Here is a 57,671-nt window from a genome sequence, read left to right on the forward strand (position 1 = left end):
AAGGCCCGCACCCTCAAATCTATAGATCTGGCGGATGCCAGCATTGGTAGAGGAAGTTTAGATATTTGGAATTGGGCTGTGACCCTGGCTTTCCCCGACATTATCAAGGAAGGGAATATGGCGGGGATTATTGTGGGTATGCAACCCTGGGTGAGCAGTAGTTCCATTGTCTTCCCCGATGACATTGCCACCACTGACATTGACAGTTCCTTGCACCTAGAAGGCTTTTTCCAGTGGGCAGTGAGTGACAATCTTTCCATTACCCCCGGTATTGTGGTGGTACCCAATGCGGACTACAACAACGCCAATGGCACCCTGGTAATGGGGGTAATTCGTACCACCTTCAGCTTCTAGGCATTGCAGAACCTTTCCACGCAACGGACAAATAGCTCTACCCCCACTGGCAACACAGCCTCGTCAAAATTGAAGCGGGGATGGTGGTGGGGATAGGCCAAACCAAGATCCCCATTGGCAGACCCTAGGAAGAAGTAACAACCTGGCACTGCCTGGAGAAAAAATGACATATCTTCCCCTGCTAGGGTTTGGTAATCCGGTTGGAGATGGTCATCGGTGAGTAATACATCCGCCGCCGCCGATCGCACCAAATCCGCCAAACGGCGATCGTTAACCACGGGGGGATAAATATTTTCGTAGGTAAATTGGTAATTAGCCCCGTGACTCTGGCAAATGCCCTTGATAATTTCCTCAATGCGTTGGGCAAAATAACCAGCAAAACTGGGGTCAAAGTAGCGCACTGTGCCCCGGAAATAGGCGCTGTCGGGGATGACGTTAAAAGCAGTGCCGGACTGCAACTGTCCCACAGTAACCACAGCAGACTGGAGGGGATTTAAATTGCGGGCCACAATACCTTGCAAAGCCATGACAATTTGGGCACTGATCACCAGGGTATCCACGGTTTGGTGGGGCATGGCTCCGTGGCCTCCTTGGCCGAACAGTTGACATTCAAAGTGTTCCACCGCCGCCATTACTGGCCCCGGCTTGATGCCCACCGTGCCCACAGGTAGGTCATTCCACAAATGTAAACCGACAATGGCATCCACCGCCGGATTTTCCAGCACCCCCGCTTCAATCATGGGCTTGGCACCACCAGGGCCTTCCTCCGCTGGCTGAAAAAAGAATTTTACCTGGCCCCGAAAACTATCCCGATGGGCCGCTAAATATTGCGCGGTGCCTAAGGCGATCGCCGTGTGACCGTCGTGGCCACAGGCGTGCATTTTACCGGGGTGGAGGGAACGGTAATCTACTTCATTTTCTTCCGTTACCGGCAGAGCATCCATATCGGCTCGGATGGCCAGCACAGGTCCCGGCTTACCGCTGTCAACCGTCGCCATAATCCCGGTTTTGGCAATGCCTGGGGTGTGGGGAATTTCTAATTTAGTCAGGGTTTCGGCAATGTGGGCCGCCGTTAACTGCTCTTGGAAGCCCAATTCCGGGTATTGGTGAAACTGCCGTCGCCATTGGATCAATTGACCGTGTAGTGCTTGGATAGGCAAACGGACATTAGTGCTGGGTAAATTAGTTGGCTGGGGAAGGGTAAAAACCATGGTGGAAAAGCAGGATGGTATTTGCATTTTAACCATTTACCCCAGGGACTATCCCAACCAAAGATAGCTACCAGCCCAAGCAATCAAAGCACTGCCCAGGGGAACAGTTAAGTTATCAATGCCCCAGCGGGAAAAGCTCTCCAGTCCAGCACTGGCGATCGCCACCGTCCCAGCCACAACAAGGACAATAACTGTGAAGCCGAAGGTGTAACTAAGAAATACAACCGTGACCAAAAAACTGGCCAACACCATGGTGAGAGTGCCCTCCCAACTTTTGCGGAAACCAAAGACTTGGTAGCGGTGACGCCCCCACCTTTGTCCCACCAGGGCCGCCAGTCCATCGCCCCAGGCCATGACTAAAATACCGATCGCCGCAAATATCGGCAGTCCAAGGGAGAAAAATCCCCCCACCAATAGACCAATGCTAAGGGCGTAAAACAAAGTGCCGTAACTGTGGCGGCCAACACTTTCTAAGCTGGGCAAAATCGGCAAACGATAGGAGAGCACTGCAATGCCAGCGGCAAAAACCCCGGCGATCGCCCCCACCCAACCAGGAATACTCAACCACCAAGCAATCAGCACCACTTGCCCCGCTCCGATGTGGACAATTTTACGAGTTACCTCCGCCGGACTGAGGGAAAGGCGGTTAAGCAGTTCCGCGGTTAACACCACAGCCCCTAGGTAGGTCGCCGCCAGCCCCACCGCAATCCAGAGGGGCAAAGCCATAGGATTATTTTGCTCAATGCCCATTAGGAAAAAAACAATAGTTATAACCTCGGTGACAGTACCTTAGTTTGATGACAATCCCACTAATCATACCCTCAAAGATATAGTTGATCGGCGATCAATGCCTACGTATCCGCCTCTTCGTTAGTCTCCAGTCGGAGGTTGTTGAGAGATTAATCAGAAAATTTGCTGCAATATTATAAGTTAATACATTTTTATGATAAATTTTGACTTCGCCGCCGATCTTTAATGTCCAGTGATCTTGGGATAATGTGGTAATTTTCTTGATTTTAATACTATTTTGATAGCAAATAAAATCTCGTAAAGTAGAATTGATAATGCTTTTATATCTTGTTTAAGGGGATAAAAAATCAGAGGCATTTCCAAATTCAGAACGAAATTTTTTTATTGTATTGCTAAATTTAACCTTTCCCGATTCTAAAAATATAATCCAATCTGCACAATTGATAACCTTAGGACGATGGCTAATTAAAATCGTTGTTTTTCCTTGGCGCTTGGTCAGCAAACTATTGAGTACTTCAGCTTCCGTCACCGGATCAAGATTAGCTGTTGACTCATCTAGAATCAAAACCGCTGGATCGTTTACAATTGCCCTGGCGATCGCCAAGCGTTGTTTTTGTCCTCCGGAAATATTTGCCGCCACCGCACCGAGAATTGTTTCATATTGCTCTGGAAATTGACTAACAAATTCATGGGCTTGGGCGATTTGGCAAGCTGATATAACTTGCTCCAAAGTAATATCTGGTGAGCTTAAACGGAAATTGTCAATAATGGAACGATGGAAGAAAAAAGCATCTTGGGAAACTAACACTACCTGTTTTCGTAGGCAGATCAAGGAAAAATCCCCGAGACTATGGTTCCCAATGTTAATTTCCCCAGCTTGCACTGAATAAAGACCGGTTAAAATTTTTGCTAAGGTACTTTTCCCACAGCCTGATTTTCCGATAAGGCCGACAACTTTGCCGCCGGGGATGGTAACGGACAAATCTTCTATCAACTTGACTCGACCGGGATAATAAAAACTAATGTTTTGACAATCAATGTCGTCCTGGGGAGAAATTTCAATGGGGTCTTTGAGATCATCCCCTTGATTTTCTGGTTCGTACTCAAATAACTCCGCCAGGAGTCGAGTGATAGCTTTAACTTGGGTGAAATCGGTAAAAAACTGCACTAAAGTTGTAATCAAAAGTAAAAAACTTTGTTGCAGACCATAGATAGCGATAAGTTGACCGATGCTGAGTTGATTGCCAAAAACCAAAACACTGCCATACCACAGCATAATTACTGTGCCTATCCCCGCCATTAATTGCGAAAAAGTATTGTTGATAATGCGAATTTGAGCAGTGCGGTAATTAAGCTTAAATTCCCGTTGCAAGCGATGTTGAATTTCTAGCCATAATTGGGGAGAAGCCGCCGTTGTTTTGGTGGCCAAGGCTCCATTAAATGATTCAGCCAGGAGTCCAGCATTTTCCCCCGCCATAGTGATGGAACGATAGGTTGTCTGGCGGACAATGGGCTGAAAAGCAATGGTTGATAAGGTCATAATGCCCCCGATCGCCGCCACGATTGCCGCTAACTGCCAACTATAAAAGACGATAAAACCAAGGGCCACAAGACCAATAAATGTCTTGATGGGGAGATCAATAACTAACTGAGAAACTAATAAATTAATCCGTTGAATATCGGAAAGACGACGAATTGCCGTACCACTGCGACGGGCTTCATGGTAGGTAATGGGCAAATTCAAGATTTGCAGGCCAAATTCTAGCTTGAGACCTTTTTGCAATTCTTCCGCAAAGGAGGCAACGAGATTGGATTGTAAAAATGAACAAATAGCATTAACCACTGTAATCAAAATAACGCCAATGGCAACCCAGGTTAATTTTTGGGTATCTGATTTAGTCAGAACGCTATCCGTTAAAAATTTAAGTAATAAGGGTGTAGATAAGGAAAAAATACCGACGGCCAAATTCAGGGGAAATAATTTGCCAAAAATTTCTCGATATTCCCACAGTCGTTTGAGCAGATTATCAACGGGATGAACAGGATCTTCATCAAGTTGAGAAATAAATCCTTTGGGATCTGGCTCTAATAGGAGCATCATGCCCCCTTGCCACCCCTTAATTACCTCTTGGCGGTCTAAATAACGAACCCCGATCGCCGGATCTGCAATGACGTATTTATCTTTTTCCTGCCCGTACAAAACAACGAAATGATATCCCTTCCAAAAAATAATTGCCGGTAAAGCCCACTCATCCAATTCGTCGAGAATTTCCGGTTCTGCTTGGATGGCTGAGGTTATAAAGCCCAGTTCCTGCGCCCCATACTTAAGCCCGAGTAAAGTGGTTCCCCCTTGGCGAGTCCCCACCAGCGCCCTAATTCGATTAATTCTGATATTGCGTCCGTGATGCTTTGCAATGATCGCCAAACTTGCCGCCGCACAGTCCTCACCACTCTGTTGTTGAACCCATTGATATTTAGCCATGCAAGTAATGCGATTTTTTACACCAAGTAAATTTTGCTTAAGCGATACCATCTCAAATCAAATGTAGTAGTTGATACAACTACAATTTTTATTGTTAGCGCATTCTATCAATAATGCAGGTAAACAAAAAATAATGAAAACTTAATTTTAATTTAACCTTAATTTAATCTTATATTAATTTGCGTCTGTTATGGTACAAAGATTAGTTATTTAACTAGTGCCATACGAGGAAAATTTCATGTCTAAAGTTGAAAAGTCCGTACAAGTCCAAGAGACAAAATCCCAGTCCACCGCTCCCAAGTACCGTGAACTCTCTGATGCTCAATTAGAGGTTGTTTGTGGTGGCATCGCTATAATCTGTGGTGACAATGTGAAGTTACCTGACTCTGCCATTAAAAACGCGTAGGAAATTGTTTTAAACAATTTAGTTCGATAAGGCTGACTTTATTGATCAAGCCTTTTGATGTGGATGGACAAACTTCATTTCACTAGTCAAACATTTTTGAGGAATACTCCCATGTCTAAAGTTGAAAAGTCTGTGCAACGTCAAGAAACAAAATCCCAGTCTTCTGCTCCCAAGTACCGCGAACTCTCTGACGCTGAGTTAGAGGTAGTTTGTGGCGGTTCTATGTTGTTCAACGCATTTATTAAAAATTAGTCTTTGTAACACCTCTAAATCAATTAGGACTCTAGTGCCTACTTTTATCTAAGCTTGATTTAGAAGCTGTTTATGAAATTTAACTGCCACTTTAAGTTCCCCCTATTTGGGGGGATTTGGATTCTTTAGATTTATAGTCAGGGATGATATTTGCAAATGTTTTCCCGTCCATATTGTGACTATAGCTAAAACTTTTTGAGCTGATTTTCCATGTATGAACCAATTCAATTGGACAGTGTTTCGGCTGTAAATTTTAAAGAATTAACCTACCCAGCCTATCAGTCTCATCTGCTGCATATCTCAGAGGATAATTCTTGGATAGCTTTCGGTCTGGAAATTGAAAGCTATCCCGTTGGTCTTGTTCTGGCTAAAGATGCTATCTGCGAGGAAAAAAAGGTTGCCGAGATTTGTTCACTGTTTGTCATTCCCGAATATCGTCAACGGGGAATCGGTGCTGCGCTACTGCGATCGCTGGAAAATGAACTAATACATCGTGGTTGCGAAAAAGTGTCCTTAGGTTACCTCGATAATCCCAATAAGGTATTTATCGAACAAATGCTTGCAAGCTGTAATTGGGAAAAACCAGCAAAAACGGCATTGATCTGCTACGGAAATATGGGGAAGTTAAAAAATGCCAGTCTTTTGAAAAATTTCGACAAGTTATCAGCAAAGCTTCCTGCTCAGTTTTCGCTTTTCCCTTGGTCGAGCCTCACCGAAGCAGATGCAGAAGCAATTAAAAACACAATGGAAGCCAATCCGCTCATTAAAAAATTTAATCCCTTTGTGGAAAGTCATAAGTTAGAATCCCTCAACAGCTTAGGCCTGCGTTACAAAGATGAAGTTGTTGGCTGGATGCTTACCCATCGCATCGCCCCCGATACCATTCGCTACACCCAGATGTTTGTCGATCCAGCTCTTCAGCCCCTCAGCCGAAGTTTGATCATGCTTGCTACGGCTATGAATATTCAAATTAAAACTGCGCCAGATGCTCCTAAAGCAACCTGTCGAGTCGACATTGATAACTATCCTATGGTTAATTTTGTTGAGCGTCGTCTTGCTCCCCATCTCGACAATCTTAAATATGCGTGGCGGGCTTCTAAACTTTTAACATGACTACAAATATTGCATAATATGATTTTAGTTTTTTATTCGATAACAGTTAATGACTGCTGATAAATATACAGTTGCTATCAATGAAAACGCTCTAAAAATACTGGGCGAAATTGTATTTTTAATGGGGGCTTCACAGAACTTTGCCAAGTATCCTGTTAGTTTTATTATAAATTACCTTTTGCCCTCTATCTACCTGAATCAATATCGAATCTATCGGACAGTTAAAGATAATAAGCCAATTGGCTTTGCTTGTTGGGCTTTTATTAATGATCAAGTAGAAAAAGAACTTATTGAAAATGATATTAATTTAAGTGTCGAAGAGAGAAACTCGGGAGAAAACATTTATGTTCTTTACTTCATTGCACCCTTTGGTCATGCCAAACAAATTGTCCATGATCTGAAAAACAATATCTTTCCCAATAAAATAGTCAAAGGTTTAAGGCTAGATAAAGATGGGAAAAAAGTCCTACGGGTAGCAACTTATTATTGCTAAAAGCATAATCTAAGAAACAAAGATTATTTTACAGTTATTCGATTGAGAACACAACTAAAAATCTGTTTAAAAATTTTATTTATCCCCTAACTCCCTCAATATTGGGTGTTTTTTAAACACGTTCTGAAGCAGAATGATTTACCAAATTGTTGCGATTTCATGATATCAGAATAGAATTCGTTGTGCAAATGTAATCCCCATAACATTTACCTCATTTTTTACTGTTTTATGTGTTAGGGTTATTGAGTAAAAATTAAGCATCACTGTATCTGGCTAAAACTTTATCTGATTAAAGTTTAGTTTTATCTAGTTAAAGTATTAGAGTCCAGTGGAGGGTTTCAAAATGGGGAAAATATGGCAAGGCTCGGAATCAGCTGACAACATCGATCTCAGACCATCTGATCGTCATAAATTCGATGTTGTTTGGGCAAAATCCGGAGATGATCTTGTCCATGGTCGAAATTTTTCCAGCCTATCAGGAGCCAATGACACCATATCTGGAGCGAATGGGAACGATGTCATCTACGGCCACCACGGAGATGATTTTCTTTCAGGTGAAGGGGATTCGGACACAATTTATGGCGGCTTTGGAAATGACGCCATCCGTGGGGGGTACCACGACTGGATTCCTGGTGGAACTCCTGATGGAGCAGATAAACTTTACGGAGAAGAAGGTGATGACATGATTCTCGCAGAAGGAGGAGATGATCAGATCTGGGGAGGCCCTGGCAATGATCGGCTTTTCGGAGAACATGGAAATGATCAAATCTGGGGTGAGGATGGAGACGATTATATTGACGTTGGTCCTGGACTTGATTCAGCGTGGGGAGGAAATGGAAACGATACAATAACGAGCAATTGGATGGCCGGGCGGAAATACTTATCCGGAGAAGACGGGAACGATACTATTTTTGGTGCAGAAAATAGTGACATCATCGAGGGTGGCCCTGGAGATGATGTTCTTTGGGGACTTCGTGCCTATCCTTCCTCGGTTGGCGATGCCATTGACAGAATTTACGGTGGTCCTGGGAACGACTTGATTTATGGAGATTCGTTTTATTTTCCTAATGATGGTCTTTGGTCTAGTGTCCTCCAATACACTCAAGACATAATCTGGGGCGGACTGGGGAATGACACCATACAAGGAATGGCCGGTAATGATACGATTTATGGAGGAGAAGGGAACGATATTATTTATGGAGGCTACGACCCTTCAGGTAGCTTTATCCCCCCCGCAGAATTCCATGGAGATAATTTTATAGATGTTGGTACAGGCCATAATTTTGCCTATGGCGGTCCTGGTAACGATGTAATCAAAGTCTCAGGAGAAATCAGCGAACAGGGTTTTAATATTCTCATTGGTGGTGACGGAGACGATCTAATCCAAGGGGGAGACAATTCCGTTCCGATTGAAGATCTAGTAGTTTTACCCGGTTTAGAGGAGCAGGTCAAAGAGTTAAAAGAGTTTATCAAAACCCTAGAAAACGCTGAAGGTGTTGTCCCGACAATCGGTGACTTCATAGACGGGGGTAAGGGGTTTAATACCATTGAGGCGGGAGATGGGACAGATATTATTTTGGCAGGACTACCCACTTCAGCCAACACAAAAGACAAAGTTCAATTGATTTACGGTAATTCTAAAACGTCTGGAAGGCGTGAAGCCGATATTTTTATTGTTTCCACCGTTGCTATTTCCAGAAAAGATGCGATTAATCAAGCCATGGTGGCAGATATTACGAAACTTTCTCTGAAAGGATTGAAAGTAGGACTAAAGGTACTTAGTGTCGCCGGGGCAGTGGTTCCAGGAGGGAAAATTCCAGAGTTAGCATTGGAAATGGGCATCCTAGGGGTGGAAATATTTTCAACGATCAGTAAGTATAGTGCAGGAAACCCCCAGGAGCCTAGTATTTTAGATAAAATGACCGTTATTAAAGACTTTGATCCTGGACTAGATGTTCTGTATTTAGATAACGGCGGGGGCAAGATTAGGTATTCCGTAACATATCAGCATCTAACGATTGGTGACAAAGATTATCGAGGCCTGGTTTTTCGCGATGGCCAGGGGAAATCAGAAGAACCGAGGGTGATTTTAGAAGGTTTAACAAATCGCCACATAGAACAAATGGTCTCAAAAGTTGTGGAAGAAGAAGTTAATGGAATTAAGGAAGCGAGAATGATTAGTTATACATTTTTGCCTAATATCAAATCAGACAAGCCAGAATCACTCCAACAGTTTCCGGAACCATACATTCAGGGAAGTCCCTTTGTTCTCACGGAAGATAACGATCATGTCACTGTTATCGACTCTGAGAGTCGCGAAATACAAGCCTTAGGGGGAGATGACGAAATCATTGTGGATTTTGGTCAACGGGTTTTTGCCGGCGCAGGCGATGATGAAATTTACGCAGGAATATCCTTAGGGGGTAACACCTTATCCGGAGGCATCGGGAAGGATCAATTCTGGTTCTATGACGATCAGGCAGCGGAAGTAATTGATAGTTTCAAAGAAACAATAAAAATAGTAAATGTTGGTATTGCTGATGCAAATGAGCAGGAGAGGTTTATCCGCCAAATTTATGGCGATATGTTCGGTGAAGGCTCAATAAATGTGATTGTAGATTTTGACATTGATGAAGACTCAATTGGTTTTGCTGATTTTCTTGTTCCCGTAGGAGTTAATGATGTCCAATTAAGGCAGGAAGGCAATGACGCAATTATTTCCCTCTTTGCCAGGGATGTCGCTCTTTTGCAAGGTGTTAATGTTGAAAGTCTTTCCCCCGAGAGTTTTACCTTTGATAATTCTTTGTTTGAAAATGTTATAGGCAACAATGATAATAGTATTGTCGATGAGCAAGATGATTTAGTTGATGTCAGCCCGGGGAATGATGATTTTGGGAACTTTGATCCTAATTTTAATTTTCCCAGCCCAATGCCACGTATTAGTGCCGAAGAACTATTAAGTGGCAGGAAAATAACTAGTTTACAGAGCGAAGGGCAGTCCTTATCCCTCAGTGGCGATGTTATGGGAACCGATGGCGATGACCGAATTATCGTCAATAGCAATCAAGAGGTTTTTGCTGGTGCGGGCAATGACGTGATTTATGCCAGTATTTCTGCTGGGGGTAACACTCTATCTGGGGGGAGTGGCAAGGACCAATTCTGGTTTTACGATGATCCCAATGGAACATTAGGTATTAACATTGTTGAAAATGTCATTGATGAGGGTGGTCTTAGTTTTGATGCGATTGAAGAATATGGGCAGAGGTTTAGTACCAGTGCAATTAATGTCATTACAGATTTTAATCCAGAAGAAGATGTGATTGGGGTTGTGGATTTTCCTTTCCCCCTAGGGTTAAATAGTTTTACCTCCAGGCAAGAGGGTAATGATTTCATTATTTCTCTATTTGAAAAAGACATTCTTCTCCTACAAAATATTCAAGAAGAAAATTTAACAACTGAAAATTTTGTTTTCGATAAATCTTTATTTGAAAGTATTGAGAAAAACTTTTCTTCGCCTCCAAATTTTTCATCTGTTGTTCCGATCGCCAATGATATTCAAGCTGGGATTTTAGCCAACTCTTTCCACGTCAAATTGTCTGACGAGACACAAATGGTAGTTAAATACCAGAATCAACCCTTTGTCAATGGCACCTTTGGTAATTGGCAAATCCTAGAGGCAGAAACGATTAACGGGATCAATCAAATTCTCTGGCGAAATCCCGACATCGAGGAGGTTGGTATTTGGAATACTGATGCCAACTGGAATTGGATTTCCTCTGAAACTTGGTCGGCCAATTCTTTGAAGACTCTTAATGCCGAGGTCACCTTCCAAATTGACATCAACAATGATCAACTTATTGGTGACAGCCTCACCAACGTGGAAACCGAGGGTTCTATTAGCCTCCTGCGAGGAATCTTTGGCTATCATGTTCAAACTGGGGATGGTCTGACGACTCCTTTACGTTACCTTGGGGAGGCTTTTGAAAATGACATTGGTAACTGGCAAGCCCTGGCTGCGGAAACAGTAGAGGGCATCAACCAGGTGCTCTGGCAAAACCAAAGCTCTGGAGAGATTGGTGTTTGGTATGCGGATAGTAACTGGAACTGGGTTTTCTCTAACGTTTTTGTCCCTGGCTCCTCCCAGGCCCTGGCTCAGTTCAATGCTTTCGGAGTTGCAATTAATGAAACTGGATTAGCTTGATAACATTTAAAGTCTATGATGTTACTGATTCAAATTGATAATTCTCTACTCCAAACAATCTGAAATATAAACTTCATTTTTTGGAATATTTTGTTTATTAAATCGAACTTTAAATTGGTAGACCATGATATCCTAAAAATGTCATATGTTAATTGATATTTGATATTATTCAGAACCATTTCTCAATCACAAATACCTAAAAATGATCAGAACTAAATTGGTTGAGTTGTCCACCATTGAAGCTGTAGCCTATCGCCAAAAACTGAAAGATCCAAGTAAATCTGGTGTCGTAATTTTGCGTTACGATGCTGATCAGTCAGGATTAGCTACCATCAATAAAGCTTCTGGGGAACCAGACCTTGCGGCGAACGTTCCGGTTGACTTATTTCCTGTAGAAGCTTTTCGGGAAGCTTTGGAATTGACTTCCGGGTTGCCCTATTCTAAGCGGGGTAAAGTTAAGTTAACGACAACAGTTTCTGTTCCAACAAATCCCCCCGATGCCGTTGAAGATGATGGCCCCGAGGACTTGGAAACGGTCTGCAGCCAAGAGTACGAAGCTATTGTTAGAGCGTACACTAACAAAAAAAGCGAACTTTCATACGATTTGCTCAATAAGGATTTTATTCAATTTGCTAATTCCAGTAAAATTGTTTCAACTATGGTGGCGGAGAAAGCGTCGGAGGAAGACATTCGTAATCATATTGTCAAAGTTAAATTAGAGTCCCTTACCAATAATCGAGAGTTAAGCATGGGGCAAACCAAGCTGATTGTAGAGATGTTAGACGCAGTCAGTCCCAGGGGGGTTTTCCGTGAGTTGAATGCTGAAATTCGTAGAATGCTTGCCCGACGATAAAGTTTTTTTGATAGGGTTAAATTTTCAGACTCGGAGACCACATATCTCCTTTGATAGTGGCCGACTTTAACAAGACTCCAGGCGATATCAACTTAACCACCATGGCTTTACCTGGGGTCGTTTCATTGTTGGGAATAATTCCCCGATTTAGGTTCAGCAAAATGGCCATCTACTTATCATAATCACTGGCGATCGCCAAGCTTTGTTTTTGTCCTCCGGAAATATTTGCCCCTACCGCACCGAGAATCGTTTCGTATTGCTCGGGAAATTGATTAACAAATCACGGGCATGGATAATTTGTCAAGCTAAAGTCACCTTAGAAAGGTGTATCTCAGGCAAGCTTAAAAATATAAATAACGTCAATTTTACAAAAAAAATGCTAGGGGAATATTAAGAGAACATTAAGGTTGTTGAAAATAGCTAAAAATAATTAAAATTTGTATGATTTTGACCAAAAGTGAACTTTGTGTTATGGTTACAGGGCGTGGTTGACTCGAGTTCAATACAGAACTCAAGGGCTCCGGGTAAATGTTTAAATTTTTGTAAAATCTGTAAAGCATTAATAAAAAACTTTTCCAAAAATTTGGATTTTACCTCAATCACTCTGCCATTTATAACGGTTAACAAAAGACAGAAACCCAGGTTTTTGTGAAAAAACAAAGGGAAGAGGGGCCTGTCTAAATTTTAGATTTATTTAAGACAATTGTTCGAGACGTTCACCCGGGAATGATTGACCCGATTTTCAAAGATTCTAAGAATCTGCAACTTAATACTTTTTCCATTCTTGTTAACACTTAAGTTAAGAGCTTCTTTGCCATGGCTAACAAATTCAAATTTACTGGTAATTTACTCGAACAAAAAACTGTCTTCCTGGAAAATGGAACAGAGGCAACTAAATCGGTCTACGATGATGTCAAGCTTTATTGGGATGGTACTGCATTAATTCAGGTTGGGGACGGTCGTCGCAGTGATGGCAATTACATCGAAGTTTTAGAGTATGTAAACAAAGATGGAAAAAAGATTCAAAATGTAGCTGCCCTGGGAACATTTTATAGTCTTGCAGGTCCTCAGCCCATCAGGCTTTTCCGGGGAGCTGTCGCTTTTAATGATGTTTTATCGGAGAAGAATAAAGATAAGTTGGTAGGTCAAGTAAAGCGTAGTGACCGTATTGAAGGTGGCTATGATCCAGTGCAGGACATCATCGGTCTCAATTACCAAAACATTACTTTTTTTGATGGTGAAAACAATGCAGGTGCTGTTTCATATCGAGCGGCTCCAGATATCTTTCCCGGTATCAACATCCCAACTACTGACTCTTTTTTTGATCTTACTTTCCCTGGAGGCACTCCGACAATAAGCGGGGGACGTATCCAGTTGCCGGATATCAATTTAGGCAATGCTTTCAACTGGTACTACCAGAAAAAAAACAAGGGTGCGTTCAATATTCCAACTTTTGAACCTAGGGATCCAAAACCAGGAAAACCAGATGATCCGAAGAAACCAATTAAGATTGGTGGTATTACCGGAGTAGCTCTAGAAATTAATAGTATCGACAAGTACGTTCAAGTTCAGGGGAAAGCCGATGTTGACTTGTTCAAAATGGCAAAAATTGGAGTCGATATCGCCGGCCAGCGATTTATCCGTATTTTCGATAATGATGTTCAAACGGTTTTTCTCGCTTCCATTGAATTCGTTGACTTCGGCGCTGTTAGGATTAATCTTTTAAGTTTTGATTTTAATTCAATCAAAAAACAAGCGACGGTAGCTGGTGAAATACTGATTCGTCCTTGGAACAACCTGAAGGTGGGCGGCAGGATTGGAACAGAATTTACAACAAATCCTGCAGGAGGTATCGCTGATATTCGAATCAGTACTATTGGTCTTTATGCAGACAATCTGAATGCCTTGATTTCTACACCAGAATCTCAAATTTACCTCCAGCGCATTGGGGTTGATTTTGAAAATATTCCGCCCTTGGCTCCGGGGCAAAGTTTCAATCTGGGCGGGTCTCTTGCGGTGTCCCTGGGGCAATCATTTGAGGTGGATTTCCCCGATTGGCTAGGGGGCAGCAAAAAAGGTGAGGGCATCAGTGCTGTCCGTATCGATGGAGCAGTAACACTAAAAATTCCGGTGGGCATTGACCTAGCCGCCAAAATTAGTATTCTGGGATTCCCAGTTGCAGAGAGTCGATCCTTCCTCAACCTTGATGCTGCAATCAAGGGTACGGGAGTAGTACTGAAAACCAATACCACTTACCGCACGCCGTTCGACGTAATAACAACAAATGGAGAGTTCAGCATAGATGCAAGGCTTAACTTTAGCCTTCGGTCGGGGGCAAGGCTTAACATACCGACTTTTATACCCTTTTTAGGTGGGCTACAACTTGCTGGGGCCAACGCCATGATCAAGTATGCTGCCCCCTACCACCCCACAGCTCAGTTTCGACCTGAATATGGTTTTGTTGCGGGATGGGTAGATGTAAATACTTTGTTTTTCAAAGATAGTATTGGCTTTAGGGTCGGATTTGACGGCAAGGTTGGCATCGTCAAGGGAGAGGATATTAAGGGATTTGGCGGCATAGCAACGGTGGATTCCCTTGATGAATTTGGTTTACTCGCCACATCTGAATCAGCCCTAGCGGCTTATGAAGAGCAGAACGCCGGCGATCAGCTAGCAAGACAATCCTTTAATGTCCGTCAAGGGCGAGAATGGGCGTCGGTAAGTATTCGGTGGCTGAGAAGAGGTCGCTACGAGACCCCAGCAGCGATGTTTAACCTGAGGTCCCCCAGCGGAACTGTCTACAGATACGCAGATTATTTACAAGGGACTAGGGTCAAGCTCTGGAACGAGTTTAGTGATGAGTTCGGGACTTCTCTCTTCATTCCGAGACCGGAAGCGGGAACCTGGACAGTTGAGCAAGTTCGGTCGGATGATATCGGGCCAATTCAAATCAAAATGGTTCAAAATTCCATCGCCCCCGTTGCAGAAATTAAGCAATTTGCTCGGGATCCTAATCGCCAGTGGGTAGACATTCTTTACACCGTTACTGGCGATCCCTTTGCCGAAAATATTAAAGTTAATCTTTATGCGGACACCGATGGCAAGGGGGGAGATGGTTTCCTCATCACCACAATTGACCACGACCCCAAATCAAGTGGAAGCTACCGCTACCGTTGGGATTTAAGCAATGTTCCCCAAAGTGTTTACCACTTGTATGCATCGGCGGAAAGTGAGGGGCACTTACCCAATGACCGGTATTTTACTGGCGATCTCAGTGTGGCGACAAGCACTGGTTCAGCAACGGATAGTAACCTTCCCATTGGCGGCATTGAGTTGGGCCAAGGCAATGATTTACCCGTTGTTAAGGATCTCAGCGCCAACTGGATTGGGGACGGTAAGTTTTCGGTAACCTGGAGCGATACCGCAACGCCCCAGTACTACAATGTACGCTGGTCTAATAATCCTGCGGGAGTTCTTGATAATCCCCTAGACCCTGATTTTAGCGGTATTCAACCTACTTCCGGCTTAGTAACTATTTACGAAGAGGAAGATGGACGTTTCTATCACAGACTTATTGTTGATGGCCTGACCGAAGGGGAATTATACCGCTTTCAAATTCAATCGGTGGACGATAACGATCGCCTAGGGGCGGTAGGGAAAACATCCCTGGCGGTGGCAGGTAATTATGATGCGGCGATCGCCTTAGGTGAGAGCGATGAGTGGGAATACGTTGCGGTGTTGGGCGAAACTTATACCCGTGAAGTTAGCAAGGCTGAAAATGAAACCGTAACTCCCCTAATTCTGCCGGAAGGGGCCAGCTATGACCCAGTAACCAATCAACTTATTTGGCAGCCGACGGTTGACCAACTAGGAGAACATTGGCTGCAATTTAAAGTTGAAAATCAATTCGGTGATGTTTATCTAGAAACCCAACGGGTGCAGGTGCTTGAGTATTCCCTTGAACAGCTTCAAGTGATTAATTTACCGGAAGACTTCGACATATTTGAGTACCAAAAAAATAATCCCATTAACCTCAATTCCCTGATTGTTGCTTCCGGAAACGGTGATAGTCTAGGGGATGACAACCTGGTTATCAATGCCAATCCTAAACTTATCACCATGGAGAGGGGAAATAATACCTTTGTAGTGGGTTCTTACACGAAAGTTTTAGGTGGAGCAGGAAACGACCTTTTGCAAGCTTCCCCCGACAACAGTTTCGGTGGTGTCCATTTAAATGGGGGAGAAGGCAATGACATAATCATCGGCGGGGAAGGTGATGATACCCTTTTGGGCGGCCTCGGAGATGACATCATCTGGTGGAGTTTAGGAGACGATTTTATTGACGGTGGCGGAGGTACCGATACTTTAGCGGGCATTCAATTGCTCAATCTGGCAGAAAGCGAGACGATCAACATTAAAGGCATTGAAATATTTCAACTCGCCGATGCAGGAGAAGTTGTCCTTGACCAAGCCGCCATCCTGGCGATCGCCCCCGATGGAAATATACTCCGCATCGAAGGTGACAACGGAACCATCTATCTCAATGATGACTGGCAACAACAAGGACAAAGGAAAGATGAAGACGGGAATTTTATCCTTTACACCGCCGGGGATGCCACCCTTGCCATAGAAGATTCCCATGACATTGTCTTCTTAACCGGAGAAGTCGGCACTTCCTTAGGACAATTTAATCTGGATGAATTCGGAGATACATTGAAGAATGTTTCCACTTTCACCCTCAGCACACTTCCCGGTTGGGAATATAGCACTGCTTCTGAAGGTTTTAAGCTAAGTCTAGCCGTTGAACCAGGGGATAGCAGCACGATCGCCATTGATCTACTACCGGAGCACCAGGGAGTAAATACTTTTTTAAGACAAGATCCGGCAACTGATATTTGGACTGAATTCTTATTTGACGGTAACGTCGGCGCTGAATTAATCGATAGCAATAATGACGGTAAATTTGACCAAATTCTTCTCCACCTTGAAGACGGCGCACCATCGGATCTAGATGGCCTGGCCGATGGCAAAGTGGAATTGTCCGGGCTTTTAGCGACAACAACACCAGGATTGGCAACCCCTGTGAGTGGTTCAGGGTTTTTAAATGGATTTGGCCAACCCATACCATTGACGGTGCGGGCTGTGTCCTTGCCTGTAAGTGGCAATTTTGAGTTCGGCTTTATTAAAACTGATTATGATGATTTCCGGGGGCTGGTCGGTGCCTATGATCCCACCGATGAAGGTTGGTCAGCTTTTATCCCCCTCGAAACCCAAGCCGGGGTTTTTCGTAACGGTGAACGGAGTTCATTTAGCCCTGTTTTGGAAGCCGCTCCGGCGGATGGTTTGGCCTTAAACCGAACTCTGGCTCAACAAGTGCTTACTTCCGGTAATTCCCTGGCTTCCACCGAACATAAGGACATCGGTACGTTTTCCCAGGTCACCATTGAGGATGCTTATAGTTTGACTCCCTATATCCTTGACTTGAACAGTAACGAAATGTTTTCTGTTGAGGATGAGAATTTGTCAGTGACCCAGGATGGTCGGGGTTTTACCCAAATTTCCGCAGACACCCCCAACGGGAAATATGCCGTCGAAGTTTTTACCCTTCCCCTCGTTGTCCCCGGTTTGCAAGGAGAGGCGATCGCCACTGATATTCAAATCCATCGTGCTGGTGAATATCAAAACACCCTTGGTTTGTATAAACTCGCTAATGCCAATGGGGATATTGATATCAATAACGATGGCATAATCGATTTCTCGCCAGGGCAAGCGGGCTATGCTGAAGCGGCGGTTCGCATGACCCAGAGTCGAGATCCTTTAACTGGAGGCATCACCTTTAGTGCCCCAGACAATTTTTCCCAAAAAACGGCGACCACTCAGTTAAAAGCAGGGGGTAATTACGGCTTGTTCCTCATCTCCAATGGAACCACTGAGCAGTTCCTCCAACAAAACCCCGGTAATCAACCAGGCAATGTCAACGCTTTCTTTATGTACGACCAAGCCAATCCAGATAACGAAAGTCACTTCATGCGTCTTGGACAATCCCTTTATGGAGTTGAGGATCTATTCGGCGGTGGCGATCGAGACTTTAACGATCTTCTCATCAGTCTGGATTTTGCTGGGAACATTTAGTTATTAAATTCCCCAGAAAACTAACCCTTAACCACTGTCCATGCCGCCTTTCCCAACCAAGATTCGGATGGGAAAGTTTACCCTTTTTCAATCCTACTCAGCGGTCTTGTCCTTAACACCCCGGACAATGCGGGAAAGCTCAGATTTTTCATCCACACTAATGCGGGTGGGGGAACCACTGATAATCCGCTCATAATTGCGGAAGGAATCGCGAATATCAGGGCCATCATGGCTAATGCTATATTCTCGAATGCCTTTATCATGCCAGGAACCCCGCATTTTAAACACATTCAATGCCCGGGACATTTCTCCTCGGATTTCCACATACTGCAACATCAAAATGGTGTCTGTAATGGTGGAAATATGGGATTCCGTAATGGAATGGGCCCCCATAAATTGGTCCGTGGTATTGGTAAAGAAGCCAGTAATCTCCTCCTGTTTGGCGTAGCCCGTTACCCCAATGACAAATTGACGGAAAGCATTATTGGTCACTCCCCGGGCCAGGGCAGAAAGGGAATCAATGGCAATGCGGGAAGGTTTAAATTCCGATATTTCCGACTTGATCATTTGCAAATGATCCTCCAAGCCCGCCGATTCTGGATAGGTACAAAGAAGTTTTAATAAACCCTTGTGTTCCATTTCTTCAAAATCAATGCCCCAGGAAGAAGCGTTGCGGGAAAGCTGAGCCCTGGATTCCTCATAGGCAAACAAAATGGCCCGTTCTCTTTGGCGACAACCTTCCTGCAAAAATTTGCTTACCAACAGGGTTTTGCCCGTACCAGTAGCCCCCGTAGCCAGAATAATCGAATCTTTGAAAAAGCCACCGCCACACATTTCGTCCAAGGTTTGTACTCCCGATGAAATGCGGGCATTGGAAGACCTCTGGGTGAGGCGCATGGCTCCCAGGGGAAAAATGTTAATGCCGTCGTGGGTGATAGTGAAAGGATATTCCCCCTTCATGTGGGTGGTACCCCGTAGTTTGAGGATTTCCACCGTGCGTCGTCGCCGTTCCCCTTCTAAAACATTACGCAAAACCACCACGTTATCGGAGACGAATTCCTCTACGCCAAAGCGGGCAATGGGGCCATATTCTTCCACCCGTTCGGTGGTCATAATGGACGTTACCTGGAGCTGTTTTAACCTAGCCACCAAACGAAAAATTTCCCGCCGCACCACCGAAGCCGCATCATATTGTTGAAATACCGCTGTGACCGAATCAATGGAAACTAACTTGGCTTTATATTTCCGCACTGCATACTGAATTCTTTCAATTAAGGCCGACAGATCAAAGGTGCCCACCACTTCCTGCCCTTCCGGATCGGGGGAAGCATCGAGGATAAACAATTTGCCATCGTCAATTAATTGTTGTAAATCCCAGCCAAAACTATAGGCATTTTCAATAATGTCACTGGGGGATTCTTCAAATGTAATGAATAAACCCGGATAATCGAAATGGTGAATGCCTTGGTAAAGAAATTGTACTGCCAAGAGAGTTTTGCCTGTGCCGGAGGTGCCACTCACCAGGGTTGTACGGCCAATGGGTAAACCGCCGTGGGTAATTTCGTCAAAGCCCTCGATCACAGTACGAATTTTTTGCACTCCCTTCCTTGGCACATCGGGGCGATTACGTTCGTTAACAATCGGTAAGTTCATTAGCTAAATTTAGATTTTTAAAGAAGAAAAAAGTTAGTAAAATTAAAACTAAATAACAGTTTGACTAAAACTGATTGAATGTGTTGAGTTTGAGGGGCAGGATTAAAGTTTGTTAGGAGTCTGATGATGTGTGTTGATGGGGGAAATATCTCGCCCTGTTCCCCGATTTTCTATTGGTCTTCTGCTTCCCGTTCCCGAATTTCGTCATAGAGCAGGTCTAAACCAATCAATACTTTCTCTCGGTCGGAAAGGTCGCCGATGATTTTCCTGACAGGGGGCGGTAGGATTTTAGCCAAGGTGGGGGTGGCAAGAATTTTATCTTCTTCGGCTAATTGGGGATTTTTCAACACGTCGATTACTTTGAGGGCATAAACTCCCTGGAATTCTTGCTCAAGGATATTTTTTAGCATTTTTAAGGCCCGCACAGAGTTGGGGGTGTTGCCAGCTACGTAGAGTTTGAGAACGTAAGTTTTTTTAAAGGGGCTCATTTTACGGGTTTACTAGAACGAGGGGGAAACCAACCAAGAAACAACTAAGAAAATAGATAACCAGAGAATCGAGGTAGTTTCAACAGCCAAGAGTTGAGCTGATGATTAAACCGTAGCATTTGGTTATTAATCCGTCTGATAATATACATCAAAGGGAATGTCCTCCCGGGGGATGGAACGGCGATACATTTCCCCCAGATGGGCGAGGATGTCGATCAACACTAAACGATAGTCTAGGAGGACTTCTTCGCTCCGCCCTTCTAGCTTTAGATGCTGGGAAAATTCATCCATTAATTCCATGTGAATTTCCAGGATTTGAGAAATGGCTAGGTCGGCAAAGAAAGCCTGATTAACAAATTGATCTAACAGGTCATTAACTGTGCCTTCGTCACTAAAATAACTGAGAATAATCTCTCGATATTGGGAGCTTAAATCTTCTAGGTATTCTTGTTTTTCCTGGGGGGAAAAGTTGCGGTAAAAGTGACTGGGCTTACGTTTGTAGTACACTCCTAGGTAACCGAGTCTTTCTTTAAGTTTGTCAGCCAGCCTTCTTTGTTGTAGGAGTAAAAAGCTTTGGGATGATTCATCGACAATCGGGGCGGGGATAGTTTCCGTTTGGTTGGGGAGGGTACAGATGGGGCCAAGGTGTAGGTAATGGGCGATCGCCCGGTCTACGACGGTGGGCAGTTCCGACCATTGGGATTCGGGCAGATGAATTTCAGCGTTGTGATAGACAATGGTGGGGTGTTCGTCGGTGGTTTTGGCTAGGGCAGAAGGACTGGGTTCGAGCAAAATAATCGGCAACAATCGCCCCTGTTCATAGAGACGATTCAGCACTGGAAGGGAATTAGCTTCGTAATAGACTAACAGGCAATCAATCCGCTCAGGTTTGTCTTCTAGAAAGGCACAAAAATCATCTAGTGCTTGAAAAGTCGATAGGTAATGGCGATCGCCCTGGAAAATAGACCTGAGTCTATGGGCAACGTGTTCGGGAGCAAAAAGACAGAGGGAGAGGGGAGACTGCACAGGGGATCAATAATCAGTCGAAGGTTAATCAAATAAGGGCTCAGATAGGCTTTCTCACCATGGTACGGTGCAAGTTAAGAAAATATTAATACTATTAATTGGAAAATTGTGTTAAGCAACTCCCCTGAACGTTAACACAATCTGAGTGCTCCTTGGCCGGATAGCTTCCGGCCTGTTTACAAAGTTTGAATTTGTGCTCCCCATCTTGGCGCTGGGCCGTGTATGGCCTGGGGTAACTTTGGCAATTTTTTCTCTATGACCAGGGATTTGGAGACTTTTTCTTTTATCTCTTTGCCCATGGATAGCCCTTGGCTAGTTAACCCTTTTTGGCTAGGATTTGGGTGTCTAAGCCCCTGATCGCCGCCCTCCATTTTTTACAATTTTTGTATATGACAAGCAGAATTAATCCCCTCGCCGGCCAGCATCCCCCCGCCGACAGCCTTTTGGATGTGGCCAAACTTTTAGACGACTATTACCGTCAGCAACCGGACCCGGAAAATCCCGCCCAGTTAGTGAGCTTTGGTACCTCTGGCCATCGGGGTTCTGCCCTCAACGGTACTTTTAATGAAGCCCATATTTTGGCGGTGACCCAGGCAGTGGTGGACTATCGCCAAGCCCAGGGCATTACGGGGCCCCTTTATATGGGGATGGATAGCCATGCTCTGTCGGAACCAGCCCAGAAAACGGCGTTGGAAGTGTTGGCCGCTAACCAAGTAGAAACTTTTTTAACCACCGCCACGGATTTAACCCGTTTCACCCCCACTCCGGCGGTATCCTACGCCATTTTGACCCACAACCAGGGACGTAAAGAAGGTTTAGCGGACGGCATTATTATTACCCCTTCCCACAATCCCCCCACTGATGGAGGCTTTAAATATAATCCCCCCTCCGGTGGCCCGGCGGAACCGGAAGCGACCCAATGGATTCAGAACCGGGCCAATGAGTTGCTGAAAAATGGCAATAAAACAGTTAAACGGCTGGATTACGAGCAGGCATTAAAAGCCACCACCACCCATGCCCATGATTTTGTCACTCCCTATGTGGCCGGTCTGGCGGACATCATTGACTTGGATGTAATTCGTTCAGCGGGCTTGCGCTTGGGAGTTGACCCCCTGGGGGGAGCCAATGTGGGCTATTGGGAACCCATTGCCGCTAAATACAATTTGAACATCAGCTTGGTTAATCCCGGGGTAGATCCCACGTTTAAATTTATGACCCTGGATTGGGACGGCAAAATCCGCATGGATTGTTCTTCCCCCTACGCCATGGCCAGTTTGGTGAAAATCAAAGACCATTACGACATTGCCTTTGGCAACGACACCGACGGCGATCGCCATGGCATTGTCACCCCCAGCGTGGGTTTGATGAATCCCAATCATTTTCTTTCCGTGGCCATTTGGTATTTGTTTAGTCAGCGGCAACAGTGGTCAGGGCTGTCGGCGATCGGCAAAACCCTAGTCAGCAGCAGCATGATTGACCGGGTGGGGGCCATGATTAATCGCCAAGTTTACGAAGTGCCCGTGGGCTTTAAATGGTTTGTCAGCGGTTTGCTAGATGGTTCCTTTGGCTTTGGGGGTGAAGAAAGTGCCGGGGCTTCGTTTTTGAAAAAAAATGGCACCGTTTGGACCACCGACAAAGATGGCACCATTATGGATTTATTGGCGGCGGAAATCACCGCTAAAACCGGCAAAGATCCCGGCCTCCATTACCAGGATTTGACCGCTAAGTTAGGTAATCCCATTTACCAACGCATTGATGCCCCCGCCACTCCGGCCCAAAAAGACCGCTTGAAAAAACTGTCCCCCGATGACGTTACAGCTACCTCCTTAGCTGGGGATGCCATTACTGCTAAATTAACCAAAGCCCCTGGCAACCAAGCGGCGATCGGTGGGTTGAAGGTGACCACTGCGGAAGGTTGGTTTGCGGCCCGGCCCTCCGGCACGGAAAATGTTTACAAAATCTATGCCGAAAGTTTCAAAGACGAAGCCCATCTCCAGGCTATTTTCACGGAGGCGGAAGCCATTGTTACCTCGGCTTTGGGCTAATCGACCCGGTCAATGTTCCGTCTAATTCCCCCTTCCCCCCGGTAACTTAAACGCTGGGGGGATTGTCCGTCTGTTGGGGAAAATCCCTGTCTTTGCCCCTGTGTTAATTGCCTATGCCACGGTCTTTTTTATTACTTTTACTTTGGATGGTGATCGCCGCTGGGCTACGCAGTTGGAATTTGGCCAGTAAACCCCCTTGGACCGATGAATTTGCCACCTTGGTCTTTAGCCTAGGCAACTCTTTTGAGAGCATACCCTTGGGCAAAGTGTTAACCGTTGCCGATCTCCTAACCATTCTGCAACCCCTACCCCAATCAGAACCAAATACCGTCATTAATGGTTTATTAAACGGCGATAACCATCCCCCCTTTTATTTTGTCCTAGCCCATCTTTGGTATCGATTATTTCCCCCCGACGGCAACTATTTATCCTTGGCGATCGGGCGATCATTACCGGTTATTTTTGGTACCATAGCCATACCTTTAGGCTATGGCTGTGCCAAATGGATCTGGGGGAAAGACCAAGAAAAATTAGCTCAGTTTACTGCCCTACTGATGGCAATTTCCCCCTATGGAATCTTCATTAGTCAAGAAGCTCGCCATTATACTTTTGCTATTATTTGGGGCTTAATTTCCATTACTTGTTGCTTAAAAAGCTTAAATTTTTTATTAAAAAATAAACCCTTACCTTTTTCCTTAGTTATTATCTGGATATTGGCTAATTCCCTAGGTATTTCAGTCCATTTTTTTGCCGTTTTGCCCATCCTCGCCCAAGGTTTAGCCCTAGCACTGTGGTTGGGGATTTGGAGCCGTCAGGGAAGGATTAATTTTTTATCAGCGTTACAATCCCTTACGCCTGTCATACTAGGCACCGCCTCCGCTGGTCTGAGTTGGATTGTCATTATTAGTCAACGGGAATTTGGCCATGGCATGACCGAATGGATTCAATTTACCAATATGTCCTGGGTGGATATGCTAATTGGCCCCCCAGCCCAATTAGCCGCCGCTGGCATAACTATGTTTTGTCTCCTGCCTGTAGAGTCCGAACATCTCTGGATTGTACTGTTATCAGGCCTGGGAATGCTGGCTTATTTTATTTGGTTAACTCCGGTGATATGGCAGGGTTTAGGGTATGGTATCAAGACAGAAAAAGACACAAGAGTGATAGTTTTAGTAACCACGTTTATTTTTTTGATAGTTATTTATCTGACCATTAGTTACGGAGCTGGTTTAGATATCACCAGGGGAGCAAGGTATAGTTTCAACTTTTGGAGTTTACTAATGTTAATAGCTGGCGTGGGTCTAGGGAAAAATCCCCAGGTAAATTTCCACCGCAGTGCTGATTTAGGTCCATCAAATAGTCAATGGCGGCAATTAAATTGGTGGCAAAAAAGTCGCCGGGACCTCTATTTACCAATGATAATTTTGTTAATTGGCATTTTGAGTGCTGTTACTGTCACCCATAACTTGGCTTACCGGAAATATTATCGACCTGATAAATTTTTAACTCTCTTGTCAGAAAACCCTGTCAGCGAAACCCGTTGGATTGTCACCACCCATAAAAGCTTGGTGCAGGTAGGTGAATTGTTGGGCATTGCCTGGGAAGCTCAACGCCATTTTCCTGAGTTGGTACCCCAACTAAGATTTGTTTTTTTACCCCAGGAAAAATTACAAGATCCCGTTGCCACAGAACAGCTACAGAATTTATTGAAACAGGCGGAACAACCAGTAGATTTATGGCTGGTTAATTATTTTGCTCCCCTAGATTTTCCCGATTGCCAAATAGATCAAAGTCCGAAAGAAAATATCTTTGGCTATCCCTATCAACGCTTTAATTGTCTTATTAACCGCAAGTAAAATCGGGCTAAGAGAGCTATTCTAACTATCTCGCTTCTTGCTATATTTTCTAGATTTAGAAATTAATCTAATAAGCGAATTAATTCTTCCTTGGTTATTTCAGCGTCTCTGATGATTTTCAACAATAAACCTTTTCCAATAGTTTTACCGCCATGGATAGGAATGGTCACTACTCGATTATCTTGATCTTTTAGACGAACGTGACTTCCTTTTTGTCTAATAACTTTAAAACCAAGTTTTTGAAGTACGACTATGAGCTGAGTGCTTGTTACAGTAGGAAGCTTTGCCATCAGACCACCACTTTTTGGATGCCGATAAACTCAGAAGTAGATTCCAATTCAATCTCTTCAAGACATAATTCGATAACCTCACGAATATTTTGCATAAGCTCATCAATGGTCTCCCCCTGACTGTAGCAAGCTTTAAGTTGTGGGACTTCACCTATGTAAATACCATCTTCATCCCTTTCAATAAGAACATAAAATTCTTGCTTGTTCATTTTTTTCCTTGGTCTATTTTACTAGGCAGTTTGTTCAGTGCTATAAAAATCCTGTTTCTCAATGGCTGGCCTGATGTCATTGAGATCAATATAACGATCGGTGGCATTTCGTAATTCCCTAGCAATCATGCCTTCGGTGGAAACTACAGTTATGTGGGTACTTTTTGATCTTAAGAGTTCGATCGCCCGTTCAAAATCGCCGTCACCACTGAACAAAACCACCCGATCATATTGATCTACGGTGTTAAACATGTCCACCACAATTTCAATATCTAGATTAGCTTTTTGGGAATATTTGCCGGAAATGTCGTCATAATATTCCTTAAGAATTTTAGTTCTGACGGTGTAACCTAAACTTATAAGGGCATCACGGAAACCCCTTTGATCTTGGGTATCTTTTAAACCAGTGTACCAAAATGCATTGACGAGTTTTACAGATGGATCTTCAGTGAAGAAAGATAATACCCTTCTGGGGTCAAAAAACCACCCATTTTTCTGTTGTGCATAAAACATATTATTCCCATCCACAAAGATAGACAAACGATCCCTGCGGAAAGGAATACCACTATGAATTGACATATAAAGTTAAATCGTAAAAATAAAAATAACTAGCGATAATGCTAAGAAATAGAATAGAAGTTAGAAATAAAAATAATAGCTGAGGTTAGTTTAGCGCAATTGTTAACCCCTAGGGAATTGGGGCAATCACCAGTGCCACCCCAGAATACTTGATTTGGCGAAAAAGTAGCTAAATTTGCCCATCTCGGCTCAGCCGTGGCGATCGCCATGGGATGGTGACACTGTTTGGGCTGAAGCGGTTGGCCCCAAGCGGGCAGGGGGAGGGACTCCCGTCGGTATATTAATTTACGTACGACTTAGGTCTTGGCAGACTAACCAAGGTAGCCCAAGAATCATTTTTGACATCCTTACCAAGAAAAACCCTGTTCCCTAGGCACAACCGTCTGGATCCTGAAAGTCCCAAGCTTCACAATTCATTAAATCGATGATGTGGTCTCGCAAAAGGTAATCGTGCATTTCCAATTCCCTTTCTACGGCTAGCCACTGCCGGGCGGGGATGAATTGACAAAGGGTATAGATGGGTTGCTGGCGATCGAGGCGATTTTGGCGGACCAGTTCACTGGCGGTGGAGCGAATGACTTCGAGGGAAAAAACTGTTTCTTGGTGGAGGGGTGAGGAAATGACCATAGTGCTTCAACCGGAAATGGACAGTGTATAAAAAGCCAATATCTACGGAACTGGGGTAACAGAGCAGGCTAGGGGCTGGACAAAGCCCAAAATAGTAGTAATTTTGACGACCGGTGCAAAAACCTTTAACAATTTAGGGGCAAAATCTGTCTAAGGGAAGGGGGAAAAACCGTATAACCGTAACAAAAAATACAATCTCCCCTATTTTACGGATGGCATACCGGCAATGTCACGCTTTTGACCTTAATCTTTTGTTTATCTTTAGCTTTACTTTTTAGTGCGGTTCGCCCCCTGTTTTACATGGCATTGACAACGGGCCAAGCCAGGCTGAGCCAGTCTTTCTGGGCGATGGGGTTTATGGCCAGCCTGGGGGTTTCCCTCCAGTAGGTTGGCTCAACGACGGCATTAAAGTCACAGCTTTTTGATACGCTGGAAAAATCCATCACCCTTAGCCCGGCTAATTGGCAAGGACTTGGCTTGCTCCGTTGACCCTGAAACACCAAGGGGAAATCATGATAACGTTTATAAAAAAATTATCAGGGTAGAGTCAGCATGAAGAATCGTACTTTTACCGCAATTATCTATAAGGAAGAGGAGATGTACATTGCGGAGTGCCCAGAAGTAGGCACAGTCGATCAGGGAGAAACCATCGAACAGGCCATAGCAGGACTACAAGAAGCAACGCAACTCTATCTTCAGGAATTCCCACTGCCGGAAACATCACCTAGATTTGTAACGAGTATTGAAGTGAGTTATGCCTAAGTTACCGCGAATCTCTAGTCGAGAAGTAATTCGAGTGCTTGAAAAACTGGGATTTGAAGTGGTTCGACAAACGGGGAGCCATGTGGTGATGCAAAAAGTAACAACTGAGGGAAATATTGGCTGTGTTGTCCCTTTGCATCGAGAACTAAAGGTGGGTACTTTAAGTGGCGTTCTCAAGCAAGCCAGAGTTTCCGTCAATGAATTTATTGGGCAGCTTTGAGATGCCTTGTTAATCTAGAAATGGGTTGTGCATACCCTGCAGCGTGCTCCGATTGGGTCTTTCATTTGTCCCTGGGTGGTGCTAGATAGAGCCAAATTAACCATTGCTAAATGCGACGACTACCACGGTGATGACCGAAGTAGTCTTTTCTCGTCTTGAGAATAATTTCAATGCTGGTCGATTTAGGTAAAGTCACGGCTTTTTGATACGCTGGAAAAATCCTTCACCCTTAGCCCGGCTAATCCATCCCTAGTTATGAGTAAAAGTGAGCGTCGTGTTTTTCTGCTGGATTTTGAAAAGCCCCTCTATGAGCTAGAGGAAAAAATCAATCAAATCCGGGAACTAGCCGAGGAAAAAAATGTGGACGTGTCCGAACAGCTCAGTCAACTAGAAAGTCGGGCTGAACAGTTGCGTCAGGAAATTTTTAGCAATCTCAATCCTTCCCAGCGGTTACAGTTGGCCCGCCATCCCCGCCGTCCTAGTACGTTGGATTATATCCAAGCCATTGCGGATGATTGGTTTGAAATGCACGGCGATCGAGGAGGTTATGACGATCCGGCTTTGGTGGGGGGAGTGGCCCGCTTGGGGACTCGACCTGTGGTGATTATGGGCCATCAAAAGGGAAGGGATACCAAGGATAATGTGGCTCGCAATTTTGGTATGGCGGCCCCCAATGGTTACCGGAAGGCTCTGCGGTTGATGGAACACGCTGATCGTTTTGGTATGCCTATTATTACTTTTATTGATACCCCTGGAGCTTGGGCCGGCATCGATGCAGAAAAGTTGGGCCAAGGGGAGGCGATCGCCGTTAATTTGCGGGAAATGTTTCGGTTAGATGTCCCCATTCTCTGCACAGTGATCGGGGAGGGGGGCTCCGGGGGTGCATTGGGTATTGGCGTTGGCGATCGGGTATTGATGCTGGAAAATGCGGTGTACACCGTGGCTACTCCAGAGGCCTGTGCGGCTATTCTTTGGAAGGATGCGAAAAAGTCCGACAAAGCGGCGATCGCCTTGAAAATTACCGCCGATGATTTAGCGAAGTTACAAATCATTGATGGGATTATTCCCGAGCCGAAGGGGGCCGCCCACGCCAATCCATTGGGAGCCGCTGCTAAGTTGAAGGAAGCTTTATTGTTCCATCTCAATACCTTGGCTCAATTAACTCCCCAGGAACGCAAACAATTGCGGTACGACAAATTCCGGCATTTGGGTCAATTTTTAGAAACGGCGGTGTAAGACGAATAGAACTATGGAGGAAACCGGGGAAATAAATAAATCAGCAAATTCTGCGCCCAAAGGGGACCAAGTTAAAAGTCCTCTCCGTTATCCCGGCGGAAAATCCAAAGCCCTGAGACAAATTTTGCCCCATGTTCCTACTCAAATCAAAGAGTATCGGGAACCTTTTATCGGTGGAGGCTCTGTCTTTTTAGCCATCAAGCAAATTTTTGGTCAGCACATTAATAAGTATTGGATTAACGACTTAAATTTTGATTTATATTGTTTCTGGAAATACGCCCAGGAGGAAATTGAACGGCTAACTGATGCAGTCACAGTAATTAAACAACACCAAACCGACGGGAGAGAACTTTTTGCCAACTTAACAAAAGAAGGGTTAGAGTTGGACGAATTCCAGCGGGCAGTGCGTTTTTTTGTGCTGAATCGCATTACTTTTTCTGGCACGGTGGAATCTGGAGGCTATTCTCAACAGGCGTTTGAAAAACGTTTTACCGATTCTTCCATTGATAGATTAAAAACTCTGGGAACAATGTTAGCTAATACGACTGTTACCAATGGGGATTATCAACAATTAATTGAACAGCCAGGAGAGAACGTGTTTATTTTTCTTGATCCTCCCTATCTGAGCGCGACTAAATCGAAACTCTATGGTAAAAAGGGGGATTTACACACTTCTTTTGGTCATCAAAGATTTGCTGAAGTGATGGAAAATTGTTCTCATAAATGGCTGATTACCTATGATGATTCCGAGGAAATCAGAAAATTATTTAGTTTTGCCCAGATTATTGAATGGGATTTACAATATGGGATGAACAATTACAAACAAGACAAAGCTTCCAAAGGTAAAGAGTTAATGATCAAAAATTATTAAAATTAATCGAAAAAAAACATGAGTAATCCTGAAGGTTATAACGTTTGGTCAGATAAGCCCCGTTGGTGTCAGCCTTGGACAATTTTGCTCACTGGGTCAGTAATTATTGCCTCTAGTTGGTTGCTGTTCCACCGATGGTGGTTGTCCTTACCTGTGGCCGCTGCCATTGCCCTCTGGTGGTGGTACTTTCTCCTGGCCTATCCCCGTTTGGTGCGTCAGGCGATCGCCATGGAGCTAGATCATTCACCCAATTCCCAGGCAAAGTCCAATTAAGCTTTCTTATTTTTAACCCTGTTGGGTAAACATTAACCAAGCCACAAATAAAGCCGCTACCACCAACTGCACCGCCATCACCGGCAAACCATAGCGGAGAAAACGATGGAAAGAAATTGGTCGGCCGTGTTGTTCGGAAATGCCCGCCGCCACAATATTAGAAGAAGCTCCCACCAAAGTGCCATTGCCCCCCAGGGTAGCGCCAAACATCATGGCATAAAACAAAGGCAATACCTCCGCCGGCAATTGTCCATCAAAGTTTGCACCCAATATTTCTGGTCCGGCAAAGCCGATATTGACCACATATTGCTTGAGCAGGGGCACCATGGCCACTACTAGGGGAATATTGGGCACCACACTGGATAACAACCCCACTGTAAATACTAAAACAATCGCCCCAAAGGCGATATTTTGTCCCACCACCACTGCCAAAAGTTGGGCAAGGGACGCGGTCACTCCGGTTTTTTCTAAAGAGCCAATAATGACAAAGATAGACATAAAAAAGATGAGAGTGCTCCAATCCACGTCCCGTAAAATATTATGGACAGTGTCAATTTTGCTCTGGCTAGCGAGGAGTAATGCCAAACAAGCTCCCATCAAAGCTACTGAGGCCGGCGGAATAGGAACGGGCAGACTTTCTCCAATAACGAAAAAAATCAGCACTAAAGTGATAATAACCCCCCCCGCCATTAATACCTTCGGGTGGTTGATTTGAGGATGGGGTAAATCCTCTAAATGAGTGAAACGACTGCGCCAAATATGTCGGAACAAAAAAGGAGTAATAACCACAATGCTAACAATGGCTAAAACTCCCATGAAGCTGAGCTTAAATAAATAATCATTAAAACTAATATTAATGGCATCACCGACAATAAAGGTGGCGGGATCCCCCACCAATGTTAATAACCCAGCACTGTTAGCTACAAAGACCATCAGAATCAAGATAGGCACAAAATCTACACCAATTTCCTGGGCTAAGGGGGGAATTAAGGGCGCTAACAACATAACGGTGGTGGCATTGGGCAACACCGCACAGATGGGAGTCGTAATCGCAATTACCCCTAACATGAGAAGTTTGCCACTTCCCTTAGCCAGCAGCACCATTTGGGTGGCTAAATACTCAAAAATTTTAGTCGGCTCAAAGGATCTAACCAAGACCATTACGCCAAAAAATAATGCTAAGGTGGCATAACTCTGACTGATGTAATCAATGCCCTCCTTGAGGGTAATTACATGGGTAAAAACTAGGATTAATGCCCCTAAAAAAGCCGCTATGGTAAGGTGGATTTTCTCGGACATGATTAGGAGAATAACGCCGACAAAAACTCCTAGGGAGAATAAAGCAGGCAGATTAGCTACCATAAAACCTCCGGAAGATTAAAATTAAACTAAGCCGTGATTAAGTAAAAATTGCAAAAGAATTAGCCCAAAGGCAGTAGCCATGGTTTTTAGTCCACAAAAAACTAGGCCACGACATAACTAGGCTGTAACTGGCACAAAACGAGGAGTCAAAAACTTTTCCCCAGCCAGTGGCAAATATGAACAAAAATTAATGAAAAGATTCTTCCATCATCAATCTCAACTTTATTTAGAACAGGATGAAATAACAGTCGCGTCTGTAGCTGAGTTCCTGAATAAAGTCAAAACATCGTTAAACAATGATGATTTATTAGTCCTCCCTCAATGCCTACGGGGTTAGCTGACGGGCTAGAAATGAGAGTTTTTCCTTTCTAATTTACTTAGAAATAAGCCCCAGAATTGGTTCCCCCGCTTTCTGTTCCCTCCACGCCACCGTTCAGAAAATTCAGGGCGTATTGAAGAAATAAAAATTAGGCTGACTTGTTACTGTTATCTATTGACGTTTGATTCTAGCACAAGCGTCAATCATCTCCTTCCCCATGCTTCTTCGTTATGGCCAAACCAGTTAATTTGCCTGATTATTCTCCCTGTAGCTGTTGCCCACCAATCCATGCTTTCTCCCGTCGTCATTTTCTCCGGGGTTTGATGGCCAGTGGTTTACTAGCTGGTTTCCCTTCCATGGATAATTCCCCCGTCCTGAAAAATTTATTCCAAGCTCAGGCGTTAGTGCTTAGTTGTATTGATTTTCGTTTCCTTAATTATCAACGCTCTTTTTTAAACGAGCAAAATTTAGACCAGGCCTATGATTGGGTGGCTTTGGCTGGAGCTTCCCTGGCTTTGACTGGTTTTCCCCATCCTGCTGAAGCAGAGACCTTTTGGGATCAACTGGCCCTATCCAAGCAGTTACACAACATTAATAGGGTAATTATTTTTGATCACCAAGATTGTGGAGCCTATGCTAAAGTTCATGCCCAACCCTTTGGCGATCGCCAGGCGGAGGAAAATTTCCATGCTGGTTATTTACACCAAGCTGAGGCACAAATCCGGGAGCGCTACCCCGATTTAATCGTGGAATTGTATTTTGTTGACCTCACAGGGCAAGTTAAGGTCATTGCTTCCTTGGCTTAGAACGGGTTAGGCATAAAAATTCCCACAGTTCACCGGTAGGGTAACCATGGGAAAAATTAAGTCTTGAATAAAAAACTGAGGAATTTTAGACAATCCTAAGCAACAACCTAACCAAAAGAACCTGTTGGCAATGGTTTGATTATCTCCCGAAGTAACCCCAACCCTTGGGCTAGGGGAACTTTAAAACACTTTTTAAGAATGTTTGGGACCCAGGCCAATTTTAGGGGCATAAACGGCCCGATCGCCAAGTTCATCTTCAATGCGGAGTAAACGGTTATATTTAGCAACCCGCTCAGAACGACAAAGGGAACCGGTTTTAATTTGCCCTACCCTGGTGGCCACGGCCAAGTCGGCGATCGTGGTGTCCTCCGTTTCACCGGAGCGATGGGAAATAACAGAACGGTAACTATGGCGAGTAGCTAGGGAAATGGTCTCTAAAGTTTCGCTCAAAGTGCCGATTTGATTGAGTTTGATCAAAATGGCGTTGGCAACTCCCAAATCAATGGATTTTTGCAGACGCACCGGGTTGGTCACCATCAAGTCATCCCCCACCAACTGGGTTTTGGTGCCCAGGGAAGTGGTTAAACCCTTCCAACTTTCCCAATCGTCTTCGTGCAAACCGTCTTCAATGGAGACAATGGGATATTGACTCACTAGCTTGGCCTGATAGTCGATGAATTCCTGGGGAGAATGGGAACCACCGTCGTATTCATACTGACCATTTTTGAAAAATTCACTGGCGGCAATGTCCATGGCCAAGGCAATTTGACTACCGGGTTTGTAACCAGCTTGTTCAATCGCCTCGATGAGAATATCTAGGGCCTGTTGATTCGAGGTCAAATTGGGAGCATAACCCCCTTCGTCCCCCACCCCACCGGAGAGCAGTTTTCGTTCTTTCAACACTTTGCCCAACACAGCGAAAACTTCCGCCCCCCAGCGCAGAGCTTCTTTAAAGGTTTCTGCCCCCACCGGCATGATCATGAATTCCTGAAAATCGACGTTATTGTCGGCATGGGCCCCACCGTTAATCACGTTCATCATCGGTACCGGCAGTACGTTAGCCAGGGGGCCTCCCAGGTAGCGGTAGAGGGGAATGGCTAGCTCAGCGGCGGCGGCCTTAGCGGTGGCTAAAGAAACCCCCAAAATGGCATTGGCCCCCAATTCTTTTTTATTGTCCGTTCCATCCCGGTCAATCATGGCCTGATCCACCGCCATTTGATCGAAGGCATCCAGGCCTTCCACCACCGGGGCAATTTTTTCTGTCACGTTCCGTACTGCTTTTTCTACCCCTTTCCCGTCATAGCGTTTGGGGTCTCCGTCCCGCAATTCATGGGCTTCAAAACTGCCTGTGGAAGCACCACTGGGCACCTGGGCAATGCCGTGGGCCCCACTTTCCAGCCGGACTTCCGCTTCGATGGTGGGGCGACCCCTGGAGTCTAAAATTTCCCGGGCGGCGATTTCTTCAATGGTGGCGGGGACTTTACTTAACATCGGTGTGTAATGCTCCAAACACAGTTGACAGCCATAATTATAGGGGCATCCCCTTCCCCTCTCCGGTATTTCTGCCCTGGATACGGGGGGAAAGTTGTCGCTCTGTGACCTCCGTTGGCAAAAGTTACAGTCCTAACTCACTCATTTGGTCCAGGGCCTCCAGGTAACTACGGCGATCGCCACGGTTGAGATAGGCCTGGGCAGAAAACAACAAATCTTGACGGGAACTGTCTAGCTGTCCGGCTTGGAAGTGGGCCAAACCCCGGTTATAAATGGCGTTGATGTAGTCCGGCCTGAGGACCAGCACCCGGTTATAGTCGGCGATCGCCTGGGCGTATTGTCCCAGTTGGAAATAACTATTGGCCCGATTGTAATAAGCCTTATAGCGATTCGGGTCGTAGGTGATGGCCTGGGTAAAGTCCTGGATAGCTGTGTGGTGATCCTGCTGTTGGCTATAAAGATTGCCCCGGTTGATGTAGGGGGGAATGTAATAACGGTCTAGGGCAATACTGCGGCCATAGTCGGCGATCGCTTGGTCTACGTTACCTAGTCTCTCCCAAGCCAAACCACGGTTATAGTGGGTTTCCGGTGAGTCTGGGCTCAGGTTGAGTACAACGGAAAATAACTCCACTGCTTCGGCATAATTGCCTGCTTCCCCAGCTTTAACCCCCTGGGCAAAGATGGCCTCCGGTGCTATGGGCGATTCCAGCACCACCATCTCCCCAGTTACTCCAGGCCGCTCTAAGGCTAAATTCATTCCTAGGGCGACCATCAAGGCCAAAGGGACATTGACCAATAGGCTAGCCAAGGGCAACGGAAATTTTTTTTGACTTAAACTAAGGCAGAAGCAATTGCCTAAATTAACTTTCATTGGGTATAGGCAAGATCAGGCTAAAAAGTATTGCAACATACATAGCCGGTAAACAAAGGAAGAGAAAATGGATTGGGAACTGTGCCAAAGATATCAAAGATAGCAAAAGTGATCAAGCAAAGCTATGGAATTTACCTTTTTACTACCCCTGACTATCGGCTTAATAGTTGGTTATAAAGCGTGGGGTTCTCGCCATGATATTGCCCATCTGGCAGTAATTTTTGCCGTTGCGAATCTATTGGCAAGTTTACTCTTGGCTCCCTGGGAAATCAAAGTTATCTTGCTGATACTGGCGGCCATTGTAGTTGGGCCTTTATGGCAAAGCTTTGACAGTAAAAATAATCTTCCCAATACTCAAATTATCGACAGTAAGGATACAGAGCTTCATTACCGTGGCATTAGTTACGAATCGCCCAAATCAACAGTTCCCATCGAGAAAACTGAGAAAATAAGTAAATGTTATCGGGGAATCGACTATGAATCTTCTGGAACACATACGGCCCAGAATAACGAAGTAAAAGGAAAAGCAATCAAATACCGTGGCGTTGATATAGGAACTAAAACCCAAGACTAATAAGCTTTTTGGGCAATAGCTGAAATCTCTAAAGAAATCCATTGCCCCAGGCGATCGCCATTCAACCTGCTGAGACAATGGTTTATTCCTATGTAGAATAGTCCGAAGCTAATTAGAACTTAAACCTGAGCAGGAACGTCTTTAGCAATCAACTTATCCCAGCCTAATTCTCCTAATTGGGAGTTACGACGCAACGGACGGGTTGCTAATTCCAAAATATCCCGAGCATTGGTAAAACCGTGAATTTGGGCAAAGGTAAATTCCACCGACCATTTGGTGTTAATGCCCTGAGCTTCCAAGGGATTAGCGTGGGCCATGCCGGTAATGACTAAATCCGGTTGCAGAGCTTTAATCCGTTGAATCTGATTGTAGTTGTCTGGCTTTTCCACAATATTTGGCAAGGGAACTCCCATGTCAGAGCAGGTTTTTTCCAGCAAGGCCAACTCCGCCGCCTGGTAACGTTTATCCATATAGGGAATGCCAATTTCTGGGCAGGTCATGCCACAGCGAATGAGGAAACGAGCTAGGGAAACTTCCAGCAAATTATCCCCCATAAAAAACACAGATTTACCGCGAATTAACTGGATATAATCTTCTAAACTTGCCCAAATTTGAGCTTCCCGTTCCTCCAAACCCTGGGGTTCAATACCCAGTACAGAACAGATTTTTTCAATCCAAGCTCTGGTGCCATCGGGACCAATAGGAAATGGAGCGCCAATTAATTTACATTTACGGCGACGCATCAAAGTAGTTGCGGTACGACTCAGAAAAGGATTAACCCCGGCCACATAATAACCCTCATCAATCACCGGCAATTCCGTATAGCGTTTGGCGGGCAACCAACCAGATACTTTCACTCCCTGTTTCTTCAACTCTAACGTTAAATTTGTTACCACTGGATCGGGCAGAGAACCAAACAAAACTAGCGGTTGATGATCCACATATTCCGATTCAACTTTTTCCTGGTCAGCTTTACGACCAAAGGTCAATAATTTTTGAATGGCGTTGCGTTCTTCCTTATCTTCCCCTTGCACCTGGGCTGAAGTAGGGCATTTATGGGCCATGGAAGCCAGCACCGTATCTTCCCCTTGGGTGAAAGCATAATCTAAACCATTGGCTCGGGCAGTAACGATGGGGATGCCAATTTCCGCTTCCAACTGGGGAGCCAAACCTTCCAGGTCCATTTTGATAATTTCAGTGGTGCAGGTACCAATCCAGACGATCACACTGGGGTTACGATCGCGCTTAATTTGTAGGCAAAGTCGTTTCAGTTCTTCATAGTCTTTTAACTGGGCAGAAATGTCTCCTTCTTCTAACTCGGCCATGGCGTAACGAGGTTCGGCAAAAATCATTACCCCCATGGCATTTTGTAGGAAATAACCACAGGTTTTAGTACCAATAACGAGGAAAAAACTATCCTCAATTTTTTGATAAAGCCAAGATACGCAACTAATGGGACAAAAGGTATGGTAGTTGCCGGTTTCACAGTCAAAGTTAAGGGCAGAAGGGGCTTGTTGAGCAACAGTCATAGTTTAGGTTCTCCTAGGTATAGTTTTTATTTTGCCTTCCTAACCCCCCAATACTGGGGGGAGTAGAGTTTGTGTTGTCTGAGTAATTTTTTCTAAAACTTTTGGTAAATTATCAATAACTTGATCGTTGGTAAATCGTAAAACATAATGAACAAATTCTTTGAGTTTTTCAGATCGACATTGATCGTATTCCCGTTGGTTATCATGAATACTTCCATCCACCTCTATGATTAATTTTAATTGTGGACAATAAAAGTCAACAATGAAATTACCAATAGGATGCTGGCGACGAAATTTAAAGCCTAAAATTTGGCGATTTCGTAATTCCTCTCACAAAATATTCTCTGCCATCGTCATATTTTTTCTTAAAAGACGAGCCGCTTGCTCAATTTCTTTTGTAGTTCCACGAATTCTATGGGAATTCTTCATGGGAAATAAGTTAAACGTAGCCTCAAGAAATATGCGAGAGAAATCTAATTCTAAGTCCCCCAGTATTGGGGGATTTAGGGGGTTAGACCTAAACCATCATCAAATCCAATTCTTTGGTTTGGCTAGCAGGCTGGGTGGGATTGAGGTAGAAATCAGACAGCAAACTGAATAGATCCCGATCCTGGGCATCTTTGGGCACTACCCCTTCCGGTTGGGACAAAATTTGATCGGCAATGTTCAGATAATAATCACAAACATAGTTTAGGGAAGGGTCGGACTCGGCCATTTCAAACAAAGTTTTGCCTTTCACCCGGGAAACCCGAATATCTTCAATTAGGGGCAAAATTTCCAATACCGGCATGGGTACGGCTTCAATATATTTATCAATCAAGTCCCGTTTGGAAGTGCGATTGCCAATCAAACCAGCGAGGCGGAGGCTGTGGGTACGGGCTTTTTCCCGCACGGAAGCAGCGATGCGGTTGGCAGCAAACAAAGCATCAAAACCGTTGTCTGTAACAATCAAACAATAGTCGGCATAGTTTAACGGGGCGGCAAAACCACCACAAACTACGTCCCCTAACACGTCAAACAGAATCACGTCGTACTCGTCAAAGGCGTTGAGTTCCTTCAGCAATTTCACTGTTTCCCCCACCACATAACCGCCACAACCAGCTCCAGCAGGAGGTCCACCAGCTTCGACGCAATCCACCCCGGCATAACCTTTGTAAATTACATCCTCGGGCCAGATGTCTTCGTAGTGGAAATCCTTTTCCTGCAAGGTGTCGATGATGGTGGGGATGAGAAAGCCAGTCAGGGTAAAGGTGCTGTCATGTTTGGGATCACAACCAATTTGGAGAACTTTTTTGCCTCGTTTTGCCAATGCTGTGGAGATGTTGCAACTGGTGGTGGATTTACCAATGCCGCCTTTGCCGTATACCGCAAGTGTCAGTGTCAAGGGAGTTGCTCCTAAAAATGCTCTGGGGGAATGCTCAGGGTTGTGTGGTCTCCGCTGCGCTGATCGCATTATTAACGAGGTTTGGGGTCTTGGAGAAATAGTTTGGGGTATTAATCTGGCTTAAATCTTATTTTTAAAACTTAAATTCGTTTTAATTGCTTTTAAAACTGCTTCTAGTCTTTAAAACGCCTAAAAACAAATTTTGTGTTTTTATTTTTATTAAATTGAGACAAAAATAAAATAACTTGTCTGGGTATAGTTACTTATGGCGATCGCCAAAGATGGGATTAAGACAAAAATGAGAGTTGTACTAAAAAGAATTAGACTTTAAACTCTTACTGGCAGAGCTATGCAGAAATTAGTAGGCGAAAATAAGCAGTCAGTGAACTAACTAGATTTTGTCCGATTGCCGTGGTTACGACCAGAGTTGCAACTGAGAAAATGACCGATTGACCAGAAAAGACCAAGGAAAGATGAATAAATGTGAATTTTTGCCAAACAGCGGGAAATTAGCATAATTGCGCAATCAAACTTAACGAAGGCGGCGGGAAGAGGGAGTTGGTTGACGGCGGCGGCGGGGAATTGGGGAACCAAACTCATTACTAATATCCCGAAAAATATCTCGACGCACCACTGGATAATCCCCCACCCACAAATCCAGTTCCGGTAGATGGAGGTCGCTGAGTTTATCCACCCGTTCCAATTCGGCGTTTTTGGAGAATAACAACATCTCCGCCACCATGCCCGGCCGAATCGCTTTGTAAGTTTTTTGCACCGGAGCTTGGACCACCGCTGTAAATCCCTGGCGATCGCCAACTTCTAGGTTAATGCGTCGCTCAATATTTTCCACCACCACTAAGCGACCAAACTGATCCGCCTGCTGGGTTTCATTAATCACCTCTTCGGTAATAAAAATATCCAACACTTCCCCCCGCCAAAAACCCACATAGGGAAAACGACGGTACTGTCTATTGCGGACACTGGCCACATAAACGGGGCACCAAAGCCAATACATGCCACCGATAATGAAGCAAACCAATTCCACTCCTTGGGCTCCGTGGCCAAAAATTAGACCCACAATCCAAATGGAAACCACAATTAATAGGGAAATAAGTAATCTGGCCAAAAGGTTATAAACCTTACCCCAGGCATAGGAATACTGGGCACCAGTGGCAATAACAGGTACCACTTGGTCGAAGGTTTCTTGGGTAAGGGGAATGAGCATGGCAGGGGAAGCAATAGGCTATGGGCTGTATTATATCTAGCTTGGCTAAGTGATCCCCTCGATCCCCGCCATCTGAGGCAAAGTTTTCCCGGGCCATATTTTGATAAGATTGGCTACAAGTTAGCCGCTAACTTTGTACTATCCCGCATCAGGTGCGTAACTCCTATGGCTCTTGGCTATGTTGCCCTTGTCCTCCACGCCCATCTTCCCTTCGTTCGGCACCCAGAAAGCGATTACGTTTTGGAGGAGGAATGGTTATACGAAGCCATCACAGAAACTTATATTCCCCTCATCCATGTATTTGAAGGTTTGAAGCGGGATGGAGTAGATTTTAAAATTACCATGAGCATGACGCCGCCGTTGGTTTCCATGCTCCGGGATCCCCTATTGCAACAACGTTACGAAGCCCATTTATCTCTGTTGCAGGAATTATTAGCAAAGGAAATTGTTCGCAATGAACATAACGGCCATCTACAATATTTAGCTGATTTTTACGCCAAAGAATTTGCCGCCATTCGGGAAACTTGGGAACGTTACGACGGTGATTTAGTAACTGCTTTTAAACAATTTCAAGATAGTAATAATTTAGAAATTATTACCTGTGGTGCCACCCACGGATATTTTCCTTTGATGAAAATGTATCCTCAGGCGGTGTGGGCCCAAATTAAAGTGGCTTGTGAGCATTACGAAGAAAACTTCGGGCGATCGCCAAAGGGCATTTGGTTACCGGAGTGTGCTTATTACGAAGGGGTGGAAAGAATGCTGGCCGATGCGGGTCTGCGCTACTTCTTGGTAGATGGCCATGGCATTTTATACGCCCGTCCGAGACCAAAATTTGGCACTTATGCTCCCATTTTTACAGAAACTGGAGTAGCGGCCTTTGGCCGGGATCACGAATCTTCCCAACAGGTATGGTCTTCCCAGGTAGGCTATCCGGGGGATCCGGTTTATCGAGAGTTTTATAAAGATTTGGGCTGGGAAGCGGAGTATGAGTACATCAAGCCCTATATCATGCCCAACGGGCAACGGAAAAATATTGGCATCAAGTATCACAAAATCACCAGTCGAGATGGGGGGTTATCGGAAAAGGCTTGGTACGATCCTTACTGGGCTAAAGAAAAGGCTGCTGAACACGCCTCGAATTTCATGTATAACCGTCAACAACAGGTCGGTCATCTATCGGGCATTATGGGTCGGCCGCCGTTAGTAGTGTCCCCCTACGATGCGGAATTATTTGGGCATTGGTGGTACGAAGGCCCGTGGTTTATTGATTATTTATTCCGTAAATCTTGGTTTGATCAAGACACGTTTGAGATGACCCATCTGGCCGATTATCTGCGGGGAAATCCTCACCAACAGGTTTGTCGTCCTTCCCAGTCTAGTTGGGGCTATAAAGGTTTCCATGAATATTGGCTTAACGATACCAATGCTTGGATTTATCCCCATTTGCATAAAGCTGCTGAGCGCATGATTGAATTAAGCCATCGGGAAGCGGTGGATGAACTAGAAGAAAAAGCATTGAACCAGGCCGCCCGGGAATTGCTGTTGGCCCAATCCTCCGACTGGGCATTTATTATGCGGACAGGAACTATGGTGCCCTATGCGGTGCGTCGTACCCGTTCCCATCTGTTGCGCTTCGATAAACTGTTTGATGATATTCGAGCCAATAAAGTGGATGCGGGTTGGCTAGAAAAGGTTGAAGTTATGGACAATATTTTCCCCAAGATTGACTATCGAGTTTACCGTCCTCTGTAAAAATGTGGACTCCCTGGCATTATCTCGGTGGGAAATTGTGGCGGTTACTAGTTTTATTGGTTGCCCTATTGGTTGTTCTGACAACGGTTTTCCTTGGGCAGAATTCCTCAGCTTCTCCTAACAAAATTCGAGGAGTTTGGTTAACCAATGTGGACAGTAATGTTCTTTATGATCCAGTCCAATTAAAAACGGCGATCGCCGATCTGAAGAGTACTAATTTCAATACCCTTTATCCGACGGTGTGGAATGATGGCCATACCCTTTATCCCAGTGCGGTGGCCCAACAATGGTTAGGAAAAAAGCAAGATGAAAAATTAGGAGATCGGGATATGTTAGGGGAGGTAATTAACTTAGCTAAAGAAAAATCTTTGCGGGTTATCCCCTGGTTTGAATTTGGTTTTATGGCCCCGGCAGAGAGTGATTGGGTTAAAGCCCATCCCCATTGGTTAACTACTAATTCCCAAGGAGAAACTATTTGGTTGGAAGGGGGCACTATACCGAGGGTCTGGTTAAATCCGCTCCATCCCGAAGTGCAACAATTAATTACTGCTCTTTTAGTGGATTTAGTCCGTCGCTACGATGTGGATGGTATTCAATTAGATGATCATTTTGGCTATCCCTACAGCTTTGGCTATGATCCCATTACCGTTGCACTTTATCGCCAAGAAACTGGACAGGAACCGCTCCCAGTCCCTGAGTTAGATCTCAACCAAAACTGCGTTAGCTCCGACCCTATTTGGCAACAATGGACCGATTGGCGATCGGCTAAAATTAGTCGTTATGTGCAAAGTTTAGTGCCTATTTTAAAGGCGGTAAAACCAAATTTAACCATTTCCATTTCCCCCAATCCCCAAACTTTTTCCAAGAATTGTTTTTTGCTAGATTGGCAAACCTGGCATGAAGCAAAGGTAATAAATGAGCTAGTTCTACAAGTTTATCGGGAAAAACAAGCCGCTTTTACCGGGGAATTACAACAATCCTCAGTGCAACAAACTAAGCAGGAAATTCCTGTCGTAGTGGGCATTTTGAGCGGGCTAAAAAATCGTTCTATTCCCTCAGCAAGAATTAAGCAACAGGCTCAATGGGTTGACGATCAAAATTTTGCCGGCACCGCCTTCTTTTTCTATGAAAGTTTGTGGAATTTGGAAGCAGAAACTAGCCCCAATCCCTTCGGTTTAAAGCAACAGTGGCAAAGATTATATCGACAGCTTAACGCCGACAAATTTTAAAAGATCGCCGTTTCCATTTCCCGGTCAAAATAGTAAAAACGTTGGGTATCAACCACAAATTTAACTGAGTCTTTCTGCTTAATATTTACCCTGGGGTCAATGCGGGCCACAAATTCTGTACCGGCAGGAGTTTGGGCATAAACAATTAATTCATTGCCCATCATTTCCACTAGGTTAACTGTGGCTGGCAACTCCATGGGTTCAATTTCCAAGGGCAAATATTGGGGATGGTAAATATTTTCAGGGCGAATACCGAGGGTTAGGGGGCGATCGCCGTTTTTGGCTACACTGTCTGGCATTGGTAAAACAACACCGTCCAAACTCAGCTTTTCTTTTCCTTCCTGACTTAATCTTTCCACCTGAAAAAAGTTCATGGCGGGACTGCCAATGAAACCAGCCACAAATAGGTTAGCGGGCTGATTGTACAAATTAGCTGGACTGTCCACCTGTTGCAAAATGCCATCCTTCATCACAGCAATGCGATCGCCCATGGTCATAGCTTCCACCTGGTCATGGGTAACGTAAATGAAAGTAGTGGCCAGGTCGCTATGGAGTTTACTGATTTCTTTGCGGGCTTGCACCCGGAGCATGGCATCCAGATTAGAAAGGGGTTCATCCATCAAAAACACAGAGGGTTTACGGACAATGGCTCTCCCCACTGCCACCCGTTGCCGCTGTCCCCCCGACAATTCCTTGGGTTTACGATGCAGTAATTTTTCGATGCCCAACAATTCAGCGGCGCTACAGACCCTTTGCCTAATTTCTTCTTTGGGTTTGCCCTGTAAGTCGAGGCTAAAGGCCATATTTTCATAAACACTCATGTGGGGATAGAGGGCATAGGACTGGAATACCATGGCAATGTCCCGGTCTTTGGGAGATAGTTCATTCACCCGGCGATCGCCAATGCAGATTTGTCCTTGACTAACGGTTTCCAGCCCGGCTAAAAGTCGTAGGGAGGTAGTTTTGCCGCAACCAGACGGCCCCACAAAAACTAAAAACTCCCCGTCCTCAATTTCCAAATTCAAGTTATTAACGGCAACATAATCATCAAACTGTTTAGTTACCTGTTCAAAACTGACACTGGCCATAGGCAAAAATTACGATACAACAAAAAATTAAAATCAAACGGTTAAAACTAACCGGTGTAACCCCGTTCATACTACCCGGAGATTAGGTACTTAATGGGTACTTAATTCGACCACGGAGAATGGCTTCACCACCATAACTACTGGGAAAAATGGACTCTTCGGCGCTGGGCCGCCTGCTTAAACGCCGCTACATATTGGTCATGGCCACCAGGAAAAGCCACATTGATCTTCAATGGCTCTTCCCTGTCCCGCATATCCCCAGGGCCAGCCACCACTTGGGTTTGCCCCGCCACGGTTTCTAGTTGTAGAGGTTGGCGATTTTTCACCTCCCCCTGGGAACTGTCCACATACACCACTAAGTTACCGTGATTTCCCCAATCCCCCAAATCTTGGATTAATTGCAAAAATTGGCGATCGCTCCCGCCACGTCGAATTTCCCCGGTAGCTTCATCCACCTGACTGGTGACCGTATCCCCAACTCCAATGATCAGCGGCATCAAGGCCGGATCAAATTGCGCTTTCACCAAATGCAACAAGTCCTGGTGGGATGGGGGCGCTTGGCGAGCACTAAAACTTTCTCCCAGAGGATATTGCCCTGTCCGATTGTGATAGTAACGATTTAGCAAAGCCAAAACCCCGGCTTCTTTGACCCCACCCCGCAACATAAATTGAAAATCGGTGGTGCCGGAATCCCCAGCTTTGGCCCAACGAATAATTTCCTTACCTCGTTCATCCCTACCTAAATTGGGAGCATAGTGGACAAAAAAACTATTCCCCAAACCCTGGGCAACGGCTTCCGCCATCAACTGATCCAATAATTGAGCCATGGTTTCCTGCAAATCTCGGTAAATTTGCGGAAAGTCTTGTAACAGATTGGCCAAGGTATTTAAATTGGCGGTGGGGGAAGCCACATTATCTAAAACCGAAGCTTCAATGCCCGTTTGTAATTGCTCTGGGGATAGGGAATGGGGGCGATCGCCAAAAAAGGTTTTTAAACAATTAGTGATTTTTTCGGGCACCGCCGCTAAAAACTCCAGCTCCGTTTGCCCCACTCCAGGATGACTTACTTTGCCATGGCGATCCTGCCACTGCACTCCCCCGGCCGCCAAACCGGGCAAATATAGGCCTTCCTGTTGCACAAAGGAAGCATCCCCAAAGGATTGTTCCACAATGCCCTGTACTCCTCTTTTTCCCACGTGCTCCCCATTGGTCAACACGTAAAAATGTTCAGCAAACAGGGTGGTGGCCCGGACATAATCGGCATCCAGGCGGCGACTGAGGGGATCTTGCACTAATTCCATGCAGACCCCATCCAAGTCTTGGACAATGAGTAAATTTTCAGTTTGGGCTAAGGTTTGACAAAAAGCTCCATGGTCGAGGGAGAAACGTTGTTGGTGTAATACCATTATTAATCTGCTTAATTTTTCGCATCTTGACTGAACTGTCAGCGCCGTAGGGGCAAAATAGGAACATCCGTGCCCCGGCTTAACAACTCGGTGAAATCTGCCACTGGCAGAGGACGACTAAAAAGATAGCCTTGTAACTCGTCACACCCCATGTGGGCAATGGTATCGTATTCTGCCCAGGTTTCCACCCCTTCAGCCGTTACTCGCAACTCTAGTTCGTGGGCTAGGTTGATAATTGAGGCGGTGATAGTTTTATTCTTGGCGTTTTTGTCAATGTGACGCACAAAGCTTTGATCTATTTTCAGCACATCAAAGGGGAACTGCTGCAGATAACTTAGGGAAGAGTAACCAGTGCCAAAGTCGTCGATCGCCACACTGAAACCCTCAGCCCGGAGTTCATTCAACTGCTTAATGGAATCCTGGACATTTTTCACCAACAAAGTTTCGGTTAATTCCACTTCCAATTGTTGGGGACTGACATCATACTTATGGGTGCCGAGCCGCAAAATGCAAATTAGGTCTTCTCCATGGAATTGTCGGGCAGAAATGTTGATTGCCACTTGTATCGGGTCCAGCCCTTGGTACTGCCATTGCTGACATTGACGTAAAACTGTTTCAATTACCCATTCCCCCACCACGCTGATAAAGCCAGTTTTTTCGGCGATCGGGATGAAAAGTCCCGGCGAAACAAAACCTTTACGGGGATGGTGCCAACGGATCAAGGCTTCACAGCCGGCCAAACAATGGTTGTGGATAGATACTTTGGGTTGGTAGAAGAGAAAAACTTGCCCAGTGTTTAAACCCACTTCTAAATCCCGCCAAATTTCCGCTTCATCCGGGGTGAGGGTCGGTGTACCGATGGTACCAGAACGGCGTGGCCTCTCGGTCAAGGAACTAGATATACTCCCCTGATAAAAGGCTGACAACTTGGCTTGTTTTTGCAGACGGCTATTAACCGCATTCAGTAAATCTTCTTGTTTAAAAGGCTTAATTAAGTAATCATCCGCGCCGGAATTCATGCCCTTACGAAAATCCTGCATAGTACCCAGAGCTGTCAGAAAAATGAAGGGAATAGCCGCGGTTTTGGCGTTCTTTTGCAGGGCTGTAATCAAGCCATGGCCATCCATTTCCGGCATCATCACATCACAGATGATCAAGTCGGGCATCACCTCCAAGGAGTTGAGCAGCCCCAGGGCCACCGCCCCATTTTCTGCTTCTAGAATCTTATAATTTTCCAGACTCAGGGTTTCGCCAATTAACTCCCGAATAATGGCTTCATCCTCGACAACTAAAATAGTACTCATAGGGATTAATCAAATCTTTGTCGCGGGCCAGAGGGAGTTTTCAGACAAGCTCTGAGTGACATCCTAGCCTAATTTCCCAGACTTTAAGACCAAATTGACTGGATTTTTCTCCATTATTGTTCCTAGGTTCAGGTTGTCAGGTCAGGCTAAGATGGTGATAGTCGCTACGACCACCACCCCATTCTCCATTCATTTTCCCTCGGCGATCGCCCTGTCTAGACTTCCACCATGAGCGCAAGAACCTTATTTGACAAAGTTTGGGATCTCCACACCATCAGTGTTTTGCCATCGGGTCAAACCCAACTCTTCATCGGGTTGCACCTGATCCACGAAGTCACCAGTCCCCAGGCCTTTGCCATGCTGAAAGAGCGGGGGTTGCGGGTTATGTATCCAGAAAGAACGGTGGCTACGGTGGACCACATTGTGCCGACGGAAAATCAGCAACGGCCTTTCCAGGATTCCTTAGCTGAAGAAATGATGCAAGCGTTGGAGGTTAATACCAAAGCCCATAATATTCGCTTCCATCCCATTGGCTCCGGCAATCAAGGCATTGTCCATGTCATTGCCCCGGAACAGGGCCTAACCCAACCAGGTATGACCATTGCCTGTGGCGATTCTCACACTTCTACCCACGGGGCCTTCGGGGCGATCGCCTTTGGCATTGGCACTTCCCAAGTGCGGGACGTGTTGGCAGCCCAGAGTTTGAGCTTAAATAAGTTAAAAGTAAGAAAAATTGAGGTTAACGGTGATTTAGCCCCTGGGGTCTACGCCAAGGACGTGATTCTCCACATTATCCGCAAATTGGGCGTTAAGGGCGGGGTGGGCTATGCCTATGAGTATGCCGGATCAACCTTTGTCGCCATGAATATGGAAGAACGCATGACCGTTTGTAATATGTCCATTGAGGGGGGAGCTCGCTGCGGCTATATCAACCCAGATGAAGTAACTTTTGCATACCTCAAAGGGCGGGAGTTTGCTCCCCAAGGGGAAGATTGGGACAAGGCAGTGCAATGGTGGCGCAGTATTGCCAGTGAACCCGATGCGGTGTACGACGATGTGGTTTCCTTCCGGGCAGAGGACATTGAACCCACCGTTACCTGGGGCATTACCCCCGGCCAAGGCATTGGCATCAGTGAGCCGGTTCCTACCCTTGACAGCCTCAACCCCGATGATCAGGCGATCGCCAGCGAAGCCTACAAATATATGCAATTCCAGCCGGGACAACCGCTGAAAGGCACCAAGGTCGATGTTTGTTTCATTGGTAGTTGCACCAATGGTCGTTTGAGCGACCTGGAGGAAGCCGCTAAGGTAGCCAAGGGTCACCAGGTAGCGGCCGGGGTAAAAGCTTTTGTGGTGCCCGGTTCCGAACAAGTCAAGCAACAGGCCGAAGCAGCAGGGCTAGATCAAATTTTCCAAGCGGCGGGTTTTGAATGGCGAGAAGCAGGCTGTTCCATGTGTTTGGCCATGAACCCCGACAAACTCCAGGGTGATCAACTGAGTGCTTCCTCTTCCAACCGTAACTTTAAGGGTCGTCAGGGTTCTGCCTCTGGCCGTACTTTGTTAATGAGTCCAGCGATGGTCGCGGCGGCGGCCATTACGGGGCAAGTAGCTGATGTGCGGGAAGTACTAGGCTAATTTGATTGCTTATTACATTCATCTTCATCCGACCAAACAATCACCATCGAGGGGGGGCTGCTTTGTCATAGGCTAGCATAGCTGATTAGCATAACTATGAGACATTAGACTATGCAGTGATCTTGAATAAATTTATCTATACTAGTATCAGGAGTTGCCTGCATTCTCGCTCTATTTAATGCACTAAAATCATGCTCTATATCATTCAAGTCTGGAGAATAAGTTGGCAAAAATAACATAATGTGTCCTGCGGACTCCACTATTTCTCTAATCTTATTTTTTCGATGAATGGGGGGGGGGTTATCCATAATCAAGATTGATTTCATTGTTAATGTTGGTATTAAAAAGAATTTAAGCCATCCTTCAAAACCTGTTGTATTTAAGCTTCCGGTGAATAACATCGGCGCTATCAAGTCTTTTTGCATTTTTCTTTTTCTCGCTACAAGATTTTCTTTTTTCCCTCTTTTCCCCTGCTTTTCTCCATATACTCTTTCTCCCTTTTTAGACCATCCATAAAGTGAGGATGCAAATTTCTCAAAACCAGCTTCGTCTATGAATACTAGACTTTCAATACCGTATATTAAAACTAACTGCCTCAAGATTTTTTGATATTCTGCTCGCTTTTGGGCATCCCTCTCTTGATAAAGTAACTGTTTTTTTTCTAGTAATCTTCATTTTTTTGAATTGATAACTGAGTGAAGCAGAAGTCACACCAAATTTTTTAGCTCTTTCTTTTAGAAGCATATCAGGATTATTTTTCACATCCTCTTCTAATTCTTTTCTGTTTATCTTACGCTGACGGTTCTCCACTTTCGTTGCCGCAAGCTCTTCTCTGCCCAACCAGCGATAAACTGTTGCTCTGCCCACCCTAAATGTTTTCGAAGCCTTTGTGATTCCACCACCACTCTCGATGAAAACTATAACCTTAATGCGTAAATCAAGATCGTAAGCCATGACTGATTTCGTTTGGCTGATTAAATCGCTATCGGCGATTAAGCAAGGATTACGAACTTTATACCGAAATAAGTGAAGCAATAATTTATGGTGCCCTCATCCGTATAATGCTTTCTCGTATTACCTCTTAATTTTTACTTTAGAAACTAGCTCTCAGAAAGGGGCGTGAACGAGTGAACGGATTCTTGCATGAGTAACCATGGTTTTCAGGGCTAGTTTTTCCCTTGGCACAAAGATTTTTCCGTTAAATTGGCCAGACGATACCCAATGCCATGGACCGTTTCAATGGCATCTGCTGATAAACCGGCACTTTTTAATTTTTGTCGCAAACTCCGCACATGCACCTTAACCGTATCTTCCTCTGGGGGACTCTCCAACTTCCAGATACTATCGATAATCATGCTCCGACTTAGCACCCGACGGCCATTGCGGAGTAGTAATTCCAGAATGCTGTATTCCTTGCGGGTCAAAGACAAAACCTCATTGTCATAACTAACTTCATAGGTGCTTGGATCCAACCTGATTGGCCCCCACTCTAAAACTGGTTGGCACGTTGCACAACCCCGACGCAACAAAGCTCGCACCCTGGCAAATAACTCCCCCAAATCCACTGGCTTGACCACATAATCATCCGCCCCCGCATCCAAGCCCGTGATTTTATCATTGATCGTATCCCTGGCTGTCATCATCAAAATTGGCATTAAATAACTGTGCGATCGCCATTTTTGACAGAGGGTAATCCCGTCCAACTCCGGCAGCATCACATCCAAAATAACGAGGTCATATTCCAGTCGGGAGGCATAGTCCCAGGCGAGGGAAGCGTCGGTGGCAATATCAACGGTGTAAAGCTGGTCACTCAATGCTTCAGCAAGGGTTTCCGCCAGCGGCAAATCATCCTCCACTAAAAGAATTCTCATAGCCCATTGTGCTTTTCTCTATCAACCTCAGCTTACCTGAAGGGGTGAACAGGTCTGGGTTAATTCATGTTGCGAAATGTAACAGTTTTAGTCGCATCAGCTAACTTTCCGATTTCTTTACGATTTTCTCCCCCTTTTCTTCAATTTTACTTTGTTAGGATCGCATTTTTAATGCCAACACATACCAGTTATTGGCTGGACATTAAACAACTTTTAAGTTTAATTACTAACTTTATCTATGACACTGCCTTTAATTGCTTATGCTCCCGTTAGTCAGAATCAACGGGTTACCAACTACGAAGTCTCTGGAGATGAACACGCTCGTATTTTCACCACGGAGGGCACCCTTTCTCCCTCTGCCATGGATAATCTGATCGCCGCAGCCTATCGTCAGGTGTTCAACGAGCAACAAATGATTCAAAGTAATCGGCAGATTGCCTTAGAATCCCAATTCAAAAATCAGCAAATTACCGTGCGGGATTTTATCCGTGGTCTAGCTCTTTCGGATAGCTTTCGTCGTCGCAATTTTGAAGTAAATAATAATTATCGTTTTGTACAAATGTGTATTCAACGATTACTGGGTCGAGATGTTTATAGTGAAGAAGAAAAAATTGCTTGGTCCATTGTGATCGCCACTAAAGGGTTACCTGGCTTCATCAACGAACTGCTCAATAGTCAAGAATATTTAGAAAACTTTGGCTACGATACTGTGCCCTATCAACGGCGGCGCATTCTGCCCCAACGGATTAGTGGTGAGTTACCCTTTGCCCGGATGCCCCGTTACGGTGCTGATCATCGGGAAAAATTAGAGGCGATCGGCTACTTCCGCAACCAAGCTCCGTTAACTTACCGTTGGGAATGGCAAAAGCAACCCTATCCCGCCGGGGTTTATCTAGCAGGGAAAGTCGTGCTTTACGTCGGAGGGGCGTTAGTCAGTTTAGGGATAATTGCCGTTGCCCTTAGTGCTTGGGGCATTATTGGGTTGTAGTTTTTTTGACGGTAAAGCCAAGCTGAAGGCTGACAAAATCTATACTGTTATATCCCCCTTTCCTGGGGGACTTAGGCGGTTTAATAACTGGGGTTTTTGCTAGAAATATTTTGGCGTTTAATTATTTATTCTCTGGTTTAATATTTCGAGACTTTGCAGACTTTGTATTTGAGGCCAGACTCCAATGTTGAAACTAGCCGGTAAAAAAGCCTCTGCCCTGACCTGCAAGAAAACGAAGGCAAAAATTGGTATCCTAGAAATGGATCGGCAGTGGTATCAATCAGTCAAGCGATTTTTATGTCCAAGTTTTGAAATTTCTGCTATCAACTTCCAAGATATTTTGTTTAACAATGTTGACGTTGGAGAATATCATTCGATCCTAGTTGGTTGCGGGATTAAATATGAATCAATTGATATTTCAGCTACTTTAGATTTAGTGACCATTATTAAAAAATTGTCTGCTAAGCCGCCGGCCCTACTACTAATTACGGATTGTGCCGACAGTCAGATCACGGTACAAGCTCGCAGTTACCTGCCCCAAATTGACGGCGTTTTTGCCAAGGATCATGATTTAGCTTTATTGTTAAAAGTCATGAAAATTATTGCCAAACAAAAATATTTTAAGTAAGGTTTTTCTACTGGGATTCGCTAATATATGGGCAAATTTCTAATTCCAATCGAATTTGTTTTTCTGGCGATCGCCATGACCTGTTATTTATGGCACAGACAAAACCAAGAACGCCGCAGGATTGAAATTAGCATCAAGCAACAAACCCAACGGGAACGATTTATTAACCAAATTACCCAACATATCCGCCAATCTTTAAACTTGGAAACGGTTTTAAATACCACCGTCGCTGAAGTTAAAACCCTGTTGCAAGTTGATCGAGTTCTAATTTATCGCATTTGGCAAGATGGCACGGGCAGCGCCATTACGGAATCGGTGAATGCCAATTATCCTAGTATTTTAGGGCGGACCTTTTCCGATGAAGTTTTTCCCGTTGAATACCATCAAGCCTACACCAAAGGTAAAGTACGGGCCATTAATGACATTGACCAGGATGACATAGAGATTTGCCTAGCTGATTTCGTCAAACAATTTGGCGTGAAATCAAAATTAGTAGTGCCCATTCTTCAACATAATCGTGCTTCTTCCCTAGATAATGAATCAGAATTTCCCTATCTTTGGGGGCTGTTAATTACCCATCAATGTGCTTTTACCCGGCCATGGCAACCGTGGGAAGTGGAGTTAATGAAACAGCTAGCCAATCAGGTCGCGATCGCCATCCAACAATCGGAATTATATGAGCAATTACAGCAACTCAATAAAGATTTGGAAAACCGAGTCGAAAAACGCACCCAGCAACTTGCCGCCACCAATCAATCCCTAAGAATGGAAATCAGTGAGCGACAAAAAACGGAAGCCGCTCTCCGCCACACTAACCATACTCTGCAATCCCTGATTGCGGCCTCCCCCAGGGGTATTTTTACCCTTAATTTAGCAGACCAAATTCAGATTTGGAATCCTACAGCAGAACGTATTTTTGGTTGGACAGAAACAGAAATTATTGCCCATCCAGAATTATTAACATCCAACATTTTGCTGGAAGATTATCAGCAATTTAAACAGAAAGTTTTATCAGGCATGGTTTCCCCTAGCCTAGAATTAAAATGTCAAAAAAAAGATGGTAGTTGGATTGAAATTGTCCTTTCCGCTGCTCCCCTATTGGATAGTGAAGAAAATATTGCCGGATTGGTGGCGGTTGTCGCCGATATTACCGAGCAAAAGCGGCAGGCAGAACAAATTCGTTTGCTACAATCCGTTGTGGTTAATACTAATGATGCGGTGGTGATTACGGAAGCGGAGCCCATTGATGATCCCGGGCCGAGAATTCTCTATGTCAATGAAGCATTTACTAAAATCACCGGTTATACTGCTGAAGAAATGCTAGGCAAAACCCCCCGAGTTTTACAGGGACCAAAAACTAGTCGCACTGAATTAGATAGGGTGCGGCAAGCCATTAGTCAATGGCAATCAGTTACCGTTGAAGTGATTAATTATCGTAAGGATGGCAGTGAGTTTTGGGTGGAATTTAGTCTGGTGCCCGTTGCCAATAAAACAGGTTTTTACACCCATTGGATTGCTGTGCAAAGGGATGTCACTGAGCGCCGACGCACGGAGGAAGTCCGCCTAGCTTTAGAACGGGAAAAAGAATTAAGCCGCCTAAAAACTCGTTTTTTCTCCATGGCTTCCCATGAATTTCGTACTCCCCTCAGTACGGCCTTAGCTGCTGCCCAATTACTGGAAAATTCTGAAGTGGCCTGGCTTGATCCCGATAAGCGTAGCCGGAACTTACACCGTATTCAAAATTCCGTGAAAAATATGGTACAGCTCCTGGATGATATTTTAATCATTAACCGTGCCGAAGCGGGCAAATTGGAATTTAATCCTAATTGGTTAGATTTGAAATTATTGTTCCAGCAATTTATCGAAGAAATTCAATTAAGTGTCAGTGACCAATATTATTTTGACTTTATTTGTAGCGCTCAAGATACGAAGGCATTGGTGGATGAAAGGTTAGTGCGGTCTATTTTATCTAATCTGTTATCTAATGCGATTAAATACTCTCCCGGGGGAGGGCAGATTAAAATTGCCCTAAGCCTAGATTCGGAACAGATTATTTTTGAAGTCACCGACCAGGGCATTGGCATTTCGCCAGAGGACCAAAAGCAAATTTTTGAACCCTTTCATCGGGGCAAAAATGTCAGAAATATTACGGGAACAGGACTCGGTTTAATGGTTGCCAAGAAATGTGTTGACTTACACAGTGGCAGTATCTTGCTAAAAAGTGCAGTTGACCAGGGAACAACAGTTACTATCTGTTTAAAACGCTATAACCATTTGCCTCGAGCTTAGGCGTAGAAACATGTCACGGCAATTCCCAAGCTCTAATTTTAGGTTCGGCGTGGGTATTTTACTTTCCACAGTTTTGACCGGCAGGGGAGTCAACACCTTACGGTAAAACAAACTATTCCAGCTCCCTTGCTTTACAGGGGACTATCAGCGGGAATTTCCTGGTAACTCACGCTATCGGGGGTTATGGCAAGGGCCCTAGACTAGTTGTAGTTGGGCGGTTTTGCGCTTTTTGCGGCCACCTTTGGGGGCATCTGCTAGGCAATATTTGACCACATTGGCCAATTCTTCCAATTGGGCGATCGCCTCGGCTCCTTCTAATTTCATTAATTCTCGGTCATCCCGCATTTCTGTCCAGGTGATGCCGTAGTCCGATACCAAAAAGCGGATCAGATGATTTTCCCCCAAGCTCACCATGAAGGAGGCGCTGTTGAGTTGGTCGCCACAGGTGTAGCAAGAAGCAATGTAGCCCCGATTTTCGAGCACAGTGGCCAAAGCCCTCAAGCTCATGACTAAATCCTTCACGAAATCGCGGTGTTGCTGGGCAAGTCGAGTAAACACATTTCCTCCGAAAATAAGCTAGCTTTTAAAATCTTAATACTTTTTTAAGATTTTCACAGAGGCCTTGTCCGGAAAGGCTAATTTAATACTGTTCAAACTGGTCTGGAAATCCCGGTCGGTCGGGCCATGGTAATTATCCATCGGCCGGGCCACTGAAATAATCAACCAATTACACTGTCAGATGGGGAAAGGCAAAGCCGATCCAGGGAAGTGTTGTTGCTGTCCAAAAAAGTCACCAATCAGCCTGGGCTTTTTGCCAATCCTCCGTGATCTTAGCGTGATTATTAAAATGGCGATGGCCTTTATACAACTCTTAACCGAAAACAATCCGAGTGGGGAATTTGTTTTTGGTCTATGGAGTGGTGCTGGGCCAGGGGAAACCCTGATTGAAGAATTTTTAAAAATCTTAGAAAAAATTCACAATCTACGGCGAAGGACGATGGAAAAAGCTTCGGAGTTCTGCTTTAGGTCAAAGTTTCTTGAAAATTAAGTTTTTTTCCAGGTCTGAAGCCTTGACAATCCCCGTTGGTGATTTATACTTAGGACAGGTGTGAGGAAATTAGAAAAACATCTGGAGTCGAAACAAGGAAAGACGCCCCAGGTGTTTTTTTATGGCAATTTTTAGGGCAGTCCACAGATGAAGCAATGGCGCTGGCGGATGGTATTGGTGGCGATCGCCGCTCTGGTGGTGATTTCCCTAGCTACGCTGTTTCAACCTCAGGAAACCTCTGGCCGCATCCCGGATTATCAAATTAGCAGTCAGTTGCCCGCCAACCAGGTAGATTATTATCCTCTGCAACAGAATTTAGATGAGGCGTATTATCGGCCTTTGGGAGAGTGGTTGGGTCGTTTAATCCTGCCGACGGTGGAAGAAACTAAAGCCAGGACAGGAGATTGGGTTTGGTTGGAACTGTATCAAGCGCCTTCTATCCAACAGGGATTAGTGGGACAAAAACTCCGTCTCACCTGGCAGAGCAATGCTGATTTGGACAGATACCTCAAACTAGTGACCACGGATGTAAATTTTACCCCTGCCGCTTTGAAGAGTGAACAGGCAGGAAATTTATTGCCCAACCGTTTAAATGGGCGATCGCAGGTGGGGCCTTTGCAATCCTTGGCCGGAGCTAGACCAGTGGACGATGTGCTGGTGCGGTTTGTCCAGGCCCAAGTTAATGTTCCTGTGGGCAACCAGGCGGAAATTAAACTGGCCACCATGCCGGAAATGGTGACGGGACGCTACCAAGCCCTGGTGAAAATTATTGGCCCTGCGCCCAATGCTCCCGCCAATGCCATACCGCAGGATTGCCCTGGAACTAAACCCTGCCCAGCGGATTTGATGCTGGTGCAACATTACAACCCTGGCAGTAAAGAGTTTGACGGGCCCCAGGAAACCATTCGCATTCCCCAACAACCCCACTTAAACGGCGATCGGTTTATGTCCACCCCCAGGGATTTGGCTAGTTCCCCCGTGGGTCAGGCGGGTTGGTACGTCTATGGTGCCCAGGGAAAAGATGGCATATTTACGGTCCAATCCCTCAACCCCCGATCCTTGGTGCAATTGCAACCCGATGAACAAATTTTTCGCCTCGGTCCCGGTCGGGACTACATTAGTCACAAAAATTGGCAGAATACCCCTGCTCGCAAAGGCACAGTCCAAAAGGTTTTAGTTGATCCCCGCAGTGATTCCCCCGCAGTAGCTTTAGGGCAATGGCAAGAAGGCGATCGCCTGTTGGGGATGCATTTATTTGGCGGCATTGGGGGCGCATTGGGGGAAAAAATTATGTTGGGTACGGTGACGGGGCATTTTTCCTTTAGCTTGCCCAAAGTTATCCGGGATCCCTTTACAGAGGAGTTGCAGTGGGAAATTCCCTACTATCAGGTCTATGCCCATAATCCCCAGGGCATCATTGCTGGTTCCCAAACCTGGGAAAACTACGCGGGTAATTTGCAGCGGGGCTGGATTCAGAGTCGTCCTTTTGCCGATGTAGTAGTCAAACTGGATGTGTTGGAGGACTATAACTTCGGCGGCTCCGTACTTTCTCCCCTGGATGAGTTGCAAAAACAATTGCAAATCATGATGGCTCGATACCGCACGGGGGATGGCACTGGCTACGCAGGGGTTAGTCCAGCAGCTTCCTGTGTACAGGATTCCAACCAAGCTTTGTACTTGGCCATTGTTGGTCTACAGCAAAAGGTGCAAAATAGCCCGGAAATTATCACTTGGTTAGCCCAGCATGGCAATTCCCCGGAAAATCAACGTTTCCAACGGCTACAGCAATTAGGCGATCGCCTGTTGACGATGTTAAAACCCAGGGGTATTACCAGGGAAGATTGGCAAAACAATGCCGCCACCCTAGCCGGTTTAGATCCGGATAATCCCACCAATCAATACGATTTCATCCAGGAAAATACCCTAGCCAATGCCCTGCTCAGTTGGCAGTCCATGTTGCCCCGGTTGAATCAGGATATTCTCAACCAAATTTTCTTGGAACAGGGTGCTCAGCTTTGGTTTATGCGCCCCAACCAAGTGGGAGGATCGATGCCGGAAATTTTACCCCTGGCCCCCACTGGTATTTTTGGCGATGTGCCTGTTCTTTCCGCCTTAGCTCGGCGCATTTTGGCCGCGATAGTATTTTTACCCCGGCCCCAGGATTGGCAATTCTTCGGGATCGCTGTTGTCGTCTACGGGGCGATCGCCATGACCTTGGGCTTTAAATTTGGTCTATTGCAATGGCAATGGTGGGGGCAATCCTTGGGGGGCAGTATGAAGTCAATCCTGGCCCTATTCTTTCTGCCGGCGCTGGGGGAAGAATTAGTGTTTCGGGTTATGCTGTTGCCCTATCCCACGGAACTGAATTTGTTTTGGCCAACGCTGGGGGCCATGCTGCTGAGTTTAGTGCTCTTTTTGCTCTACCATCCCCTCAACGCCCTCCTGTTTTATCCCAGGGGAAGAAATGTATTTTTCCAGCCTATTTTT

Annotated in this window: 45 protein-coding genes, 3 pseudogenes and 1 riboswitch (2 of these 49 cut by a window edge); of the genes and pseudogenes, 25 read left to right on the top strand and 23 right to left on the bottom strand. The window is 45.1% G+C overall.

What is annotated here, in order from left to right:
* Positions 1–354 carry the 3' portion of an iron uptake porin gene (locus tag H6G46_RS01065; protein WP_020861914.1) on the top strand. The gene continues 1,269 nt to the left of window position 1, outside the view, so only the last 354 of its 1,623 coding nucleotides appear in the window; its start codon lies beyond the left edge, outside the window; the stop codon is at positions 352–354.
* On the opposite strand, the gene H6G46_RS01070 is transcribed toward H6G46_RS01065, so the two are convergent.
* The 3 genes from H6G46_RS01070 to H6G46_RS01080 all read right to left on the bottom strand — a co-directional run bounded on the left by H6G46_RS01070 (position 351) and on the right by H6G46_RS01080 (position 4,797).
* On the bottom strand, positions 351–1,565 hold the full coding sequence (locus H6G46_RS01070; RefSeq protein WP_014407165.1) for a M20 family metallopeptidase: 1,215 nt from the start codon (positions 1,563–1,565) through the stop codon (positions 351–353). The two genes, H6G46_RS01065 and H6G46_RS01070, sit on opposite strands and share 4 nt — an antisense overlap.
* 48 nt (positions 1,566–1,613) lie before the next feature.
* A complete protein-coding gene (locus H6G46_RS01075; RefSeq protein ID WP_010874250.1) occupies positions 1,614–2,315 on the bottom strand; it encodes a phytol kinase in 702 nt (233 codons plus the stop codon).
* Between the two features lie 331 nt (positions 2,316–2,646).
* Positions 2,647–4,797 carry a peptidase domain-containing ABC transporter gene (locus tag H6G46_RS01080; protein WP_223211308.1) on the bottom strand — a complete coding sequence of 717 codons (2,151 nt, stop codon included), beginning with the start codon at positions 4,795–4,797 and terminating at the stop codon, positions 2,647–2,649.
* A gap of 517 nt (positions 4,798–5,314) precedes the next feature.
* Here H6G46_RS01080 and H6G46_RS01085 point away from each other — a divergent pair.
* The 6 genes from H6G46_RS01085 (at position 5,315) to H6G46_RS01110 (ending at position 18,247) form a co-directional block, all read left to right on the top strand.
* On the top strand, positions 5,315–5,455 hold the full coding sequence (locus H6G46_RS01085) for a hypothetical protein (RefSeq protein ID WP_158299086.1): 141 nt from the start codon (positions 5,315–5,317) through the stop codon (positions 5,453–5,455).
* Between the two features lie 210 nt (positions 5,456–5,665).
* On the top strand, positions 5,666–6,568 hold the full coding sequence (locus H6G46_RS01090; RefSeq protein WP_010874248.1) for a GNAT family N-acetyltransferase: 903 nt from the start codon (positions 5,666–5,668) through the stop codon (positions 6,566–6,568).
* 49 nt (positions 6,569–6,617) lie between these two features.
* Entirely contained in the window at positions 6,618–7,061 is a 444-nt protein-coding gene (locus tag H6G46_RS01095; protein ID WP_010874247.1) for a toxin-activating lysine-acyltransferase, read from the top strand.
* A gap of 328 nt (positions 7,062–7,389) precedes the next feature.
* Positions 7,390–11,262 (top strand): hypothetical protein, encoded by a 3,873-nt coding sequence (locus tag H6G46_RS01100; RefSeq protein WP_010874246.1) that lies wholly within the window; start codon positions 7,390–7,392, stop codon positions 11,260–11,262.
* 226 nt (positions 11,263–11,488) lie between these two features.
* Positions 11,489–12,115 (top strand): hypothetical protein, encoded by a 627-nt coding sequence (locus H6G46_RS01105; RefSeq protein ID WP_223211307.1) that lies wholly within the window; start codon positions 11,489–11,491, stop codon positions 12,113–12,115.
* 816 nt (positions 12,116–12,931) lie between these two features.
* Positions 12,932–18,247: a DUF4114 domain-containing protein gene (locus H6G46_RS01110; RefSeq protein ID WP_010874244.1), complete on the top strand. Its 5,316-nt coding sequence runs from the start codon at positions 12,932–12,934 to the stop codon at positions 18,245–18,247.
* A 93-nt stretch (positions 18,248–18,340) separates the two neighbouring features.
* Here the strand turns inward: H6G46_RS01110 and kaiC are convergent, their stop codons facing one another.
* From kaiC to H6G46_RS01125, 3 genes are all read right to left on the bottom strand, one after another.
* Positions 18,341–19,900, bottom strand: a complete 1,560-nt coding sequence (kaiC, locus tag H6G46_RS01115) for a circadian clock protein KaiC (protein ID WP_010874243.1) — start codon at positions 19,898–19,900, stop codon at positions 18,341–18,343.
* Between the two features lie 170 nt (positions 19,901–20,070).
* Positions 20,071–20,388 (bottom strand): circadian clock protein KaiB, encoded by a 318-nt coding sequence (gene kaiB / locus H6G46_RS01120; RefSeq protein ID WP_010874242.1) that lies wholly within the window; start codon positions 20,386–20,388, stop codon positions 20,071–20,073.
* Positions 20,389–20,514: 126 nt separating this feature from the next.
* Positions 20,515–21,414: a circadian clock protein KaiA gene (locus H6G46_RS01125; protein ID WP_010874241.1), complete on the bottom strand. Its 900-nt coding sequence runs from the start codon at positions 21,412–21,414 to the stop codon at positions 20,515–20,517.
* Positions 21,415–21,803: 389 nt separating this feature from the next.
* Here H6G46_RS01125 and pgm point away from each other — a divergent pair, with 389 nt between their 5' ends.
* Both pgm and H6G46_RS01135 read left to right on the top strand, forming a co-directional pair.
* Positions 21,804–23,459, top strand: a complete 1,656-nt coding sequence (pgm, locus tag H6G46_RS01130) for a phosphoglucomutase (alpha-D-glucose-1,6-bisphosphate-dependent) (RefSeq protein WP_041426079.1) — start codon at positions 21,804–21,806, stop codon at positions 23,457–23,459.
* A gap of 113 nt (positions 23,460–23,572) precedes the next feature.
* Positions 23,573–25,315, top strand: a complete 1,743-nt coding sequence (locus H6G46_RS01135) for a hypothetical protein (RefSeq protein WP_010874239.1) — start codon at positions 23,573–23,575, stop codon at positions 25,313–25,315.
* Between the two features lie 62 nt (positions 25,316–25,377).
* Here the strand turns inward: H6G46_RS01135 and H6G46_RS01140 are convergent, their stop codons facing one another.
* From H6G46_RS01140 to H6G46_RS01155, 4 genes are all read right to left on the bottom strand, one after another.
* Positions 25,378–25,605 carry a type II toxin-antitoxin system HicA family toxin gene (locus H6G46_RS01140; RefSeq protein ID WP_020861918.1) on the bottom strand — a complete coding sequence of 76 codons (228 nt, stop codon included), beginning with the start codon at positions 25,603–25,605 and terminating at the stop codon, positions 25,378–25,380.
* Entirely contained in the window at positions 25,605–25,814 is a 210-nt protein-coding gene (locus H6G46_RS01145; RefSeq protein WP_010874238.1) for a type II toxin-antitoxin system HicB family antitoxin, read from the bottom strand. The genes H6G46_RS01140 and H6G46_RS01145 overlap by 1 nt, the downstream gene beginning before the upstream one ends.
* A 21-nt stretch (positions 25,815–25,835) precedes the next feature.
* Positions 25,836–26,393, bottom strand: a complete 558-nt coding sequence (locus H6G46_RS01150; protein WP_010874237.1) for an NYN domain-containing protein — start codon at positions 26,391–26,393, stop codon at positions 25,836–25,838.
* A gap of 369 nt (positions 26,394–26,762) precedes the next feature.
* Positions 26,763–27,020 (bottom strand): DUF4327 family protein, encoded by a 258-nt coding sequence (locus H6G46_RS01155; protein ID WP_010874236.1) that lies wholly within the window; start codon positions 27,018–27,020, stop codon positions 26,763–26,765.
* A 552-nt stretch (positions 27,021–27,572) separates the two neighbouring features.
* Between H6G46_RS01155 and H6G46_RS01160 the strand changes: the two genes are divergently transcribed.
* The 5 genes from H6G46_RS01160 (at position 27,573) to H6G46_RS01180 (ending at position 30,382) form a co-directional block, all read left to right on the top strand.
* Positions 27,573–27,782: a type II toxin-antitoxin system HicB family antitoxin gene (locus H6G46_RS01160; protein WP_020861920.1), complete on the top strand. Its 210-nt coding sequence runs from the start codon at positions 27,573–27,575 to the stop codon at positions 27,780–27,782.
* Positions 27,775–28,002 carry a type II toxin-antitoxin system HicA family toxin gene (locus H6G46_RS01165; protein ID WP_020861921.1) on the top strand — a complete coding sequence of 76 codons (228 nt, stop codon included), beginning with the start codon at positions 27,775–27,777 and terminating at the stop codon, positions 28,000–28,002. The genes H6G46_RS01160 and H6G46_RS01165 overlap by 8 nt, the downstream gene beginning before the upstream one ends.
* 255 nt (positions 28,003–28,257) lie before the next feature.
* Positions 28,258–29,238: an acetyl-CoA carboxylase carboxyl transferase subunit alpha gene (gene accA / locus H6G46_RS01170; RefSeq protein WP_010874235.1), complete on the top strand. Its 981-nt coding sequence runs from the start codon at positions 28,258–28,260 to the stop codon at positions 29,236–29,238.
* A 13-nt stretch (positions 29,239–29,251) separates the two neighbouring features.
* On the top strand, positions 29,252–30,109 hold the full coding sequence (locus H6G46_RS01175) for a DNA adenine methylase (RefSeq protein ID WP_010874234.1): 858 nt from the start codon (positions 29,252–29,254) through the stop codon (positions 30,107–30,109).
* Between the two features lie 18 nt (positions 30,110–30,127).
* Positions 30,128–30,382, top strand: coding sequence for a DUF6737 family protein (locus H6G46_RS01180; protein WP_010874233.1), 255 nt, complete (start codon positions 30,128–30,130; stop codon positions 30,380–30,382).
* A gap of 12 nt (positions 30,383–30,394) precedes the next feature.
* Here H6G46_RS01180 and H6G46_RS01185 read toward each other — a convergent pair whose 3' ends face one another.
* Positions 30,395–31,744 carry an ArsB/NhaD family transporter gene (locus H6G46_RS01185; RefSeq protein ID WP_010874232.1) on the bottom strand — a complete coding sequence of 450 codons (1,350 nt, stop codon included), beginning with the start codon at positions 31,742–31,744 and terminating at the stop codon, positions 30,395–30,397.
* A gap of 308 nt (positions 31,745–32,052) precedes the next feature.
* Positions 32,053–32,202, bottom strand: a riboswitch (cyclic di-AMP (ydaO/yuaA leader).
* A gap of 91 nt (positions 32,203–32,293) precedes the next feature.
* On the opposite strand from H6G46_RS01185, the gene H6G46_RS01190 reads away from it, so the two are divergent.
* Positions 32,294–32,869 carry a carbonic anhydrase gene (locus H6G46_RS01190; RefSeq protein WP_010874231.1) on the top strand — a complete coding sequence of 192 codons (576 nt, stop codon included), beginning with the start codon at positions 32,294–32,296 and terminating at the stop codon, positions 32,867–32,869.
* Positions 32,870–33,061: 192 nt separating this feature from the next.
* Here H6G46_RS01190 and eno read toward each other — a convergent pair whose 3' ends face one another.
* Complete coding sequence (eno, locus tag H6G46_RS01195) at positions 33,062–34,360, bottom strand: phosphopyruvate hydratase (RefSeq protein WP_010874230.1); 1,299 nt, start codon at positions 34,358–34,360, stop codon at positions 33,062–33,064.
* 124 nt (positions 34,361–34,484) lie between these two features.
* On the bottom strand, positions 34,485–35,231 hold the full coding sequence (locus H6G46_RS01200; RefSeq protein ID WP_010874229.1) for a tetratricopeptide repeat protein: 747 nt from the start codon (positions 35,229–35,231) through the stop codon (positions 34,485–34,487).
* Positions 35,232–35,355: 124 nt separating this feature from the next.
* On the opposite strand from H6G46_RS01200, the gene H6G46_RS01205 reads away from it, so the two are divergent.
* Positions 35,356–35,805: a DUF4278 domain-containing protein gene (locus H6G46_RS01205; RefSeq protein ID WP_010874228.1), complete on the top strand. Its 450-nt coding sequence runs from the start codon at positions 35,356–35,358 to the stop codon at positions 35,803–35,805.
* A 119-nt stretch (positions 35,806–35,924) separates the two neighbouring features.
* On the opposite strand, the gene bchN is transcribed toward H6G46_RS01205, so the two are convergent.
* The 4 genes and pseudogenes from bchN to H6G46_RS01225 all read right to left on the bottom strand — a co-directional run bounded on the left by bchN (position 35,925) and on the right by H6G46_RS01225 (position 39,943).
* The gene (gene bchN, locus H6G46_RS01210; protein ID WP_010874227.1) at positions 35,925–37,334 is read right to left on the bottom strand and encodes a ferredoxin:protochlorophyllide reductase (ATP-dependent) subunit N; all 1,410 of its coding nucleotides are present in this window, start codon (positions 37,332–37,334) and stop codon (positions 35,925–35,927) included.
* A 39-nt stretch (positions 37,335–37,373) separates the two neighbouring features.
* Positions 37,374–37,649, bottom strand: a pseudogene (locus H6G46_RS18350) (endonuclease domain-containing protein); the annotation flags it as partial.
* A 202-nt stretch (positions 37,650–37,851) separates the two neighbouring features.
* Positions 37,852–38,712, bottom strand: a complete 861-nt coding sequence (bchL, locus tag H6G46_RS01220; RefSeq protein WP_041426077.1) for a ferredoxin:protochlorophyllide reductase (ATP-dependent) iron-sulfur ATP-binding protein — start codon at positions 38,710–38,712, stop codon at positions 37,852–37,854.
* Between the two features lie 538 nt (positions 38,713–39,250).
* Positions 39,251–39,943, bottom strand: coding sequence for a hypothetical protein (locus H6G46_RS01225; protein ID WP_010874225.1), 693 nt, complete (start codon positions 39,941–39,943; stop codon positions 39,251–39,253).
* Between the two features lie 165 nt (positions 39,944–40,108).
* On the opposite strand from H6G46_RS01225, the gene H6G46_RS01230 reads away from it, so the two are divergent.
* Both H6G46_RS01230 and H6G46_RS01235 read left to right on the top strand, forming a co-directional pair.
* Positions 40,109–41,698, top strand: coding sequence for a glycoside hydrolase family 57 protein (locus H6G46_RS01230; protein WP_010874224.1), 1,590 nt, complete (start codon positions 40,109–40,111; stop codon positions 41,696–41,698).
* A gap of 2 nt (positions 41,699–41,700) precedes the next feature.
* A complete protein-coding gene (locus H6G46_RS01235; protein ID WP_010874223.1) occupies positions 41,701–42,927 on the top strand; it encodes a family 10 glycosylhydrolase in 1,227 nt (408 codons plus the stop codon).
* On the opposite strand, the gene H6G46_RS01240 is transcribed toward H6G46_RS01235, so the two are convergent.
* The 3 genes from H6G46_RS01240 to H6G46_RS01250 form a co-directional block, all read right to left on the bottom strand.
* On the bottom strand, positions 42,924–44,015 hold the full coding sequence (locus H6G46_RS01240) for an ABC transporter ATP-binding protein (RefSeq protein WP_010874222.1): 1,092 nt from the start codon (positions 44,013–44,015) through the stop codon (positions 42,924–42,926). The genes H6G46_RS01235 and H6G46_RS01240 overlap by 4 nt on opposite strands.
* Positions 44,016–44,152: 137 nt before the next feature.
* Positions 44,153–45,421 (bottom strand): glucosylglycerol 3-phosphatase, encoded by a 1,269-nt coding sequence (gene stpA, locus H6G46_RS01245; protein WP_010874221.1) that lies wholly within the window; start codon positions 45,419–45,421, stop codon positions 44,153–44,155.
* Positions 45,422–45,459: 38 nt separating this feature from the next.
* Positions 45,460–46,725, bottom strand: coding sequence for an EAL domain-containing protein (locus H6G46_RS01250; protein ID WP_010874220.1), 1,266 nt, complete (start codon positions 46,723–46,725; stop codon positions 45,460–45,462).
* Positions 46,726–46,953: 228 nt separating this feature from the next.
* Between H6G46_RS01250 and leuC the strand changes: the two genes are divergently transcribed.
* Positions 46,954–48,360, top strand: a complete 1,407-nt coding sequence (gene leuC / locus H6G46_RS01255; protein ID WP_010874219.1) for a 3-isopropylmalate dehydratase large subunit — start codon at positions 46,954–46,956, stop codon at positions 48,358–48,360.
* Between the two features lie 104 nt (positions 48,361–48,464).
* Here leuC and H6G46_RS01260 read toward each other — a convergent pair.
* Positions 48,465–49,314, bottom strand: a pseudogene (locus H6G46_RS01260) (IS630 family transposase).
* A gap of 8 nt (positions 49,315–49,322) precedes the next feature.
* On the opposite strand from H6G46_RS01260, the pseudogene H6G46_RS18355 reads away from it, so the two are divergent.
* Positions 49,323–49,445 (top strand): annotated as a pseudogene (locus H6G46_RS18355) (IS5/IS1182 family transposase); the annotation flags it as partial.
* 81 nt (positions 49,446–49,526) lie between these two features.
* Here H6G46_RS18355 and H6G46_RS01270 read toward each other — a convergent pair.
* Positions 49,527–50,231 (bottom strand): response regulator transcription factor, encoded by a 705-nt coding sequence (locus tag H6G46_RS01270; protein ID WP_010874216.1) that lies wholly within the window; start codon positions 50,229–50,231, stop codon positions 49,527–49,529.
* 238 nt (positions 50,232–50,469) lie between these two features.
* Here H6G46_RS01270 and H6G46_RS01275 point away from each other — a divergent pair, with 238 nt between their 5' ends.
* The 3 genes from H6G46_RS01275 to H6G46_RS01285 all read left to right on the top strand — a co-directional run bounded on the left by H6G46_RS01275 (position 50,470) and on the right by H6G46_RS01285 (position 54,136).
* Positions 50,470–51,219 carry a phycobilisome rod-core linker polypeptide gene (locus H6G46_RS01275; protein WP_010874215.1) on the top strand — a complete coding sequence of 250 codons (750 nt, stop codon included), beginning with the start codon at positions 50,470–50,472 and terminating at the stop codon, positions 51,217–51,219.
* Positions 51,220–51,403: 184 nt separating this feature from the next.
* Positions 51,404–51,847, top strand: a complete 444-nt coding sequence (locus tag H6G46_RS01280; protein WP_010874214.1) for a hypothetical protein — start codon at positions 51,404–51,406, stop codon at positions 51,845–51,847.
* Positions 51,848–51,874: 27 nt separating this feature from the next.
* Complete coding sequence (locus H6G46_RS01285; RefSeq protein WP_014407164.1) at positions 51,875–54,136, top strand: PAS domain S-box protein; 2,262 nt, start codon at positions 51,875–51,877, stop codon at positions 54,134–54,136.
* Between the two features lie 195 nt (positions 54,137–54,331).
* Here the strand turns inward: H6G46_RS01285 and H6G46_RS01290 are convergent, their stop codons facing one another.
* Positions 54,332–54,694, bottom strand: a complete 363-nt coding sequence (locus H6G46_RS01290) for a DUF1815 family protein (RefSeq protein ID WP_010874211.1) — start codon at positions 54,692–54,694, stop codon at positions 54,332–54,334.
* 181 nt (positions 54,695–54,875) lie between these two features.
* Between H6G46_RS01290 and H6G46_RS01295 the strand changes: the two genes are divergently transcribed.
* Together H6G46_RS01295 and H6G46_RS01300 are read left to right on the top strand one after the other, a co-directional pair.
* On the top strand, positions 54,876–55,184 hold the full coding sequence (locus H6G46_RS01295) for a hypothetical protein (RefSeq protein WP_010874210.1): 309 nt from the start codon (positions 54,876–54,878) through the stop codon (positions 55,182–55,184).
* A 147-nt stretch (positions 55,185–55,331) separates the two neighbouring features.
* Positions 55,332–57,671, top strand: partial view of a CPBP family glutamic-type intramembrane protease gene (locus tag H6G46_RS01300; protein ID WP_010874209.1) — the 5' portion only. 159 nt of this gene lie beyond the right edge of the window; only the first 2,340 of its 2,499 coding nucleotides appear in the window; its start codon is at positions 55,332–55,334; its stop codon lies beyond the right edge, outside the window.

It is taken from the genome of Synechocystis sp. FACHB-908 (assembly GCF_014698595.1).
Lineage (GTDB): Bacteria > Cyanobacteriota > Cyanobacteriia > Cyanobacteriales > Microcystaceae > Synechocystis.

Bases quoted from the DNA above. Each gene is read 5' to 3' on its own strand.
- H6G46_RS01240 (WP_010874222.1), bottom strand. From the start codon at position 44,015: ATGGCCAGTGTCAGTTTTGAACAGGTAACTAAACAGTTTGATGATTAT.
- H6G46_RS01235 (WP_010874223.1), top strand. From the start codon at position 41,701: ATGTGGACTCCCTGGCATTATCTCGGTGGGAAATTGTGGCGGTTACTA.
- H6G46_RS01225 (WP_010874225.1), bottom strand. From the start codon at position 39,943: ATGCTCATTCCCCTTACCCAAGAAACCTTCGACCAAGTGGTACCTGTT.
- H6G46_RS01070 (WP_014407165.1), bottom strand. From the start codon at position 1,565: ATGGTTTTTACCCTTCCCCAGCCAACTAATTTACCCAGCACTAATGTC.
- H6G46_RS01110 (WP_010874244.1), top strand. From the start codon at position 12,932: ATGGCTAACAAATTCAAATTTACTGGTAATTTACTCGAACAAAAAACT.
- pgm (WP_041426079.1), top strand. From the start codon at position 21,804: ATGACAAGCAGAATTAATCCCCTCGCCGGCCAGCATCCCCCCGCCGAC.
- H6G46_RS01160 (WP_020861920.1), top strand. From the start codon at position 27,573: ATGAAGAATCGTACTTTTACCGCAATTATCTATAAGGAAGAGGAGATG.
- H6G46_RS01140 (WP_020861918.1), bottom strand. From the start codon at position 25,605: ATGGCAAAGCTTCCTACTGTAACAAGCACTCAGCTCATAGTCGTACTT.
- H6G46_RS01280 (WP_010874214.1), top strand. From the start codon at position 51,404: ATGTTGAAACTAGCCGGTAAAAAAGCCTCTGCCCTGACCTGCAAGAAA.
- H6G46_RS01080 (WP_223211308.1), bottom strand. From the start codon at position 4,797: ATGGCTAAATATCAATGGGTTCAACAACAGAGTGGTGAGGACTGTGCG.
- H6G46_RS01230 (WP_010874224.1), top strand. From the start codon at position 40,109: ATGGCTCTTGGCTATGTTGCCCTTGTCCTCCACGCCCATCTTCCCTTC.
- H6G46_RS01085 (WP_158299086.1), top strand. From the start codon at position 5,315: ATGTCTAAAGTTGAAAAGTCTGTGCAACGTCAAGAAACAAAATCCCAG.
- H6G46_RS01200 (WP_010874229.1), bottom strand. From the start codon at position 35,231: ATGAAAGTTAATTTAGGCAATTGCTTCTGCCTTAGTTTAAGTCAAAAA.
- H6G46_RS01095 (WP_010874247.1), top strand. From the start codon at position 6,618: ATGACTGCTGATAAATATACAGTTGCTATCAATGAAAACGCTCTAAAA.
- H6G46_RS01270 (WP_010874216.1), bottom strand. From the start codon at position 50,231: ATGAGAATTCTTTTAGTGGAGGATGATTTGCCGCTGGCGGAAACCCTT.
- H6G46_RS01135 (WP_010874239.1), top strand. From the start codon at position 23,573: ATGCCACGGTCTTTTTTATTACTTTTACTTTGGATGGTGATCGCCGCT.
- H6G46_RS01250 (WP_010874220.1), bottom strand. From the start codon at position 46,725: ATGAGTACTATTTTAGTTGTCGAGGATGAAGCCATTATTCGGGAGTTA.
- H6G46_RS01295 (WP_010874210.1), top strand. From the start codon at position 54,876: ATGGGGAAAGGCAAAGCCGATCCAGGGAAGTGTTGTTGCTGTCCAAAA.
- H6G46_RS01075 (WP_010874250.1), bottom strand. From the start codon at position 2,315: ATGGGCATTGAGCAAAATAATCCTATGGCTTTGCCCCTCTGGATTGCG.
- H6G46_RS01185 (WP_010874232.1), bottom strand. From the start codon at position 31,744: ATGGTAGCTAATCTGCCTGCTTTATTCTCCCTAGGAGTTTTTGTCGGC.
- H6G46_RS01205 (WP_010874228.1), top strand. From the start codon at position 35,356: ATGGAATTTACCTTTTTACTACCCCTGACTATCGGCTTAATAGTTGGT.
- bchN (WP_010874227.1), bottom strand. From the start codon at position 37,334: ATGACTGTTGCTCAACAAGCCCCTTCTGCCCTTAACTTTGACTGTGAA.
- H6G46_RS01155 (WP_010874236.1), bottom strand. From the start codon at position 27,020: ATGGTCATTTCCTCACCCCTCCACCAAGAAACAGTTTTTTCCCTCGAA.
- H6G46_RS01285 (WP_014407164.1), top strand. From the start codon at position 51,875: ATGGGCAAATTTCTAATTCCAATCGAATTTGTTTTTCTGGCGATCGCC.
- H6G46_RS01145 (WP_010874238.1), bottom strand. From the start codon at position 25,814: ATGAACAAGCAAGAATTTTATGTTCTTATTGAAAGGGATGAAGATGGT.
- accA (WP_010874235.1), top strand. From the start codon at position 28,258: ATGAGTAAAAGTGAGCGTCGTGTTTTTCTGCTGGATTTTGAAAAGCCC.
- stpA (WP_010874221.1), bottom strand. From the start codon at position 45,421: ATGGTATTACACCAACAACGTTTCTCCCTCGACCATGGAGCTTTTTGT.
- eno (WP_010874230.1), bottom strand. From the start codon at position 34,360: ATGTTAAGTAAAGTCCCCGCCACCATTGAAGAAATCGCCGCCCGGGAA.
- H6G46_RS01175 (WP_010874234.1), top strand. From the start codon at position 29,252: ATGGAGGAAACCGGGGAAATAAATAAATCAGCAAATTCTGCGCCCAAA.
- leuC (WP_010874219.1), top strand. From the start codon at position 46,954: ATGAGCGCAAGAACCTTATTTGACAAAGTTTGGGATCTCCACACCATC.
- H6G46_RS01090 (WP_010874248.1), top strand. From the start codon at position 5,666: ATGTATGAACCAATTCAATTGGACAGTGTTTCGGCTGTAAATTTTAAA.
- kaiC (WP_010874243.1), bottom strand. From the start codon at position 19,900: ATGAACTTACCGATTGTTAACGAACGTAATCGCCCCGATGTGCCAAGG.
- H6G46_RS01180 (WP_010874233.1), top strand. From the start codon at position 30,128: ATGAGTAATCCTGAAGGTTATAACGTTTGGTCAGATAAGCCCCGTTGG.
- H6G46_RS01165 (WP_020861921.1), top strand. From the start codon at position 27,775: ATGCCTAAGTTACCGCGAATCTCTAGTCGAGAAGTAATTCGAGTGCTT.
- H6G46_RS01150 (WP_010874237.1), bottom strand. From the start codon at position 26,393: ATGTCAATTCATAGTGGTATTCCTTTCCGCAGGGATCGTTTGTCTATC.
- H6G46_RS01190 (WP_010874231.1), top strand. From the start codon at position 32,294: ATGGCCAAACCAGTTAATTTGCCTGATTATTCTCCCTGTAGCTGTTGC.
- kaiB (WP_010874242.1), bottom strand. From the start codon at position 20,388: ATGAGCCCCTTTAAAAAAACTTACGTTCTCAAACTCTACGTAGCTGGC.
- H6G46_RS01275 (WP_010874215.1), top strand. From the start codon at position 50,470: ATGACACTGCCTTTAATTGCTTATGCTCCCGTTAGTCAGAATCAACGG.